Here is a 56405-nt window from a genome sequence, read left to right on the forward strand (position 1 = left end):
CCTCCCGCCCCGCCGGACGGGAGGCCGAAGGCGGGCCGCCGTCTGTGGCGGGGGCGGGCGGGGGCATGGACGGGATGGAGAAGCTGCGGGGATGTGATGCGGATACGCGGTGGGGTGGTCCGGGCGGGGGGCGTCCTGTCGTACGTTCGGAGCCGTACCGAGTGCGGTCCGACTCCGACGGCGCTCCTTACGGACGGTCCGGTTCCGCTCGCCCCATACCCCCCGGGGCGTGCGGCCGACCGGCGTTCACTCCTCGCGGGCCGCGCCCCCGGGTTCCTCCTCCGGGACGGCCCCGCCGGGGCCGTCCCGGAGCCCCGCCGCCCGCGCCTCCTCCGCGTCCGCCGCCGCCTCGTGCATCGCCAGTTCGAGCACCGCCGGGTCGGTGAGCACGCCCGAGCCGTCCGGGGGGATCAGCCAGCGCACCCCGTTCGCCGTCCTGGCCGGGTGCGGCACCACGATCCAGCTGCCGGGGCCGGCCGAGCGCACGCCCGTGCCCAGCCAGCGGCAGGCCGTGCCCGGGGGCACGAAGAAGCCGACGCGGGCACTGAGTTCGTCCGCCAGGACCGGCCCCGGGCTCTCGACGACGCGCAGCAGCACCTCCAGGGTGGGGCGGCCCAGCGCCCCGGGCAGGACGAGCACGTCCCATAACCGGCCCGCGGGCAGCAGCGCGACGCCCAGCGGGTGGCGTTCCCACTCGAAGCGGCAGGCGTCCGGATCGGGAGCCGCCGCCGCAAGCCACTCCGCCGCCGCCCTGCTCGCGTCCCTGCCGTTCATGGTGCCTCCCGACGTTCTCCCGGCCCTCCGAACGGCCGGTCTGGTCAGAAGGGACGGTGGGGGCGGCGGATCCTTACGCAAGTTGGCGGGGGTTTTCCGCCCGCCCCGCGGAAGGGCGGGCGGGGAGCGCGGCGGGGGCGGACGGGAGCGCGCTCAGGCGTCCACCTCGCCGGGCCCGCCGGGGGCGCCGCCTGCGGGCGGCCCGCTCTGCCCGGTCAGGGTGAACTCCCAGTAGGCCGCCTCGTAGCCGTCGCCCGGCGCGTAGTCCACGCCCAGGCTCGCGCCCCCCTCGGGGACGGTGATCGCCCAGGTGACGGAGACCCGCTCGTCGGAGTCGAGGGTGCCGTTGCCCGAGGTGTTCCAGCGCACGTCCCCGGCCGGGAGGCGGTTGCCGTCCACGTAGGCCGAGAAGCCCTCCTCGTCCAGGTCGGCCTCCTCGTCGCCGTGGTTGACGAAGACGGCCGTGAGGAGCACGACGCCGGGCCGGCCGGGCGCGGGCCGCGGCGCGTCGATGTCCAGCGAGAGGCCGTCGCTGTAGCGGACCTCCTCGTCGGCTGAGGCCAGGTACTCGGCGCCGGCGGCCGTCTCCACCTCCACGGGGGCGGCGGCGTAGATGACGGCCAGGACGGTCAGGACCAGGGAGATGGCCAGGCCGCCGGCGCCCGTCCACGCGCCGCCGAGCGCCACGCCCCGGTTGGTGGCGGCGCCCCGCCGGGCGCGCTGGGCGCCGAGGAGGCCGAGGATCACCGCGAGCGTGCCGGTGATGATGCCCAGGAAGCTGAGGAAGAACGTCCAGCACAGGGCGGCCGTGACGGCCCCCAGGACGAGAGCGGCGGTGCCGGTGCTGTTGTTGACCGGGGGCACGTAGGGCGTCCCCCAGCCGGTGCCCCAGACCGGGCCGGGGGCGGCGCCCCACGGGCCGCCCCAGCCGGTGCCCCAGGCCGGGCCAGGCGGGGCGCCCCAGCCGCCGCCCCAGGGGGCCGGGCCGCCGGGGCCCGGAGGGGGGCCGGGGACGGCGCCCGGCACGGGGTAGCCGGCGTGTATGCCGTACCCGCCGCCCCAGGTCGCGGGCGGGGCGGCGGGAACGGCGGCGGTCCCGGACTCGGGCGGGCGGAACGGGTTGTGCTGCTCAGCGGTCACGGGGCCTCCACGATCGTTGGCCCATACCCTACGGCCGGAGAGGGCGGGGCGGACCGGGTGCCTACGATGACCGTGACCCACCCGTCGCACCGGAGGCTCCCGTGACCGAGTCCCTGCCCGCGCCCGCCACCACCGACAGGACCCCGGGCGCCGTCCCCGACGCGTCCCTGCCCCCGCTCCGGCCGGGGCTCGAGGCGTTCATCGCGGGGCTGCCCAAGGCCGAGCTGCACGTCCACCACGTGGGCTCCGCCTCGCCCCGGATCGTCGCCGAGCTGGCCTCCCGGCACCCGGGCTCGGGGGTGCCCCAGGACCCGGACGCGCTCAGGGAGTTCTTCACCTTCCGGGACTTCGCGCACTTCATCGAGGTCTACATCACGGTGGTCGGGCTGATCCGGGACGCGGAGGACGTGCGGCTGCTGACCTACGAGGTCGCCCGGGACATGGCGCGGCAGAACATCCGGTACGCCGAGCTGACGGTCACCCCGCACTCCTCGGTGACCCGGGGCATCCCGGACGTGGCGTTCATGGAGGCGATCGAGGACGCGAGGACGGCCGCCGAGCGGGACCTGGGCGTGGTGCTGCGCTGGTGCTTCGACATCCCCGGCGAGCTGGGGCTGCCCGCGGCCGAGGAGACGGCCCGGATGGCGTGCGAGCTGCGGCCCGAGGGCCTGGTGTCCTTCGGGCTCGGCGGGCCCGAGATCGGCTGGCCCCGGCCGCAGTTCAAGCCCTACTTCGACCGGGCCATCGCCGAGGGGCTGCGCAGCGTGCCGCACGCGGGAGAGACGACCGGGCCCGAGACGGTCTGGGACGCGCTGCGCGAGCTGCGCGCCGAGCGCGTCGGGCACGGCACGAGCGCGGCGCGCGACCCCGAGCTGCTGGCGTACCTGGCCGAGCACCGCGTGCCGCTGGAGGTCTGCCCGACCTCGAACGTCGCCACCCGCGCCGTGCCCTCGCTGGCCGGGCACCCGCTGCGGCGGTTCGTGGAGGCGGGCGTGCCGGTGACGATCAACTCCGACGACCCGCCGATGTTCTCCACCGACCTGAACACCGAGTACGCCGTCGCCGCCCGGCTGCTGGACCTGGACGCGGCGGGCCTGGCGGGGCTGGCGAAGAACGCCGTCGCGGCCTCGTTCCTGGACGAGGCGGGCAAGGCGCGGCTGAACGCGGAGATCGACGCCCACCTGGCCGCGTGGCCGCGGTGACGGTGGTCGCCCACCGCGGCGACCCCTACCGGGCCAGGGAGAACACTCTGGCCTCCTTCTCCTCCGCCGTCGCGGCGGGCGCGGACGCCGTCGAGCTGGACGTGCGGCTGGCCGCGGACGGCGTGCCGGTGGTCGTGCACGACGCCACGCTGAAGCGGCTGTGGGGGCACCCGGCGCCGGTGGCCTCGCTGACCTCCCGGGAGATCGCGGCCCTGACGGCGGGCCGGGTGCCCGAGCTGTCGGCGGCCCTGGCCGCCACGGCGGCCGTGCGCACGCTGATCGACCTGCCGGAGCGCTCCCCGGCCCTGGCCCGCGCGGCCGTGGCCGCGGTGGCGGAGGCCGGGGCGGGCGAGCGGGTCTACTGGTGCGGCGACCCGGCGGCGCTGCGCGCGGTGCGCGCGGCCGACCCGGGGGCGGAGATCGCGCTGACGTGGAAGCGGACGGGGCGCCCGCGCCCGTCCCTGCTCGCGGAGCTGCGCCCGGCGTGGCTGAACTACCGCTTCGGGCTGATCACCTCGGCCGTGGTGGAGCGGGCCGGGGCCGAGGGCTACCGGGTGGCGGCCTGGACCGTGGACAGCCCGCGCGCGATGCGGCGCCTGATCGGGCTGGGCGTCGCCGCGATCACGACGAACCGTCCGGCGGCGCTGCGGGCGCTGCTGGAGCGGGGCGCGCGGGCCTGACCGCGCGCACCTGGCGGGATCCCGCGGCTGCGGCTCAGAGGGCCGTCATCACGTGCTTGACGCGCGTGTAGTCCTCCAGGCCGTAGGCCGACAGGTCCTTGCCGTACCCCGACTGCTTGAAGCCGCCGTGCGGCATCTCGGCGACCAGCGGGATGTGCGTGTTGATCCACACGCAGCCGAAGTCCAACGCTTTGGACATCCGCATCGCCCGGCCGTGGTCCCGGGTCCACACCGAGGAGGCCAGGCCGTAGGGAACGCCATTGGCCAGGGCGACCGCCTCGGCCTCGTCGGCGAAGGGCTGCACGGTGATCACCGGCCCGAAGACCTCCTGCTGGACGATCTCGTCGTCCTGCCGCACGCCGGCGACCACGGTGGGCGCGTAGTAGTAGCCGCGCTCCCCCACCCGGTGGCCGCCGGTGGTGACGGTGGCGTGCGCGGGCAGGCGTTCGACGAAGCCGGCGACCTTGGCGAGGTGGTCCGCGCTGTTCAGCGGCCCGTAGAAGCACTCGGGGTCGGCCGCGTCCCCGGTGCGCACCTCGGCCGCGGCCTTGGTCAGCGCGGCCACGAACTCGTCGTGGACCGAGGCGTGCACCAGGACGCGGGTGGCGGCCGTGCAGTCCTGCCCGGCGTTGAAGAAGCCGGCGTCGCGGATACCCTCCACGGCCGCGGCCAGGTCGGCGTCCTGGAAGACCACGCAGGGCGCCTTGCCGCCGAGCTCCAGGTGCACCCGCTTCAGGTCGCGGGCCGCGGCCCCGGCCACCTCGGCGCCCGCGCGGACCGAGCCGGTGACGGAGACCATCGCCGGGACGGGGTGCTCGACCATCAGGCGCCCGGTGTCGCGGTCGCCGCAGACGACGTTGAAGACGCCGGGCGGCAGGATCTCCCCGAGCAGCCCGGCGACGAAGACGGTGGAGGCCGGGGTGGTCTCGGCGGGCTTGAGCACCACCGTGTTCCCCGCGGCCAGGGCCGGGGCGAACTTCCACACGGCCATCATCACCGGGTAGTTCCACGGCGTGACCTGGGCGCACACGCCCACCGGCTCGCGCCGCACGAAGGAGGTCAGGCCCGCCATGTACTCGCCGGCGGCCTTGCCCTCCAGCATCCGGGCCGCCCCGGCGAAGAAGCGCAGCTGCTCCAGCATCGGCGGCAGCTCCTCCTGCCGGGTCAGCTCCAGCGGCTTGCCGGTGTCCCGGCACTCGATCGCCAGCAGCTCCTCGGCGTGCCGCTCGAAGGCGTCGGCGATCCGCAGCAGCGCCAGCTGCCGGTCGGCCGGGGTGCGGTCGCGCCAGGCGGGGAACCCGGCCGCGGCGGCGGCCATCGCGGCGTCCACGTCGGCGGCCCCCGAAAGCGCGGCCCGCCCGTAGGTCTCCCCCGTCGCGGGGTCCGCCACCTCGGTGGTCCGCCCGTCGGCGGCGTCCCGGAAGGTGCCGTCGATGTAGTTGCGCCACCGCGCGGGCTCGGTCGTCAGCTCGGTCGTCACGGCACCCTCCTGCCATTCCTGTGCGGTCCGCGGCCGGTCCTGCTCGCGTGTGCAGCCTATGCCCGTACCCCGGCCGCACAACACCGCCACGGGCGGAAAATCCGCCGCCGCAGCGGCGTTGATCACGGAAGAACAGCGCTTCAATGCCCTCCTTCCACCAGATTTTACGGCCGTGGCGGAGCGCTGTGCACCATACGGAGGATTCTTCGGACTGCCCGCCGTGCCGCCCCGGCGGCCCTGCCGCGCTGTGTCAGCGTCCAAGAACTGTGACCCCGCCCCCGGCCCGCGCGCCCGCCCCGCGCGTGCGCCCCGCCGGGGACGCGACGACCTGACGAGCGAAGGTGCGTGAAAGGCCATGGCCCCACCAGACAACGACGTGCTCTGGGCGCGCGAGGTGCACTACGCCCACGGCGGATCGCCCGCGCTGCTCGGCGTGACCCTCGGCGTCCGGCAGGGCGAGATCATCGCCGTCACCGGGCCCCGCGGCTGCGGCAAGACCACGCTGCTGCGCTGCCTCTCCGGCCAGCTGGTCCCGGACAGCGGCGAGGTGTGGTTCAACAGCATCCCGGTCCACACCCTCCCGCCCACCTCCCGCGAGCGGCTGCGCCGCGACCGCTTCGGCTGGGTCGGCGACACCCCGCAGCTGGTGGACGAGCTGACCGCCTGGGAGAACGCCGCGCTTCCCCTGCTCCTGGCCGGCGGCGGCCACCGGGCCGCCAAACGCACCGCGCTGGAGTGGCTGGAGCGCCTGGACGTGGGCGAGTGCGCCCGCAAGCGGCCAGGCGCGCTGGTCCAGGCCCAGCGCCAGCGAGTGGCCATCGCCCGCGCCCTGGCCCACCAGCCGGACGTGCTCTTCGCGGACGAGCCCACCGCCCCGCTGCACCAGGCCGACCGGGCGCAGGTGCTGCGCACCCTCACCTCGGCCAGCCGCTCGCACCGGATCACCGTGGTCCTGGCCAGCCACGACCCCGAGGTGGCGACGCTGGCCGACCGCACCCTGACCCTCGTCGACGGGCGCGCGCCGGCCGGCGCGCCGAGTGAGGCCGCATGCTCGCTCTCCGTCTAGCCCGGGGTTCCCAGCCGCTGGCGCTGTTCCGGCGGCTGCTGCTCGCCTGCGCGGCGGCGGGCGTCGGGTTCCTGCTGCTGGCCGCGCTGGCCTACGCGACGGCGCACCCGGACGGGGGCCGCCCCGCGGTGCTGCGGCTGGCCTGGTGCCTGGTGCCGCTGGCCGCCACCGCGCAGCTCGCGGTGGCCGTCGCCCGCGCCGACCCCGCCGCCCGGCCCCGCTCGGGCCTGGACGTCGCGGGCATGGGCCCGGCGCGGCTGCCCGCGCTGGCCGCGGCCTCCACGGCGGTGGCCGGGGTGCTGGGCAGCGCGCTGGCCCTCCTGCTCTTCCTGCACCTGCGCGACGGCGCGGGCGGCCTGCCCTTCGCCGGGGCCGCGGCCGAACTGCTCGCGGCGGAACGGCCGTTGCCGATGGGCGCGGCCCTGACGCTGCTCGCCGTGGTGCCGGCCACCGCGGCGGCGGCGAGCGCGGCGGCGCTGCGGATGCGACCGCGCCGCCCGGCCGCGGGGCCCGCGGCGCCGGCCACGGCCGCCGCCCACGGCGCGCTGGACCCGGCGCAGGCGGTCCGCGCCGAGCCGCCGCCGGCCGTTCCCGCCGGGCTGCCGTGGGGCTTCTCGCTGACCGGCGCCGGGATCGCGCTGAGCGCGTACGGGGCCGAGGGGGCCGCGGCCGAGGGCTGGCTGCCGCTGGGCGGCTCGCTGGACGGGGTGCCCTCCGGGGTGGTCGCCGGCTGGCTGCTGATCGTCTCCGGCGTGGTGCTGGCCGCGCCCGGCCTGGTCCACCTCTCCGGGCGGCTGCTGTGCGGCGGCCGGCCGGGGGTGCTGCGGCTGCTGGCGGGGCGCGGGCTCCAGGAGGAGGGCAGCCGCCTCGGGCGCCCGCTGGGCGCGCTGAGCGCGGCGTGCGCGGCGGTGCTGGCGGCCGTGGAGTTGGACGGGCTGCGGGAGTTCGGCCCCCTGGGCGGCCTGGGAACGGCCGTGGTCCTGGTCTGCGCGCTGGGAACGGTGGCCACCGTCGCCGACGAGGCCCGAGCGGAACGCCGCAACGCCACGGCGGCCCTCCTGCGCCTGGGCGCGCCCCGCGGCCTCCTCCGCCGCGCCGCGGCCCTGCGCGCCGCCGCCCTCCTGGCCGTCCTCGCCCCCCTGACCTGGTCGGTCGCCTTCCTCCTCACGCTCCCGGCCGGGGCGTAACCGGCCGGAGCCGGGAGGGAAACGGCCCGGGCCGTCTACGCCGGGCCGGGCGCCTTGCCCGGCGCCACGTCCGGCTCCCCGGAGTCCGCCGCGTCCGGGAGCGGCAGGAGGACCACCTCGGACGGGTCGAAGGCGAGGCCGACCCGCTCGCCCTCCGCCGGAGCGGCGCGCAGGGGGCAGGCCGCCTCCAGGGGCGGGCCGGAGGCCGGGGCGAGGAGGAGCAGGACGTGGTCCCCGCGGAACGTCCGGGCGCGGACCGTCGCGGGGAGCGCGCCCGGCGAGCCCGGAGAGGCCGCCGCGTCCGGCGGGAGGAAGCGGACCCCCGAGGGGCGGATCAGCAGGCGGCACGGCCCGGGCGGCGTCCCCTCGGGCACGGGCACGGGCCCCCAGTCCGTGTCCGCGGTGCCGCCCGTCCCGACCCGCCCGGCGGCCAGGTTGCGGAAGCCGAGGAAGCGGGCGACGAAGGCGTCCGCCGGCCGCCCCCACACCTCCGCCGGGCTCCCGGCCTGCGCGATCCGGCCCTCCCGCATCACCACCACCCGGTCGGCCAGCGCGAACGCCTCCCCCTGGTCGTGCGTCACCGCAAGCACCGTCGTTCCCAGGCGGCGGAAGAGCTGCCGCAGCTCGACTACCAGCCGCTCCCGCAGGTCCCGGTCCAGGCGCCCCAGCGGCTCGTCCAGCATCAGCAGCCGGGGGCTCGGCGCCAGCGCGCGGGCCAGCGCGACCCGCTGCTGCTCCCCGCCGGAGAGGGCGGAGACCCGGCGCCGCTCGGCGCCCGGCAGGCCGACCAGCTCCAGCAGCTCGGCCACCCGCCGCCGCCTCTCGGCCCGCCCCACCCGCCGCATCCGCAGGCCGAAGGCGACGTTGCCGCCCACGTCGCGCTGCGGGAAGAGCTGGTGGTCCTGGAACATCAGCCCCAGGCCGCGCCGGTGCGCGGGAACGCCCGCCTGATCGCGCCCGGCCAGGCGTATCGTTCCGGCGTCCGGCTCGGCCAGGCCGGCCACGGCCCGCAGCAGCGTGGACTTGCCGCCGCCGCTGGGCCCCAGCACGCAGACGGTCTCGCCCTCGGCGACGCTCAGGTCCACCCCGCTGAGGGCGGGGCGTGGCCCGTAGGAGACGGCGAGGCGTTCGACTTCCAGCAGGGTCATGGGCGTTACACCAGTTCGGTGGGGCGGCCGGCGGGGCGGATGCCCTCCAGCAGCAGGAGGGTCAGGGCGCAGACCAGCATCAGGACGGTGCTCAGCGCCATGGCCATGCCGTAGTTGAGTTCCCCTGCGCGGCCCAGCAGCCTGGCCACCGCCACGGGCAGGGTGGGCGCGTCGGCGCGGGCGATGAAGACGGTGGCGCCGAACTCCCCCAGCGAGACGGCGAACGCGAAGCCGGCGGCCGTCAGCACGGCGCGCCGCACCAGGGGCAGGTCGACCTCGCGCCAGGCGCGCGCCGGGGAGGCGCCCAGCACCGCCGCCGCCTCCCGCAGCCGCTCGTCCACGGCCCGCAGCACCGGCAGCAGGACGCGGATGACGAACGGCACGCCCACCAGCGCCTGCGCCAGCGGCACCAGGATCCAGGAGGAGCGCAGGTCCAGCGGCGGCTGGTCCAGGGCGATGAGGAAGCCGAAGCCGACGGTCACCGCCGAGGTGCCCAGCGGCAGCATCAGCAGCGCGTCGAAGCCGCGCGTCAGCCGCCCGCCGCGCCGGGCCAGCGCGGCGGCGGCCGAGCCGCCCACGGCCAGCGCCAGGACGGTGGCCACGGCGGCGTAGCGCAGCGAGACGCCGACCGACTCCCAGGGCGGGACGAGGAAGGTGCCGCTGTCGGTGGCCGCCAGGGCGCGGTAGTTGTGCAGGCCGTAGCCGTCGGGCCCGGAGAGGGAGCGCTCCACCAGGACGCCCAGCGGCAGCAGGATCAGCACCGCGATGACCGCGTACACCCCGCCGGCCAGCGCCCACTGCCCGGCCCCGCGCGGGCGCCGCACGGCGTGCCCGGGCTCGGTGAGCGCCAGGGCGCTCTCGCTGCGGCGCGTGATCCAGGCGTGCACGCCCAGCAGGGCGGCGACGGCCACGCCCTGGAGCAACGTCAGCACGGCGGCCGTCGGCAGGTCCAGCAGCTGGGCGGTCTGCCGGTAGATCTCGACCTCCAGCGTGGCGTAGCGGGGCCCGCCGAGGATCTGCACGACGCCGAAGGAGGTGAAGGTGAACAGGAAGACCAGCAGCCCGGCGGCGGCCACGGCGGGCGCGAGCGCCGGGAGCGTGACCCGCCGCCAGGCGCCGAGGCGGCTGGCGCCGAGCATCCGGGCGGCCTCCTCCTGCCCGGGGTCCAGACGCTCCCACAGCCCACCGACGGTGCGCACGACGATGGCGTAGTTGAAGAAGACGTGCGCCAGCAGGATCGCGCCCACGCCGCCGTCCAGCCGGATGCCCCACAGGTCCTCCAGCAGCCCGCCGCGCCCGAGCAGCGCGAGGAAGGCCGCGCCCGTGACGACCGTGGGCAGCACGAAGGGCACGGTGACCACGGCCCGCAGCACGCGCCGGCCGGGCAGGTCGAGGCGGGCCAGCGCCCAGGCGCCCGGCAGCGCGAGGGCGAGGGTGAGGGCGGTGGAGGCGGCGGCCTGCCAGGTGGTGAACCACAGCACGTGGAGCGTGTCGGGGTCGGAGAGCACCTCGGCGGCGCGCCCCAGGCGCCACGCGCCCCCTTCGCGCAGCCCGCGCGCGGTGATCGCGGCGACGGGGTAGCAGAAGAAGAGGCCGAGGAACGCCAGCGGCCCGGCGAGCAGCGCGGCCCGCACCGCCGCCCGCCGCCGCCTGAGGACCGCGCCCGGCCGCCGCGCGCGGCGCGGGGCGGCCCCGCGGGCGGGCGTCACCGCAGGACCAGGGAGGTCCACTCGTCGATCCACGCGTCGCGCCCGGCGGCGATGTCCTCCGGGTCCATGGTCAGCGGGTCCTCGACGGGCTCGCCGTACCGGGTGAACTCCTCGGGCAGCGCGGCGCCTTCGAGCACGGGGTTGACGAACATCTGGAGCGGCATGTCCTCCTGGAACGCCCGCCCGGTCATGAAGTCCAGCAGCGCCCGGCCGCCCTCGGGGTTGGCGGCCCCCCTCAGCAGCCCGGCGAACTCGATCTGGCGGAAGCAGGTGGCCGTGGCGACCCCGGTCGGCGCCTCCTCGGGGCGTTCGTCCCCGCCGAAGACCACGCCGGCGGGCGGGGAGGTGGCGTAGGAGACGACCAGGGGCCGGTCGCCGCCCTGGCCGGCGCCGGAGAAGCGCTCGTTGTACGCCTGCTCCCAGCCGTCGACGACCTCCACGCCGTTGTCCGCCAGGTCGCGCCAGTAGTCCTGCCAGCCGTCCTCCCCGAAGGCGGCGACGGTGGCCAGCAGGAAGCCCAGGCCCGGCGAGGAGGTGGCGGCGTTCTGCACCACCAGCAGGTCGCGGTAGGCGGGCTCGGCCAGGTCCTCGAAGGTGCGCGGCGGGTCGAGGTCGCGCTCGGCGAACCAGGCGCGGTCGTAGTTGACGCAGATGTCCCCGGTGTCGACCGGGGTCACCCGGTGCTGCCCGGCGTCGAGTTCGACCGTGTCGGGGATGCTGCCCAGGCCCGTGGCCTCGTGCGGCTCGAAGATGCCGGCCTCCAGGGCGCGGGAGAGGAGGGTGTTGTCCACGCCGAAGAGGACGTCGCCCTCGGGGTCGCCTCGGGTGAGGACGGCCTGGTTGACCACCACCCCGGCGTCGCCGCTGCGCAGGACGTTGACCCGGTAGCCGGTCCGCTCGGTGAACTCCTCCAGCACCGACTCGGAGACCACGAACGACTGGTGGGTGACGATCGTCACCTCCCGCGGCGGGTCTTCGTCGCCGTCCCCGCCGCCGGAGTCCCCGGAGCCGCAGGCGGTGAGTGCCGCGAGGGCCATCAGGAGCGGGAGGCCGGCCGCGGGTATGCGAGCGCGGGGGGTGCTGGGTCTCATGCGGTGCCGCCTTCGGGGGACGCGGGCGCGCACGCGGGCAGCACGAGAGGGCGTTTTCCGAACTTCCTACCCAGCATGACCTGGGCGAGGTTCGAGGGTCTGCGGCCGGTGCCGCACTCTCAGCGCCGCGAGCGCTCCCCTGTCGGAATCCATTCGGGATGTATGAGGATCTGCGTAACGATAGCAGCCGGGGTCAGACCCGCTCGGTGGCGGCGAGCTGCCCGCAGGCCCCGTCGATCTCCTGCCCGCGGGTGTCCCGGACGGTGACGGGCACGCCGTGCGCCTGGAGGGCGGCGACGAAGGCACGCTCGTCCTCGGGACGGGAGGCGGTCCACTTCGAGCCCGGCGTGGGGTTGAGCGGGATGAGGTTGACGTGGGCGCCGTGGCCGCGCAGCAGGCGGCCGAGGAGGTCGGCGCGCCAGGCCTGGTCGTTGATGTCGCGGATCAGGGCGTACTCCACGGAGATCCGGCGCCCGGAGCGCTCGGCGTACTCCCAGGCGGCGTCCAGCACCTCCCGGACCTTCCAGCGGGTGTTGACCGGGACCAGGGTGTCGCGCAGCTCGTCGTCCGGGGCGTGCAGGGAGACGGCCAGGCGGCAGGTGAAGCCCTCCTCGGAGAGCCGGCGGATGGCCGGGACCAGGCCCACGGTGGAGACGGTGATGCCGCGCTGGGACAGGCCCGCGCCGTCCGGGTCGGGGTCGGTGAGGCGGCGGATGGCGGCGGTGACGCGGCGGTAGTTGGCCAGCGGCTCGCCCATGCCCATGAAGACGATGTTGGACAGGCGGGCCGGGCCACCGGGGACCTCGCCGTCGCGCAGGGCCCGCATGCCGTCCACGATCTGGTGCACGATCTCGGCGGTGGAGAGGTTGCGCTCCAGGCCGGCCTGGCCGGTGGCGCAGAAGGGGCAGTTCATCCCGCACCCGGCCTGCGAGGAGACGCACATGGTGACCCGGTCCGGGTAGCGCATCAGCACGGACTCCACCAGCGTGCCGTCGTGCAGCCGCCACAGCGTCTTGCGGGTGGCGCCGTCGTCGCAGGAGACGTGGCGCACGCGGGTCATCAGGCGGGGCAGCAGCTCGCCGGCCAGGCGCTCGCGGGCGGCGGCGGGGATGTCCGTCCACGCCGCCGGGTCGTCCGTGAACCGCGCGAAGTAGTGCCGGGACAGCTGCCGGGCGCGGAAGGGCTTCTCGCCGAGCGCGGCGACCGCGGCGCGGCGCTCCCCGGGGTCGAGGTCGGCGAGGTGCCGCGGGGGCTTGGCGGCCCCGCGCGGCGCGATGAAGGTGAGCTCTCCGGGTGCAGGCATGGTCCGGCCAGTGTCGCAGACCGGGCGCCCCCGGCCCGAATCGCCCGCGGCCGGGCCCGGCCCGGCGCGCGGATCAGCCGGAGCCGACGAACGCCAGCAGCAGCAGCCAGACCACGGGCGCGGTCGGCAGCAGGGAGTCCAGCCGGTCCATGATCCCGCCGTGCCCGGGCAGCAGGGCGCCCATGTCCTTGATCCCGAGGTCCCGCTTGATCATCGACTCGCCCAGGTCCCCCAGCGTGGCGCTCGCGGCCACGCCCAGGCCGAGCAGCAGCCCCTGCCACCAGGTGCCGTCGTCGATCAGCAGCTCCATGCAGAACGCGCCCGCGGCCATCGCGAACAGCACCGCGCCGGCGAGCCCCTCCCGGGTCTTGCCGGGGCTGATCCGCGGCGCCAGCTTGTGCCGCCCCAGGCGCCAGCCGACCGCGTAGGCGCCGGTGTCGCTGACCACCGTCAGCAGCAGGAAGGTGAAGACCCGCCAGGGGCCGTCCTCGGCCGCCAGCATCAGCGCCACGAAGGTGGCCAGGAACGGGACGTAGAACGCGGCGAACACGCCCGCCGTCACATCCCTGAGGAAGTTCTCCGGCGGCCGGGCCATCCGCCACAGCAGCACCGCGAGCGCCGTCAGCGCCATCGCCACCCAGGCCCCCGCCGGGCCCCTGAGGTACCCCGCGACGACCATGGCCGCGCCGCCGGCCAGCAGCGGGGGCAGCGGGACCTCGATCCGCTTGCGTTCCGCCAGGCGGGAGCACAGCTCCCACAGGCCCACGACGACGGCCGCCGCTATCACCCCGACGAAGACGGGCTTGTGGACGAACAGGGAGGCCAGCACCACGGCGCCGAGGCCGAGACCGACGCCGATGGCGGCGGGCAGGTTCCGGCCCGCGCGCTTCCGGGCGGGCGGCGTGGGACCGGGCCGGCGGGCGTCGGGGCCGGGCGGAGTCGACGGCATAGGCCGAGTCTGCGCCGCGTTCCCCGGATCGTGTGCGGGACCCGCCGGGGCGTCGTGGGCACGCCCGGACGGCTGGAGGTACCCGGTGGCCCGGGGCGGCCCCCAGGATGCATCGTTCACGGGTGACTGAGTCCTTCTGGGGAACTGCTGGATCGTTCGGGGAACTCGGGCCCCGGTAGTGCGCCGGGACCGGCCCTCAGACCTCCAGCAGTTCGGCTTCCTTGTGCTTGAGCAGCTCGTCGACCTGGGCCACGTGCCGGGCCGTGGTGTCGTCCAGCTCCTTCTCGCCGCGGCGGCCCTCGTCCTCGCCGACCGCGCCGTCCTTGATCGCCTTGTCGATGGCCTCCTTGGCCTTGCGGCGGACCCCGCGGATCGAGATCTTCGCGTCCTCGCCCTTGGAGCGGGCGACCTTGATGAACTCCCGGCGCCGCTCCTCCGTCAGCTCGGGGAAGACCACGCGGATGATGTGGCCGTCGTTCGTCGGGTTGACGCCGAGGTCGGAATCCCGGACCGCCTGCTCGATGTTGCGCAGCGCGCTCTTGTCGAAGGGCGTGATCACGGCCATCCGCGCCTCGGGGACCGAGAACGAGGCGAGCTGGTTGATCGGGGTCATCGTGCCGTAGTACTCGGCGACGATCTTGTTGAACATCGCCGGGTGCGCACGGCCGGTGCGGATGGCGGCCAGGTCGTCCTTGGCGACCAGCACCGCCTTTTCCATCTTCTCCTCGGCCTCAAGGAGGGCTTCTTCGATCACCATGAGCTCCTGGTTCGATGTGGTGGGGTACGTGCGGTCGCCGTCAGGCCCGTCGGCCCTGGCTGTTGACGAGTGTGCCGATCTTCTCACCCTTTACCGCGCGGGCGATATTGCCCTCGGCGAGCAGTTCGAAGACGAGGATCGGCAGCCGGTTGTCCCGGCAGAGCGTGATGGCGGTGGAGTCGGCGACCCGCAGGTCCCGCGTGATGACCTCGCCGTAGTCCAGCGCGTCGAACTTCACGGCGTCGGCGTTCGACGCCGGGTCGGAGTCGTATACGCCGTCCACGCCGTTCTTGCCCATCAGCAGGGCCTCGGCGTGAATCTCCAGGGCCCGTTGGGCCGCGGTGGTGTCCGTGGAGAAGTAGGGCATTCCCATGCCGGCGCCGAAGATGACGACCCGTCCCTTCTCCAGGTGCCGCACGGCGCGCAGCGGGATGTAGGGCTCCGCGACCTGGCCCATCGTGATCGCGGTCTGCACGCGGGAGTCGATGCCCTCCTTCTCCAGGAAGTCCTGGAGCGCCAGGCAGTTCATCACCGTGCCGAGCATGCCCATGTAGTCGGAGCGCGCCCGGTCCATGCCGCGCAGCTGGAGCTCGGCGCCGCGGAAGAAGTTGCCGCCGCCGATGACCACCGCGATCTGCGCCCCGTCCCGCACCACGGCCGCGATCTCCCGCGCCATCTTGTGCACGACATCGGGATCGACGCCGAGTCCGCCGCCGCCCGCGAAGGCTTCACCCGACAACTTCAGCAGGAAACGCCGGGGTTTGTCGTCCTGGTTCATGGAACCCTCCTCGTGCACAGGCCGAGGAGGCCACTGCCAGTGGATCCGCACGGTTCCCCTGTGGGCAATGGCCTCCTCGTCACAACTGCGGTCCCCCCGGCCGCGGCAGCGGTGCGGCCACGGCCGGACGGCCTTGCGCCCGACAATAGCCGGGCCGCGCCCCGGTGCCGCCGACGGCGCGGCGGCGCGGTGCGCCCGCCCGGGGTCAGGCGCCGACGCGGAAGCGGGCGAAGCCTTTCAGCGTCACCCCGGCCTCGGTGAGGACCTTCTGCACGGTCTTCTTGTTGTCCTTGGCGAAGGGCTGGTCGAGGAGGACGCTCTCCTTGTAGAAGCCGTTGACCCGGCCGTCCACGATCCGCGCCAGGGCGGCCTCGGGCTTGCCCTCCTCGCGGGCGGTCGCCTCGGCGATGCGGCGCTCGGCCTCCACCACGTCCTCGGGAACGTCCTCGCGGGTGAGGTAGGTCGGGGAGAAGGCCGCGATGTGCTGGGCGACGTCCTTCGCGGTGGTGGCGTCGGCCTGCTCCAGCTCCACCAGCACGCCCACCTGCGGCGGCAGGTCGGGGCTGGTGCGGTGCAGGTAGGAGGCGACGTAGGCGCCGGCGAAGCGGGCGTAGCGGTCCAGGACGATCTTCTCGCCCAGGGACGCGTTGGCCTCGTCCACGTACTCCTTGACCGTCTTGCCGGCCTCGATCTCGGAGGCGAGCAGGGCGGCCAGGTCGGCGGGGGCGGTGGAGAAGACGTGCTCGGCGATGGCCTGGGCCACGGCCTGGAACTTCTCGCCCTTGGCGACGAAGTCCGTCTCGCACTTCAGCTCGACCAGCACGCCGGAGGTGGCGTCGTCGGCGATCAGGGAGACGACCGCGCCGTTCTCCGCGGTGCGGCTCTCCCGCTTGGCCACGCCCTTCTGGCCCTTGACGCGCAGGAGCTCGACGGCCTTGCCGACGTCGCCCTCGGACTCGTCCAGCGCCTTCTTGCAGTCCATCATGCCGGCGCCGGTCAGCTCCCGGAGCTTCTTGACGTCGGCGGCGGTGAAGTTCGCCATGGTTACGTGATTCTCTTCCAGGATGTCGTCGGATCGCTTGGCGGAACGCCGGGTCCGTGGCCGGGCAGACGGGCGGGAGCGGGGCGCTGTGGCCCCGCTCCCGCCCGGTGACGTCCGGCCGCCTCCCGGTGGGGGCGGGTCAGCCCTGCTCGGCCGGGGCGGCCTCGGCGGCGGGGGCGGTCTCGGCAGCGGGGGCCGCCTCGGCTGCGGGGGCGGTCTCCCCTGCCGGGGCCTCGGGGGCGGCCTGCTCGGCCGACTGCTCCTCGGCCTTGGCCTCCGCGCCCTCCAGCAGCTCGCGCTCCCACTCCGGCAGCGGCTCGCCGGCCGGCTTCTCGCCGTCCTTGGCCTCGGGCGCGCCGGAGCGGGCGATCAGGCCCTCGGCGACGCCGTCCGCGATCACGCGGGTGAGCAGCGTGACGGAGCGGATGGCGTCGTCGTTGCCCGGGATCTTGTAGTCGACCTCGTCCGGGTCGCAGTTGGTGTCGAGGATCGCGACGACCGGGATGTTCAGCTTGCGGGCCTCGCCGACGGCGATGTGCTCCTTCTTGGTGTCCACGATCCAGACGGCGCTGGGCACCTTCTGCATGTCGCGGATGCCGCCGAGGGTCTTCTCCAGCTTGGCCTTCTCGCGGGAGAGGACCAGCAGCTCCTTCTTGGTGAGGCCCGAGGCCGCGACGTCGTCGAAGTCGATGGCCTCCAGCTCCTTGAGGCGCTGGAGCCGCTTGTGCACGGTCGAGAAGTTGGTGAGCATGCCGCCGAGCCAGCGCTGGTTCACGTACGGCATGCCGACGCGGGCGGCCTGCTCGGCGATGGCGGACTGGGCCTGCTTCTTGGTGCCAACGAACATCACGGTGCCGCCGTGGGCGACGGTCTCCTTGACGAACTCGTAGGCGCGGTCGATGTACGACAGCGACTGGAGCAGGTCGATGATGTAGATGCCGTTGCGCTCGGTGAAGATGAACCGCTTCATCTTCGGGTTCCAGCGGCGGGTCTGGTGCCCGAAGTGGACGCCGCTCTCCAGCAGCTCCCGCATCGTGACGACGGCCATGGCCGTTCTCCTTGTGGACGCTCGGTTGTTCAGCGCGGGCCGGCGGCCGGCGCTCCTGACGCCCCGGCGCGCGAGACCGGAAGCCGCCCTGCGGGGCATCCTCCGGACCGAGTTCGCGCGGCCACCGAAGCGCCGCGGCCGGGGCCGGGGCGCCTGGATGACGGGGCGTGCGAGGTCGATCCGGGACCCGGATCGCCACCGAGCAGTGTACGGGAACGCGAAGCGCGCGGGCGACCGGCCGCCGGAGGCCGGGGACGGGCGACGCCCCCTCACCCGATCGAGTGAGGAAGTTATCCACAGGCGGGCGGTTGTCCACCAAGATCCACTTCTCGCGCGGGAGTCGGTCACAGTCGGTGACGAACGCGGCGCCGAGGGGCGCCCGTCGAGGAGAGCGAGGAGCGCCATGCCGACCCTGCGAGACCCCCTGCCGCCGGGCTTCCGGGCCCGGCCCGCCGGGACCGTCCACGCCCTTCGCGGTGCCGTCGCCGCGCCGCGCCGCCCCGGGGTGGGGCGGTGAACGCCCGGGGTGCCCTGGGCCGGTTCGGCGAGGACGTCGCCGCCCGCAGCCTGAGCGCCGCCGGCCTGGCCGTCCTGGAGCGGAACTGGCGCTGCCGCGCCGGGGAGATCGACATCGTGGCCCGCGACCGCGCGCCCGTGGGGTGCACGCTGGTCATCTGCGAGGTGAAGACCCGCAGGGAGGGCCCCTTCCAGCACCCGATGGCCGCGATGACCCCCGCCAAGGCCGAGCGGCTGCGGCTCCTGGCGCGGCGCTGGGTCGCGGAGCGCTGGCTGCCGGTGCACGGGGCCCCGCCGGAGGGCGGGGTGCGCATCGACCTGGTCGGGGTGCTGCTGCCGGGCCGCGGCGCCCCGGTGGTGGAGCACGCGAGGGGGGTGGCGTGATGGCGTTCGCCCGCACCGGCGCGGTGGCGCTGACCGGCGTGGACGGCGTGGTGGTCGAGGTGCAGGCCGACCTGGAGCCCGGCATCGCCGCCTTCACGCTGGTCGGCCTGGCCGACAAGTCGCTGAACGAGAGCCGGGACCGGGTGCGCGCCGCCGTGGCCAACTCCGGCACCCCCTGGCCGCAGAAGAAGCTGACGGTGGGCCTGAGCCCCGCCGCCGTCCCCAAGCACGGCAGCGGCTTCGACCTGGCGGTGGCGTGCAGCGTCCTGGCCGCCGCCGAGCGGATCGACCCGCGGTCGATCGCGGACGTGATGATGATCGGGGAGCTGGCGCTGGACGGCCGGGTCCGCCCGGTGCGCGGGGTGCTCCCGGCCGTGCTCGCCGCCGCGGGCGCCGGGTACCGGCAGGTGGTGGTGCCCGAGGCGGCGGCGGCCGAGGCCGCGCTGGTCCCGGACGTGGCGGTGCTCGGGGTGCGCAGCCTGCGCCAGCTCATCGCCGTCCTGGCCGACGAGCCCGTGCCCGAGGAGGAGCCGGTGCCGGACGCCCCGCTCGCGCAGCTCCCCGCGGGATGGGCGGGCGGCCCCTCCCCCGGCCTGTACGCCCTCCCCCTCGCGGACGCGCCGCCCGACCTCGCGGAGGTCCGCGGGCAGCGGGTGGCCCGACGGGCGCTGGAGGTGGCCGCGGCCGGCCGCCACCACCTGTTCCTCAAGGGCGCGCCCGGCGCGGGCAAGACCTTGCTGGCCGAGCGGCTGCCCGGCCTGCTGCCGCCGCTGAGCCGCCAGGAGTCCCTGGAGGTCACCGCGGTGCACTCGGTGGGCGGCTTCCTGCCGCCGGGCCGCCCGATGGTCGACCGCCCACCTTACTGCGCGCCCCACCACTCGGCCTCCATGGCCGCCCTGGTGGGCGGCGGCAGCGGCGTCCCCCGCCCCGGCGCGGTCTCCCTGGCCCACCACGGAGTCCTCTTTCTCGATGAGGCCGCCGAGATGAACGGCCAGGTGCTGGACGCCCTGCGCCAGCCGCTGGAGTCGGGGTATGTGGTGGTCGCCCGCGCCGCCGGGGTGGTGCGGATGCCCGCCCGGGTGCTGCTGGTCCTGGCGGCCAACCCCTGCCCGTGCGGGCGGCACGGCTCCCTGGGAGGGGAGTGCGAGTGCCTGCCCGGCACGGTCCGGCGCTACCGCGCCCGGCTCTCCGGGCCGCTGCTCGACCGGATCGACCTGCGAGTGCCCGTGGAGCCGGTGAGCCGGGCCGAGTTGACGGACCCGGGCGGCGGGGAGCCCACCGCCGTGGTGGCCGCCCGGGTGCGCGAGGCCCGGGAGCGGGCCGCGGCCCGGCTGGCCGGCACCCCCTGGCGCACGAACGGCGAGGTGCCGGGGCACGAGTTGCGCACCCGCTGGACCGCGCTGCCCGGCGCGCTGGCCCGGGCGGAGCGGGACCTGGACCGCGGCCTGCTCACCGCCCGGGGCCTGGACCGGGTGCTGCGGGTGGCGTGGACGGTGGCCGACCTGGCGGGCCACGACCGTCCGACGGCTGAGGACGTGGACGCCGCCCTGGAGCTGCGCACCGGCGTGCGGCGCGGCGCCGGGGTCGCGGGCAGCCTGCCGTGACGGGCCCGCGCGGGCCCTGGGAGGAGGAGCGGCTGGCGCGGGCCGCGCTGACCCGGGTCGCGGAGCCGGGAGACCCGCTGGTCGGCGGCTGGCTGGCGCGGGCCGGGCCGGGCGAGGTCTGGGCCGCGCTGCGGGAGGGAGGGCCCGCCCCGCCGGGCGCCTCGCCGCGGCGGTGGGCCGGGCTGCTGCTGCGGGCCCGGGAGGCCGACCCGGTGCGCGACCTGGCGGCGGTGGCCCGGCTCGGCGGCCGGTTCCTGTGCCCGGGGGACCGGGAGTGGCCGGGCCAGCTGGCGGACCTGGAGGCGGCGGCGCCGGTGGGCCTGTGGGTGCGCGGCGCGTGCTCGCTGCGCCTGGTGGCCCTGCGCTCGGTCGCGGTGGTCGGCGCCCGCGCCTGCACGGAGTACGGCGCGCACGTGGCCGCCGAGCTGGCCGGCGGCCTGGCCGCCGGGGGCTGGGCCGTGGTCTCCGGCGCGGCCCACGGCGTGGACGGGGCCGCCCACCGGGGGGCGCTGGCGGCGGACGGCTGCACGGTGGCGGTGCTGGCCTGCGGCGTGGACGTGGGATACCCGGCGGCCCACGCCGAGCTGCTGCGCTCGGTCGCCGCGCGCGGCCTGGTGGTGGCCGAGCTGCCGCCGGGCGAGCGGCCCACCCGCAGCCGCTTCGTCCAGCGCAACCGCCTGATCGCGGCCCTCACCCGTGGCACGGTGGTCGTGGAGGCGGCCCGGCGCAGCGGGGCGCTGATCACCGCGCGGGCCGCGGAGCGACTGGGCCGGCACCTGATGGCCGTGCCCGGCCCGGTGACCTCCGCGCTCTCCGAGGGCACCCACCTGCTGCTCCGGGAGGGCGCGGTGCCGGTGGCCGGGGCGGAAGAGGTGACCGAGCTGGCCGGCGCGATGGGCGAGCTGGCCGCGGAGCCGCAGGCGCCCGCAGTGCCGCGGGACCTGCTCGCGCCGGAGACGGCGCAGGTCCTCGACGCGCTGCCCGCCACGCGGCCCGCCGCGGTCGGCGAGGTGGCGCGCGGCGCGTGCACCAGCCCGCGCGCCGCGGCGGCCAGGCTGCGGGAGCTGCACGCCCTGGGCTTCGTCGAACGGGCGGGGCCGCTTTGGCAGTTGGCACGGCCCGGCCCCCGGCCGGCGGGCGGCGCCCGGGAGGAGGCCGACCCTCCGAAGTAACCCCAGGGTGCGGGCAGCGGAACGTATCTGCGCATCGGCCCGCACCGCCACATGCGTACCGCGACACCCCAGTCACGCTACGCTCACATGGTTCGGTCGGCCCCGCCCCGGACCCCCGCACTGTCCACCCCGCACACCCCGAGAACGGCTCACGACAGCGTATGCCCCAGCACTCCTTGGAGCCCCCGCACACGGCTCCGGCAGCGCCGGCCGCGGCGGAGGACATCGCACGTCCCGCCCCGGGCACCGCGCTCGACGAGCTGTGGCGCGCCTACAAGGACACCGGCGACGAGCGGCTGCGGGAGCAGCTGATCCTGCACTACTCGCCCCTGGTGAAGTACGTGGCCGGGCGGGTCAGCGTGGGCCTGCCGCCCAACGTCGAGCAGGCGGACTTCGTCTCCTCCGGGGTGTTCGGACTCATCGACGCCATCGAGAAGTTCGACCCCGACCGGTCCATCAAGTTCGAGACCTACGCCATCACCCGCATCCGCGGCGCGATGATCGACGAGCTGCGGGCGCTGGACTGGATCCCCCGCTCGGTGCGGCAGAAGGCCCGCGCCATCGAGCGGGCCTACTCCACGCTGGAGGCATCCTTGCGCCGCACCCCCTGCGAGTCCGAGGTGGCCGCCGAGATGGGCATCTCGCTGGACGAACTGCACGCCGTCTTCAGTCAGTTGTCCCTGGCGAACGTCGTCGCCCTGGAGGAGCTGCTGCACGCGGGCGGCGAGGGCGGGGACCGGCTGAGCCTGATGGACACCCTGGAGGACACCGCCGCGGACAACCCCGTGGAGGTGGCCGAGGACCGGGAGCTGCGCCGCCTGCTGGCCCGCGCGGTCAACACCCTGCCGGACCGGGAGAAGACCGTGGTCACCCTCTACTACTACGAGGGCCTGACGCTGGCCGAGATCGGCGAGGTGCTCGGCGTCACCGAGAGCCGGGTCAGCCAGATCCACACCAAGTCCGTGCTCCAGCTGCGCGCCAAGCTCGCGGACGTCGCCGCCGGCTGACGCCCGCGGCCCCGGGCGGCGCGGACGTCGCCGGGGGCGGCAGGCCGGCGGCCCCAGCGGGCTCCCGGCCGGCGCCTCCGGCCCCGGGCAGCGGCACCCCGTCCACCGGGAGCAGCCGGGCTGGCCCGGCGCGCAGGAGGCCGGGCGGGAGCAGCGAGAGCGGGTCGAGGTACGCCTCGCCGCGGCGCAGCCCCCAGTGCAGGCACGGCCCGGCGCAGTGGAACGGCCCCGCCTCCAGCGCGCCGACCACCTCCCCGGCCGTCACCCGCTCGCCCTCCGCCACCGTGGCCCGCACCGGCTCGTGGGTCAGCCGCAGCGGCGGGGAGCCGGTCCCGGCCAGCTCGATGGTCAGCACCCCGCGCCCGGCGACCCTCCCGGCGAAGGACACCCGCCCCCCGGCCGCAGCCCGCACGGGCGCCCCGGCCCGGGTGGCCAGGTCCACGCCCCGGTGCCCCGCAGCCCAGGGCTCGGGCGGCGGCTCGAAGAGGCGCACCACGCGGGGCCGGGCGGCGGCGTCCTCGCCGGGGACGGGCCAGCCCCCGGCGGGCTCCGCGGCCCCGGGCGGGGCCAGCAGGAGAGCGGCGAGCAGGGAGGTCAGCAGCGGCATGGGCCCCAGCCTGCCCGCCCGGAGGCGGGCGCGGCGGCCCGGCGGCAGATCTGTGGAGAAGGCGGGCCCTGTGGACAAAGCCCTCACCCGATTGGGTGAAAACGGGCGGGGGTCAGCCGTTCCGCTCGGTCCCGCCCCCGAAGCCGGAGTCCTCCGGCAGGTCCAGCTCGCTGCGGTTCAGCTCCTCGATGTTGACGTCCTTGAACGTCAGCACCCGGACCTGCTTCACGAAGCGGGCCGGCCGGTACATGTCCCAGACCCAGGCGTCGGCCATCGAGACCTCGAAGAAGACCTCGCCCTGGACGGAGTGCACCTGCATCTCGTAGTCGTTGGTCAGGTAGAAACGCCGCTCGGTCTCGATCACATAGGTGAAGAGGCCGACCACGTCCCGGTACTCCCGGTAGAGCTTCAGCTCCATCTCGGTCTCGTACTTTTCGAGGTCCTCGGCACTCATGGCGTGATCCCCTTCAGCCGTGCGTTCCCTCATTGTGCGCCACCGCGGACGCGCGCACGTCACGGTGGCGCGAGCGGGCCCTACGGCCAGCGAGCGGCCCGCCGAGGGCGCCGCCCAGGATCAGCACCGCTCCCCCCGTAGTCGCCCAGAACAGCGGCGGCAGGGGCCCCTGCCCCGACACGCCTCCGGGGAGGTCCGCGAAGCCGGACGGCCCGGGCAGCAGCCCGGCCCGCCCCAGCGGCCACACGGTGGCCTCCACCCGGCCCGAGACCGCCGAGCGCGGCACCGTGCCGGGGTCGGACTCGGTGATGCGGCTGCGGGAGTCGAGCGAGTTCTCCCGGTAGTCGCCCATCAGGAAGAGCTCGTCCTCGGGCACCCGGGCCTCGAAGGAAGTGGAGGAGGCGCTGTGCTCCCCGGCCAGGTACGGCTCCTCGACGGGCCGGCCGTTGACCGAGAGCCGCCCCTCCTCGTCACAGCAGGCGACGGTGTCGCCGCCGACGCCGACGACTCGCTTGATCACCAGGGAGTCGCCCCACTCGGCCTCGCGGAAGACCACGACGTCCCCGCGGCGCACCTCGCCGCCGTCGATCCGCTGGGCGAGGACGCGGTCCCCCGGCCGCACCGTGGGGGCCATCGAGTCGGTGGGCACCGTGTAGGGCTGGTAGAGCACGGCAGTCAGCACGAAGCCACCCAGGAGCAGCAGGCAGCCGAGTCCCACGGCCAGGCCGGACAACGCCCGGCCCGCCCCGCCGCCGCGCGGCTCTGCGCTCATGTCGCCCCTCCCGGTCGGTGCGCGGGTCCGCGCACAGGAGCGACCCTACTTCAGCGCGGAGGGTGCCGGTCAGTCCGCCCGGGGCGCCCCGGCCGCCGCCTCCGCGGCCGGTGCCTCCACGGCCGCGGCCTCGGCGGCCACCTCGCGGCGGAGCAGCCTGCGGCGGCGCCACAGCACCAGCGGCAGCGCGCCGGCCAGGCCCAGCCCCGAGGGGGCGAGCCCGGCCGCGGCGCTGCCGACCGAGTCGAAGGCGCCGGGCACCGGAAGGAAGCTCCAGCGGTTCACCGGCCAGGCCACGACGATGGCCCGGCCGACCACGTCGTCCTCGGAGACGGTGCCCCCGCCGGGGAGGTTCTGGTGGTACCGGGAGTCCAGGGAGTCCTGCCGGTGGTCGCCCATGACCCACAGGCGGCCCTCGGGGACGGTGAAGCGCGTGAAGCCGCGGTCGCCGCAGGGCGTATTGCCGGGGAAGAGGTACTCGGACTCGTCGAGGGCCTCGCCGTTCACCAGGACAGGGCCGTCCTCCTGGCACTCGACGGTGTCCCCGCCGACCGCGATGACGCGCTTGATCAGGTCCTGGTCCTCGGCGGAGGGCATAAGACCGATGAAGCTCAGCGCGCTCTGCACGGCCGCGCCGGGCCCGCCGGCCGAGGGCGTCTCCTCCAGCCAGCCACCCGGGTCGTGGAAGACCACGACCTCGCCGCGCTCGGGGTCGTTCCCGAACCAGGGGGTGAGCTTGTCGACCAGCACGCGGTCGCCCTGCTGGAGGGTGTCCTGCATGGAGTTGGAGGGGATGGAGAACGCCTGGACCAGGAACGTCTTGATCAGCAGCGCCAGCACGATGGCGATCCCCACGAGGATCGGCAGCTCCTTCCAGAAGGAGCGTTGCCTGGCCGGCTGCTGCCTCCGCCTGCGGGCCCTACGGGGGCTTGCCGCGTCGTCGGACGCGGCGGGCTCCCCGGGGTCCGCGTCCCCGCTCGCGCCACCGGGCGGTCCCGGGGAGCGGGGGTATTCGGGGGATCCCTCGCCGGATGCCTCGCCGCCCGGCGTCACGGGACCCTCCTCGGGGCCCTCCGCACCGGACCGCGCACCCACAGCCACATCCCCCACATTCGCTCCTCACGCTCCGCTCCGGCCCGCGCCGCCTCCGGGACAGGCCCACCACTCCCATAACGAGCGGAAGTTCCGCAGGGATCGGGGGACTGGCCACTTCTTCGCCGCCCGCCGCGCCCCCGGGGACGCCCTCCGCGCGCGTGCCCTCGGCGTCCGAAGCGCCGGGGTCGGGCACGGCCGAGAAGGTCTCCGTGCCGTCGAGCCGCTGCCAGTGGGCGAAGGGCCAGGCCACGACCACCGCCCGGCCCACGACGAGATCGACCGGAATCGTACCCTGCCCCGGCTCCTCCAGGTGCGCCCGGGAATCGGCCGAATTCAGCCGGTGGTCCCCCATCACGAAGATCCGGCCCTCGGGAACGCGGACCTCGAAGGTCTCCTGCGAGGGTATGTTTCCGGGGAAGAGGTAGGGCTCGTCCAGCGGCTCGCCGTTGACCGTCACCCGGCCCCGCTCGTCGCAGCAGGCGACCGTGTCCCCGCCGACCCCGATGACCCGCTTGATCAGATCCTGGTCGTTCGCAGTCGGCATCAGACCGATCCAGGTCAGCGCCGCCTGGATGTGACGGATACCGAACGGGGCCTCCTCCGTCTCCGCCCGCGGCTCGTCGCTCAGCCAGCCGCCCGGGTCCCGGAAGACGACGACCTCTCCGCGCTCGGGCTCCCAGCCGAACCACGGGCTGAGCTTGTCCACCAGCACCCGGTCGTCGATCTGGATGGTCCGCTCCATCGACCCGGAGGGGATGACGAAGGCCTGCACCAGGAAGGTCTTGAGCACCAGCGCAATCAGCAGCGCGCTGCCGATCAGGATCGGGATCTCCCGCGTCGCCCGCAGCCGCCGCCGCCGCTTGATCCGCCGCGCCGCGCGCCGCCGCGCGGCCCGCCCGGGCCCCGGCGGGCGCAGGGGCGGCTCCCCGCCGCCCGGCGGCGCGGCGCCGGCTATCCGGGGCTCGTCCCGCGGCGCGGCGTGGCGCCGGCCGCCGCCCGGGCGCCGCTCCTGCTTGGGCCGTCCGCGCTCACCCATGGTCCGGCAGCCATCCCCAGCGGCTCAGCGGCCAGCCGATCAGGTCCACGCGGCCGATCACCCGGTCCACGGGCACGGTGCCGCCGCCGGGCACGCCGAGATAGGCCCGGGAGTCCGCCGAATCCGACCGATGATCGCCCATAACCCACAACCGTCCCTCGGGCACTTCGATGTCAAACATCACCTCGGACGGCTCGTCCCCCGGGTAGAGGTACGGCTCGTCCAGCGGCTCGCCGTTGATCTCGAGGCGCCCCTGCCCGTCGCAGCAGCGCACCCGGTCCCCGCCGACCCCGATCACCCGCTTCACATAGTCATTCTCCGACGACTGCACCAGACCCACCGCCGCACCGGCCCGGCGCAGCAGCCCGCCCAGGAGCCCGGGGTCCTCGCCCTCGGCAACGAACGACCCGGTGCCGTCGAAGACGATGATGTCCCCGCGCTCCACCTCGCCGCCGAAGCGATAGGCGAGCTTGTTCACCAGAACGCGGTCGCCCACCTGAAGAGTTCCCTCCATCGATCCGCTGGGGATCAGGAAGGGCTGCATCACGAAGGTGCTGACGAGCATGGTCAGCACCACGGTGCCCGCGACCGCCGCCGCCCAGACACGCACCGAGCGCGACCACCGCCGCCGGCCCCCGGTGACCGTGGGTCTGGTCACCGGCGGGCGGGCGGGACGATCGCGCTCCGGGGTCGTTGCGTCGGAATCGGTCACGCCGCGATGGTAACCGGCCCGGCGGACCGGTCAGTTCTCGCGCTTCTCCTTGATCTTGGCCGCCTTGCCGCGCAGGTTGCGCAGGTAGTACAGCTTCGCCCGGCGGACGGCGCCGCGGGTGACGACCTCGATCTTCTCCACGACCGGGGTGTGGACCGGGAACGTCCGCTCCACGCCCACGCCGAAGCTGACCTTGCGGACGGTGAAGGTCTCCCGGATGCCGGAGCCCTGGCGGCGGATGACCACGCCCTTGAACTGCTGCACGCGGGAGCGGTTGCCCTCGATGACGCGGACGTGGACGTTGACGGTGTCGCCGGGCCGGAAGGCCGGGATGTCGTCGCGCAGGGACGTGGCGTCGACGCTGTCCAGGAGGTTCATGACCTGCTGCTCTCCTCGCCCGTGCCACAGGTCACCGGCGGAAATGATCGTTCGGAAGGATCTCGGAGCGGCCCTCCCGCGGCGGCGGGCGTCTGTCCCCCTGTGGCAGGGTCGCGCGCCGGGCGTGGGCCGAGGGGTTATTCTTCCACGTCCGCCGGGCGGCGCCCAAATCGGCCGTCGGCCCCCTGCCGCCAGCCCAGCGCGGCCAGCGTCTCGCGGTCCCGCCGGTCGAAGGCCGCCGGGTCGGTGCGCTCGATCAGGTCGGGCCGGTGCGCGCTGGTGCGCCGCAGCGCCTCGTCCCGCCGCCAGCGGCCGATACGGCCGTGGTGGCCGCTGACCAGCACCTCGGGCACCTCGCGCCCGCGCCACTCCGGGGGCTTGGTGAAGACCGGCCCCTCCAGCAGGTGGGCCATCGCCCCGGGGGCGAAGGAGTCGTCCCGGTGGGACTCGGCGTTGCCCAGCACCCCGGGCAGCAGCCGCGCGATCGCCTCGACCATCACCAGCACCGGAGCCTCGCCCCCGGCCAGCACGTAGTCGCCGATGGAGACCTCGCGCACGTCCAGGCGCCCGGCGTACTCCTCGATCACGCGCCGGTCGATGCCCTCGTAGCGGGCCGGGGTGAACACCAGCCAGGGTGCCTCGGACAGCTCCCCCGCCAGGGCCTGGGTGAACGGCCGCCCACTCGGCGTGGGCACGACGAGAACGGGCCGCTCAGGGCCCGGGGCGGAGGCGAGGACGGCGTCCAGGGCCTCGCCCCAGGGGCCGGGCTTCATCACCATGCCGGGGCCGCCGCCGTAGGGGGTGTCGTCCACCGTGCGGTGCCGGTCGTGGGCCCACTGCCGCAGGTCGTGCACCCGCACGTCCAGCAGCCCGGCGGCGCGGGCCTTGCCGACGAGCGAGACGTTCAGCGGCTCCAGGTACTCGGGGAAGATCGTGATGACGTCGAGCCGCACGGTCAGTCCCCGCGGGGGTCGGGGACGTCCGCGCCGTCCGGGCCGCCCGCCTCGTTCGCGCCGTGCGCCTCGTCCACGTCGTCCAGCAGGCCGGGCGGCGGCTGCACCACGGCGCGGCGGGCCGCGAGGTCCACCTCTGGAACGATCTCGGCGACGAAGGGGACCATCGCCTCGCCGCCGCCGGGGCGCGCCACGACGAGCAGGTCCTGGCCGGGCAGGTGCGCCACCTCCGTGACGGCTCCCAGCACTGCGCCCTCGGGGGTGACGGCCTCCAGGCCGATCAGCTGGTGGTCGTAGTACTCCTCCGGGTCCTCCGGCAGCTCGTCCGGGTCCACCTCGGCGATCAGGAGGGTGTTGCGCAGGGCCTCGGCGGCCGTGCGCGTGTCCACCCCGGCGAAGCGCAGCAGCAGGCGCCCGCTGTGGACCCGGCCGCCCGTCACGGTCAGGGGGCCGACGGCGGGCGGGTCGGTGACCAGCACGGCCCCGGGCGCGAGGCGGGTCTCGGGCTCGTCCGTGCGGACCTCGACGGAGACCTCGCCCTTGATGCCGTGGGCGCGGCCGATGCGCGCGACGACGACGTCCACTGTGCTCGCTTCCTCGGTGCCTTGCCGGGTGCTTCCCGGGGTGGGTGCGGTGCGCCGCCGGGGCGACGCGGAGGGCCGGGCGCGGCTGCCGCCGTGCCCGGCCCTCGGTGGGTTCCAGAGAACCCGCGTGGGGTTCGGGAGAGATCCTCAGCGGACCTCGTCCGCGTCGACCAGATCGACGCGGATCCCCTTGCCGCCCAGCGCGCCGACGACCGTGCGCAGGGAGCGCGCGGTGCGCCCGTTGCGGCCGATGACCTTGCCGAGGTCCTCGGGGTGAACCCGGACCTCCAGGACCCGGCCGCGGCGCAGCGTCCGGGAGGCGACCTGCACCTCGTCGGGGTGCTCGACGATGCCCTTCACCAGGTGCTCCAGGGCCTCTTCGAGCATTGTCAGCCCTCGGCCGGCTCGGCCGCGGCCTCGGCGTCGGCCTTCTTCTCGGCCTTCTTCGCCTTCGGGGTGATGGCCTCACCCCGCGGCTCGCCACCGGTCTCCTTGGCGGCGGCCTCGAAGACGGCACGCTTGTCCGGCTTGGCCTCGGGGACCAGCATGGGCGCCGGCGCCGGGAGGCCCTTGAACTTCTGCCAGTCGCCGGTGACCTTGAGGATGGCCAGCACGGGCTCGGTCGGCTGCGCGCCGACGCCGAGCCAGTACTGCACGCGGTCGGAGTCGACCTCGATGCGGGAGGGGTTCTGCACCGGGTGGTACAGGCCCAGCTCCTCGATGGCGCGGCCGTCCCGGCGGGTACGGGAGTCGGCGACGACGATGCGGTAGTGCGGCGACCGGATCTTGCCCAGTCGCTTCAGCTTGATCTTGACTGCCACGGGTGTGGTGTCTCCTGCGAGTTGACGTGGTGAGCCGCGACGGCCGCCGCGTGGGGCTGCGGCGCCTTGCGGCCCGGTGGACGCGTCAGCCGGAGGAGAGAGGGGTCCTGTGCGACTGCCGAGTTCAACGGCTTATTGTGCCATAGGCCATCAGGTGGACGCGGCCACGGTCAGGGGCTCGGCGATCTGGAAGGGCTTCTTGCAGGCGCCGCAGACGATGGGCGCCTGGGCCAGCACCGAGGGAACGACGCGGACGTTCCTGCCGCACTCGCAGACGGCCTTGACCCGCACGCCCCCGCCCGAGGAGCCGTGCCGGGCGGCCGGGCCGCGGAAGCTGCGCTTGGTGTCGGTGGCCGTGGCGGCGAGATGGGCCTTCAGGGCCCGCTGGAGGCGCTCGGCGGTGGGGCGGTAACGGCGGCGGGCCTCGGCGTTCATCGTCACCAGCGAGAAGCCGCTGCTGGGATGGGGGTCGTCGGCGTGGTCCAGGCCCAGCTCCTCGGCGATGGCCAGGAAGCGGCGGTTGTGGTACCGGCCGGCGCGGGAGGTGTCCCGGACCCCGCGGGCGGCGGCGATGCCGTGCACGGCCTCGTGGAGAAGCCGTTCGAAGGAGAGCTCGGAGCCGCACGCGGACGAGGACTCTCCGATCAGCGATTCGGGCGCGGCCAGGTCGGGCAGCTCCGGGTGGTGCCGTTGGATGTCGGCCCACGCGTGCGCCAGCTCGGCGGCGAGAACTGGTGGTGTCGTGCTCACGTCGTACCTAACGAGCGACGGTCCCGGGGTGTTCCGATTCCGGGCCAAGTCCACGAATTTGCACTTACCAGTCAGTTCGCCCCGGATGGGCGGCTCCGCCCGGCCCCGACGCGGGCCGGGCGGGCCTGCCGATCAGCATCAACGCCCGCCCGCGCTCCGGCGGAACGGCCGGCCTCAACCCGGCGGAACGGCCGCCCGCGGCCCGGCACGGACGCCCGCGGCTCAGTACGCGCGGCCGACCACGGCGAGGGTGCCGGGGGCGTCGTCGGCGACGGGCACCGAGCCGTCCTCGGCGACCAGGCAGCGCACCGTGACGGCGTCCTCGGCCAGCCGCTTCTCGCCCTCGGGGCCCAGGTCGGCCCAGGGGATGCGGGCCCAGCCGCCGGCCAGGGCCGCGGCCGTCGCCTCCTCGACCGTCGCCACGTCCGTGGTGCGGGACTCCCGGTGCTCGCGGGACTGGCGCAGCAGCAGCGCCTGGTCCTCCTCCAGCAGTCCGGGCAGCACCGAGGCCAGCGCGTCCACGGCCACGGGCGCCTTGCCGCCGGGGATACGGCGGGCCAGCATCGCGGTGCCGGCCGCGAGGTCGCGGGGGCCGATCTCCACGCGGGCCGGGACGCCCTTCAGCTCCCAGTCCACGGCGCGGCGCCCGAAGGGCACGTCGGTGCGGTCGTCCACCTCGACGCGCAGCCCGGCGTCGGCCAGCTCCGCGCCCAGGGAGCGGACCCGCGCCAGGACCTCCGGGTCGTCCTTGATGGCCAGGACGACGGCCTGGACGGGGGCCAGCCGCGGCGGCACGCGCAGGCCGTTGTCGTCGCCATGGGTCATGATCAGGCCGCCGACCATGCGGGTCGAGGTGCCCCAGGAGGTCTGCCAGACCAGCTCCCGGCTGCCGGAGGCGGAGAGGTAGCGGGTGTCGAAGGCACGGGCGAAGTTCTGGCCCAGCTCGTGGCTGGTGCCCATCTGGAGAGCCTTCCCGTCGCGCATCATGCCCTCCAGCGTGAGGGTGTTGATGGCCCCGGCGAACCGCTCGGCGGGCGACTTGCGGCCCAGCACGACGTCCACGGCCAGGACGTTCTCCATGAAGTCGGCGTAGACCTCGCGGTGGATGCGGGCGGCGAAGTCCCGGGCGTCCTCGTAGGTGGCGTGCGCGGTGTGGCCCTCCTGCCAGAGGAACTCGGTGGTCCGCAGGAAGACGCGCGGGCGCATCTCCCAGCGGACCACGTTCGCCCACTGGTTGATCAGCAGCGGCAGGTCGCGGTAGCTCTGGACCCACCGGGAGAAGTAGTCGTTGATGATCATCTCGGAGGTGGGCCGGACCACGGCCGGCTCCTCGAGCTGCTTCCCGCCGCCGTGGGTGACCACCGCCAGCTCGGGCGCGAAGCCCTCGACGTGCTCGGCCTCCTTGGTCATGTACGACTGCGGGATGAAGAGGGGGAAGTAGGCGTTCCGGGCGCCCGCGGCCTTGATCCGGGCGTCCATCTCCTGCTGCATCCGCTCCCAGATGCCGTACCCGTACGGCCGGATGACCATGGTCCCGCGGACCGGCCCGTTGTCGGCCAGTTCGGCCTTGCTGATCACGTCCTGGTACCAGCGCGGGAAGTCGTCCGCCTGGGGGGTGAGTACGGGAGCCTTTGCCATGGCGGGAATGGTACGGCCCCGCCGCCCCGCGGCGTGAATCGATTGCCGGAAACGCTCAGGGAACGCCTACGACGGGGGCAGCATGTCGCGGAATTCCTTGGGCAGTTCGAAGTCCTGCTCACCCCGCTGGGCCGCCGCGCGGTCCGCCTCCTGGCGCTTCATGGGGTTGCCGGAGCGGCGCGCGCCCTTGGCCTTCTTCTGCTGCTTGGCGCCGCCCTTGCGGCGGGCGCCGCCGCCCATGCCGGGCATGCCCGGCATCCCGGGCATGCCGCCGCCCTGGGCCATGCGGGACATCATCTTGCGGGCCTCGAAGAACCGCTCGACCAGGCCCTTGACCGCGCTGACGTCCACGCCTGAGCCTCGGGCGATGCGGGCGCGGCGCGAGCCGTTGATGATCTTGGGGTCGGTGCGCTCGGCCGGGGTCATCGACTTGATGATGGCGGCGGTGCGGTCCACCTCGCGCTCGTCGAGGTTGTTGATCTGCTCGCGCATCTGGCCCATGCCGGGCATCATGCCGAGCAGCTTGGAGATCGAGCCCATCTTCCTGACCTGCTCCATCTGCTGGAGGAAGTCGTCGAGGGTGAACTCCTTGGGGCCCTTGGCCAGCTTGCCGGCGAGCCTTTCGGCCTCCTCCTGGCTGAAGGTGCGCTCCGCCTGCTCGATGAGGCTGAGGACGTCGCCCATGCCCAGGATGCGGGAGGCCATCCGGTCCGGGTGGAAGGCGTCGAAGTCCTCCAGCTTCTCGCCGTTGGAGGCGAACATGATCTGCCGGCCGGTGACCTGCGCGATGGACAGGGCCGCGCCGCCGCGCGCGTCGCCGTCCAGCTTGGAGAGCACCACGCCGTCGAAGCCGACGCCGTCGCGGAACGCCTCTGCCGTGGCGACCGCGTCCTGGCCGATCATCGCGTCCACGACGAAGAGGATCTCGTCGGGGCGGACCGCGTCCCGGATGTCGGCGGCCTGCCGCATCATCTCCTCGTCGACGCCGAGCCGTCCGGCGGTGTCGACGACCACCACGTCGTGCTGCTTGTCGCGGGCGTAGGCGATCGAGTCCTCGGCGACCTTGACGGGGTCGCCCACGCCGTTGCCCGGCTCGGGGGCGAAGACCGCGACCCCGGCGCGCTCGGCGACGACCGCGAGCTGATTGACCGCGTTGGGGCGCTGGAGGTCGCAGGCCACCAGCAGCGGGGCGTGGCCCTGTTCGCGCAGCCAGCGCCCGAGCTTGCCGGCCAGCGTCGTCTTGCCCGCGCCCTGGAGGCCGGCGAGCATCACCACGGTGGGCGGGTTCTTGGCGAACCGCAGCCGCCGGGTCTCGCCGCCGAGGATGGCGACGAGCTCCTCGTTGACGATCTTGACGACCTGCTGCGAGGGGTTGAGCGCCCGGGAGACCTCGGAGCCGAGGGCCCGCTCCTTGACCTGCTTGATGAACGAGCGGACGACCGGCAGCGCGACGTCCGCCTCCAGCAGGGCGACGCGGATCTCGCGCGCGGTGGCGTCGATGTCCGCCTCGCTCAGACGTCCCTTGCCCCGGAGGTTCTTGAACGTCGCCGCAAGGCGGTCGGAGAGTGTGTCGAACACGGCGCTGGGAGATCCTTAGCTTCGGCGGTCAACTCGGCGGTGCCCTCCAGCCTAGCCGCCCCGGCGCGGGGCGGTCAGCCCGCCAGCGCGCGCTCCAGGTCCTGGGCCAGCCCGGCGGCCTCGGCCTCGGGCAGGGGCTCGCCGCCGGGTCCGGTGACGTAGAACGCGTCCACGACGTTGGCGCCCAGGGTCGAGACGTGCGCGCTGCGGACCTGGGCGCCCGCTCCGTCCAGGGCCCGGCCGATGCGGTAGAGCAGGCCGGGGGCGTCCTGGGCGCGCACCTCGATGACGGTGGCCAGCCGCGAGCCGAGCGGCGCCACGGTGACGCGGGGCGGCGGAGCCGGGGGGAGCCGGCGGCGGGGGCGGCGGTAGGCGGCCTCCCGCTCGGCCAGGCGCCCAGCCACGTCCAGCGAGCCGTCGAGGGCGCGCACGAGGTCGGCGCGCAGCCGCTCGGCCTGGGGCAGCGAGCCGTACTCGGCGGCCACCCGCCAGTCCAGCAGCAGCACCGGGCCCTGCCCTGCCGGGTCGAGGACGCGCAGCTCGGCGGAGCGGACGGTGAGGCGGTGCAGGGCCAGGACCCCGGCCACGGCCGGGAGCACGCCGGCGCACTCGGGCAGGGCGATCACCAGCTCGACGCCGACGGGCTCCGGCTCCTCGGGCTCCCCCTCCGCGGCCTCGGGCCGCGCCTCGGGCCGGGGGTGGAGGGCGAGGACGGGGCCGCCGGTGCGGGTGGCCTCCACGGCCAGCCGCTCGGCCGCGGCGCCGCCGCGGCGGGGGGCCGCGGCCGGGGCGTCCGCCTCGTCTCCGGCCAGGACCGCGGCGACCCGCTCGGCGAGGTCGGCCACCAGCGAGGCGCGCCAGGCGGACCAGGCGGCGGGGCCGGTGGCCAGGGCGTCGGCCTCGGTCAGCGCGTGCAGCAACTCCAGCGTGCCGCGGCTGCCGACGGCCTTGGCGACGAGGTCGACGGTGGCCGGGTCCTGGAGATCGCGGCGGGTGGCGGTCTCCACGAGCAGCAGGTGGTGGCGGACCAGGGTGGCCAGCACCTCGGCGTCGGCGGAGCCGAAGCCGATGCGGGCGGCCATGTCCCGGGCGATGGTCTCGCCCGCGACGCTGTGGTCGCCGGGCCAGCCCTTGCCGATGTCGTGCAGCAGGGCGCCGACGAGCAGCAGGTCCGGGCGTTCCACGCGGCGGGTGAGAGCGGAGGCGCGCACGGCGGTCTCCACCAGGTGGCGGTCGACGGTCCAGCGGTGGACGGCGTTGCGCTGGGGGCGGCAGCGGACGCGCTCCCAGTCGGGCAGCAGCCGGGTGATGAGGCCGACGGCCTCCAGGGCCTCCCAGACGGGGACGGTGTCGGGCCCGGCGCCCAGGAGGGTGATGAACTGCTCGCGCGCCTCGGCGGGCCAGGGCACCGGCAGCGAGGACTCGGCCCCGGCCAGGGCATGGGCGGCGGGCAACGACAGGGGCAGACCGGCCTGGGCGGCAGCGGCGGCGGCGCGCAGCGGCAGCACGGGATCGCGGTCGGGGCGGGCGGCGCGGGCCAGGACGACCTCGCCGTCCAGCTCGACGACACCCTCGGCCAGTGGGGTGCGCTCGCCCTCGCCGCTGCGGCGGGCGTTGCGGCCGGTGAGCAGGCCGCGGGCGCGGCGGCGGGCGGCCCGGGCGCGCAGCACGCGGCCGACCTCGCGCCAGGTGACGTCGGAGGCGTACGAGATGGTGCGGCCCGCCTCGTAGACGCGGCGCAGCAGGGCGTCGGCGTCCAGCAGGCCGAGGGCGGCGGCGACCTGGTCCTGGTCCTGGAGGGAGAGGCGGTCGGTGGCGCGGCCGGTGACGGAGTGCAGGGCGTCGCGGACGTCGAGAAGGGCGTTGCGGGCGGCCTCCAGTCCCTGGCGGGGGGCGTCGGCGACCCAGGAGGCGGCCACGGCGCGCAGGGCGGTGGCGTCCCTGAGGCCGCCCCTGGCCTCCTTGAGGTCGGGTTCGAGGAGGAAGGGCAACTCGCCGTGGCGGCGGGCGCGTTCGCGGCCCAGCTCGTGCAGCTCGGGGAGGCGGGCGGGGGCCTGGGCGCGCCACTGGGCCAGGAGCGCGGTGCGCAGCTCGGCGGTCAGGGCGGCGTCGCCGGCGAGGTGGCGGGCGTCGAGGAGGCCGAGGTGGACCTTGAGGTCCTCGGCGGCGGTCCGGTGGGCCTCGGCGGGGGTGCGCACGGAGTGGTCCAGCGCGATGCCCAGGTCCCAGACGGGGTACCAGAGGCTGTCGGCGAGGGCGGCCAGCTCCGCGGGGGAGGCGGTGCCGTCGTGGAGGAGCAGGAGGTCGAGGTCGCTGCGGGGCGAGAGCTCGCCGCGGCCGTAGCCGCCGACGGCGACGAGGGAGGCGCGCCCGGCACGGGGGGCCGCGGCCAGCAGGCCGGCGAGCCAGTCGTCGGTGAGGCGGGCCAGCTCGGCGCGGCGCGGCGGCCCCGGCCGCTCCTCCTTGGTCAGGAGGCGCAGCCGGGCCGCCGCATAGCCGCCGCTGGGGCCCGTTCCGTCGCCGGTCGCCGGTGTCGTCTCCGCCGTCATGCGGTCCCCAACTCCTGGTGTGCGGTCAGCGTCTCGGTGCCGGCTCCGGCGGGCGCCGGAGCGGAGCGTCCGTTCAGAGGGCGTCGGGGCCGCGCTCGCCGGTGCGGACCCGGATCGTCTCCTCGACGGCGACGCTCCAGACCTTCCCGTCGCCGATCTTGCCGGTACGGGCGGCCTTGACGACGACGTCGATGACCTGCTCCGCGTCGGAGTCCTCGGCGAGGATCTCGATGCGGATCTTGGGCACCAGGTCGACGGTGTACTCCGCGCCGCGGTAGACCTCGGTGTGGCCGCGCTGGCGGCCGTAGCCGCTGGCCTCGGTCACGGTCAGGCCGTGGACGCCGAAGGCCTGCAGGGCCTCCTTGACCTCGTCCAGCCGGTGGGGCTTGATGACGGCGGTGATGAGCTTCATGCGTCCACCTTCTTCTCCAGGCCGGCGGGGGCCGGAACACCGTTGACGGGCACGGAACCGGTGCCGGTCTGCGTGAAGTCGTACCCGGTCTCGGCGTGGTACGCCAGGTCGAGACCGGCGACCTCCTCCTCCTCGGTGGACCGGAATCCGATGGTGCGCTGGATCAGCTGCGCCAGGATGTAGGTGACCACGAAGGAGTAGCCCATCACGGAGAACGCGCCCAGGGCCTGCTTGCCGAACTGCTCGAAGCCGCCCGCGATGCCGTTGACCGAGTCGGTGGCCAGGAAGCCGACCAGCAGGGTGCCGATCAGGCCGCCGACGAGGTGGACGCCGACCACGTCGAGGGAGTCGTCGTAGCCGAGCTTGTACTTCAGGCTGACGGCCCAGGCGCAGACCGCGCCGGCCACCACGCCGATGAGCAGGGCGGAGACGGGGTTGACGTGCGCGCCCGAGGGGGTGATGGCCACCAGGCCGGCGATGGCGCCGGAGGCCGCGCCCAGGGTGGTGAACGCGCCGTGCCGGATGCGCTCGTAGATCAGCCAGCCGAGGATGGCGGCGGCCGTGGCGAGCTGGGTGTTGAGGGCCATCAGGGCGGCGGTGCCGTTCGGCGAGAGGGCCGAGCCGGCGTTGAAGCCGAACCAGCCGAACCACAGCAGGGCCGCGCCCAGGAGGACCATCGGCAGGTTGTGCGGGCGCATCGGCTCCTTCTTGAAGCCGACCCGCTTGCCGATCACCAGCGCCGCCGCGAGCGCGCCGGCCCCGGCGTTGATGTGCACCGCGGTGCCGCCGGCGAAGTCGATGACCTCCTGCTCGAAGAGCCAGCCGTCGGAGGCCCAGACCCAGTGCGCGACCGGGAAGTAGACGACCGTCACCCACAGGGTGATGAACAGCGCCCAGCTGGAGAACTTGACGCGGTCGGCCAGCGCGCCGCTCATCAGGGCGGGAGTGATGATCGCGAACATCAGCTGGAACAGCGCGAAGGTGAGGGTCGCGCTGCTGGTCGCGTCGATGCCCTCCGCGTCCAGCGTGATGACGTCCTGAAAACCGATGAAGTCCAGGTTGCCGATCAGGTTGTTGTCACTGGTGGAGCTGAAGGTGAGGCTGAAGCCGTACAGGACCCACAGCACGCTGACGATGCCCAGCGAGATGAACGACATCATCAGCATGTTGAGGGCGCTCTTGACCCGGACCATGCCGCCGTAGAAGAAGGCGAGCCCCGGAGTCATCAGCATGACCAGTGCGGCACAGATCACCACGAAAGCGATATCCGCTGCTTCCAATTGAACGTCCCCTTGGAGTTACGACCCGTGCGGGCGGATCTTGGTCGGGTCAGGATTCGCCACAGGCTCTCCGAGGGCCGTTTCCGCCGATGGCGGCCTATGTTTCGTGCACGTGACGATGACCCCTCGCGTGTTACGTCACCATGAAGCGGATCGGCCGTCCGGGGGAGCGGCGTTACTGTGTCGCGCACTGGCCGACGCGCGCGGTGGCGCCCGGCCTCAGACCGCCCGCGGCGCCCCGCTTTCCGGCAGGTTCATGCCGAGGCGCTCGGTCACCTCGGCCACCTCGGGGACGCGGCCGAACTGCCGCGCGGCGCCCGCCCAGGTCTTCCGCAGCCGGTTGTTGACCCGCTCGGAGCGGAGCCGGGCGGCCAGGTCCACGGCCGCGGCGGCCTGGGCGGCGCACGCCTCGGGCTCCCGCTCCAGCAGGTGCACGGTGGCCATCCCGATGCGGTTGAGTGCATACGAACGCTGGTGGCCTCCGCGCGGGTCCTCCGCGCACTCGCGGGCGAACAGCTCCACGGCCCGGGCCATCAGCGGCCTGGCCCGGGACAGGTAGGCGGGGCTGCGGCCGGCGACGTAGGCGAGGTCGCGGTAGGAGTGCGCGTTCTCCGCGTTCAGCTCGGCCTCGGAGAAGAAGCGCATCCAGTCCGGCTCCCGCTCCCCCGGCTGGATCTCCTCGAACGCCTCCTGGGCCATCCGCACCGCGCGGTGGCAGCGCTGCGGCTGGCCGAGCGTGGCGTAGGCCCGGCCCTCCAGGGCGTGGAGCAGCGCCTGGGTGCGGGGGGTGGCGCGCCCGCGGCTGCCGTACTGCGCCAGGTGGATCAGCTCCAGGGCGTCCTCGGCCCGGCCCAGGTGGATCATCTGGCGGCTCATCTTGGACAGGATGTATGCCCCCAGCGGGCGGTCCCCCGCCTCCTTGGCGGCGTGCAGGGCGAGCACGAAGTACTTCTGCGCGGTGGGCTGGAGCCCGATGTCGTAGCTCATCCAGCCGGCCAGCTCGGACAGCTCGGCGGTGATCCGGAAGAGGCGGGCGCGCACGGGCGCGGGGTGGCGCTCCTGGAGGAGGTCGGTGACCTCGTGGAGCTGGCCGACGACCGCCTTGCGCCGCAGGCCGCCGCCGGAGGCCGCGTCCCAGCCGCGGAACTGGGCGGTGGCCTCCTCCAGTTGGGCCAGCTCGGGCTCGGAGAGGCCGGCCGGGCGGCGGGTGGCGGGGCGGGCGGGGCCCTCGCCCTCGGGCCCGGCGGCGGCCGGGTCGGCGTCCGCCTCCGCGAGCGGGGAGACGGACGCGGACGCGGCCGGGGCCCGCTCGGGGGAGGCGGTGGGCGAGGGCACCAGCCAGCGCTGCATCGGCTCGATGAGGCCGGGCCCGGCGGACATCGACAGGGAGGTGCCCAGGAAGCCGCGGCGGCCCAGCATCAGGTCGCTGCGGGAGAACTCGCTGATCAGCGCGACGGTCTGGGGCCCGGCCCAGGGCAGGTCGATGCCCGAGACGGCGGCCGACCGGGGGACGGAGCGCAGGCCCAGGTCCTCGGCGCTGACCACGCAGCCGAAGCGCTCGGAGAACAGCTCGGCCAGGATGCGCGGGATCGGCTCGCGCGGCTGCTCGCCGTCCAGCCAGCGGCGCACGCGCGAGGTGTCCGTGCTGATGTGGTGCGCCCCCAGGTGGCGCGCGCGCCGGTTCACCTGCCGGGCCAGCTCTCCCTTGGACCATCCGCTGCGGTGGAACCACGAGCCCAGCCGCTCGTTGGTCCGCCGCGCGGAGGCGGCGCCGCCGCCGTTGTCGCCCACTACCTCACGCCTCCCGTCCCGGGTTTCGCCGCGGCACCGTCAACGGCCGGGGCGGGGCCGCCGGCAGCGGATCGGTGACGATATGCGCCCTTTGGCGCCATCACCGCGTCGAGGAGTTGCACTGAACGTAATCCTCCGGTCACGGATGGGGCGAGGGGAAGCGTGGAAACGCCACCATTCGCCACCCCCCGCGTGAACACTCATGCCCGCGTGGCGCGCTTGACTTGTGCCGGTGGGGGACGGCATCGGGCGAGGGGAAGCACGAGCCGACGCGCGCGCCCCCGGTGCACTCCCCGGGCGCAGAAGGGCCCGGCTCGTAACCATCGGCGGAAGCGACCCGTTGGAGCAGGCATGGGTTTCACGATCGGCGCGAAACGGCAGTTCAGGCTGCCGGGGCCGGACGCCCGGCGCTCGCGGCGCTCCGGCCCCGCCGGGCTCTCCACGGCCGTGGCCGAGTACACCGGGGTGCGCGGGTGGGACGTGGTGCCGGGGGCGCGCGCGGTGCGCCGCCCCGGCGCGCTGGCCGCGTGCTCCTGCGGCAGCCCCGCCTGCCGCGCCCCCGGCGCGCACCCCGTGGACGACCGGCTGACCGTGCCCGCGGGCGCGACGCCCGAGCAGGCGCGGCACGCCTGGTCCCGGGCGCCCGGGGCGGCGGTGCTGCTGCCCACCGGATCGGCCTTCGACGTGCTGGACGTGCCCGCGGCGGCCGGGCTGCTGGCCCTGCCCCGGCTGGAGCGGATGGGCGTCCCCCTGGGGCCGGTGGCCGCGGCGCCGCACGGGCGGGCCTGGTTCCTGGTGGCCCCGGGCGCGGCGGCCGAGCTGCCCCAGTTGCTGTACCGGATGGGCTGGGACGGCGCGGCGCTCGACCTGCGGGCGCTGGGGCCCGGGGAGCACATCACCGCGCCGCCCTCGGACCACGCGGGCCTGGGCCCGGTCCGCTGGCTGCGCCCGCCCGGTGCCGGGGGCACGCCCCCGCCCCCGGCCCGCCTGTTGCTCGGCACCCTGGCGTACTGCTCCCGCCGCCCCCACGCGGCCTGAACGGACGCCGGAACGACCCGCCGCACGCCGGACGTTGCACACCTCCGGGCGTCGAACCACCGGGTACGCGCCCTGCGGCACCGGGCGCGACGGCCCGCGCCCAGGGCGTTGGGCCGCCCGGCACAGGGCAGCCCATCAGCCGAGCAGAGCGTCCACGAAGGCCTCGGGGTCGAAGGGCGCCAGGTCGTCCGGCCCCTCCCCCAGGCCGACCAGCTTCACGGGAACGCCCAGCTCCCGCTGGACGGCGACGACGATGCCGCCCTTGGCCGTGCCGTCGAGCTTGGTCAGCGCGATGCCGGTGATGTCCACGACCTCCGCGAACACCCGGGCCTGCACGAGGCCGTTCTGCCCGGTGGTGGCGTCCAGCACCAGCAGCACCTCGCTGACGGGCCCGTGCTTCTCGACCACCCGCTTGACCTTGCCCAGCTCGTCCATCAGGCCGGTCTTGGTGTGCAGCCGCCCGGCGGTGTCGACCAGGACCACGTCGGCGCCCGCCTCGATGCCCTCCTTGACGGCGTCGAAGGCCACCGAGGCCGGGTCCCCGCCCTCGGGCCCGCGCACGGTGCGCGCCCCGACGCGCTCGCCCCAGGTCTGGAGCTGGTCGGCCGCCGCGGCGCGGAAGGTGTCGGCCGCGCCGAGCACGACCGAGCGGCCGTCGGCGACCAGGACGCGGGCCAGCTTGCCGGTGGTAGTGGTCTTGCCGGTGCCGTTGACGCCGACCACCAGGATCACGGAGGGGCGCTCCTCGCCCTCGGCGGAGATCCCGCCCTCGGTGTGCACCTCGCGGTCCAGGTCGGTGCCGATCTGGGCCAGCAGCTCCTCGCGCAGCAGGGTACGCAGCTCCTCGGGGGTGCGGGTGCCCAGCACGCGGACGCGCTCGCGCAGCCGCTCGGTCAGCTCCTGGGTGGGGCCGACGCCGATGTCGGCGGTCAGGAGCGTGTCCTCGATCTCCTCCCAGGTGTCGTCGTCCAGGCGCTCGCGCGAGAGGAGGGTCAGCAGGCCGCGGCCGAGCGTGGACTGCGAGCGGGCCAGCCGGGCACGCAGCCGGACCATCCGCCCGGCGGAGGGCTCGGGGACCTCGGTCTCGGGGGCGGGCGGGGCGGCGGGCCCCGCCTCGGCCTCCGCCGGCGCGGGCCCGCCGGGCAGTGCCACGTCCTCGACGGTGCGGCGCTCCTCCTCGGTGGCGGGAGCCGCCGCGTCCTCGCCGACCTGCGGCTCGGCCGTGGGTGCGGCCGGGGGCTCCGGCGCCCGCCGGCGGCGGCTGGTGGAGACGACGAGGCCGCCGATCAGGGCGACGGCGACCACGGCGATGATGACGGCAAGGATCAGGATGTCCATCGTTTCCTCAGGGACCTGGCGGCGGGGCGGCGCGTCCCACGTGCGGGACGAAACGACCCCGGCCTTGGGACGACGCGTCTAAAGTACCGTCGCCCCGCGCGGCCCCGCCCCGCCGCCCGGCGCCTCAGCCCATCTCCTCCAGCGCCTTGCCCCGCGTCTCGCGCACCCACACGAGCACGAAGGGGATGGAGAGCAGCGCGAAGCAGGTGTAGAGGACGTAGGCCCCCGACAGGCTCCACTCGGCGAGGCTGGGGAAGCTCTGGGTGATGGCCCAGTTGGCGATCCACTGGGCGGAGGCGGCCACCCCGAGGGCCGCGGCGCGGATGCGGTTGGGGAACATCTCGCCCAGCAGCACCCACACCACCACGCCCCACGACAGGGCGAAGAAGAGGACGAAGCAGTGGGCGCCGACGAGCGCGGCCACGCCCTGCGCGTCGGGCAGCCGGACGTCCTCGCCGCTGCCGGTCCGGTAGGAGAAGGCCCAGGCCGTCAGCCCGAGGGAGAGCGCCATTCCCGCCGAGCCGGCGAGGGCCAGCGGCTTGCGGCCGACGCGGTCCACCAGGGCCATCGCCACCAGCGTTCCCAGGATGTTGATGATCGAGGTGGTGAAGGAGTAGAAGAACGAGTCGTCCGGGTCGATGCCGACCGACTGCCACAGCGAATTCGAGTAGTAGAAGATCACGTTGATGCCGACGAGCTGCTGGAAGACGGACAGGCCGATGCCGATCCACACGATCGGCAGCAGCCCGCCGCGCCCGCCGACCAGGTCGCGCCAGGTGGAGCGGCGCTCGCCGCGGATGCCGGCCTCGATCTCGGCGGCGCGGGCGTCCAGGTCGGTGCCGCGCTCCTCCACGTCCGCCAGGACGCGCTTGGCCTCCTCCGTGCGCCCCTGGGCGACGAGGTAGCGCGGGGACTCGGGGATGCCGAGGGTCATCAGCCCGTAGAGCAGGGCGGGAACGGCCTCCACGCCGAGCATCACCTGCCAGGCCTCAAGGCCCAGCAGCGAGCCGCGCTGGTCGTCGCCCGCGAGGGTGAGCAGGCCCCAGTTGACGAGCTGGGAGACGGCGATGCCCAGAACGATGGCGGCCTGCTGGAACGACGCCAGCCGCCCGCGGTGGGCGGGAGGCGAGACCTCCGCGATATAGGCCGGGGCGATCACCGAGGCCATGCCGATGGCCACCCCGCCCAGGGTGCGCCAGAACGCCAGGTCCCACATGGAGATCGGGAGCATCGAGCCGATGCCGCTGACCAGGAAGAGCGCCGCCGCGATCTGCATCACCCGGATGCGGCCCAGCCGGTCGGCGAGGCGGCCCGCCACCACCGCCCCGAGCGCGGCGCCCAGCAGCGCGATGGCGACGACCGTGCCCAGCCGCCCGGCGGAGATGTCGAAGCGGCCTCGGATGCCCTCGACGGCGCCGTTGATGACGGAGCTGTCGTACCCGAACAGGAAGCCGCCCAGCGCGGCGGTGGCGGCGATGTAGGTGACGTAGCCCAGGTGCGCCGGGCGGGCCCCGCGCGCCCGCTTCCCGGCCGTAGCGGATTTGCTCACGGTGCTCCTCTGCCCACTCCGGCGTCCGACAGGGCGGGCACGGGTACCCCGGCGGAAGCCCGCCACGCCGGGCGCGCGCCGGGGGCGTACGCGGGACGGCTCGCGTTCACCCGGGTGAAGGAGAGACGCCGGAGGTCAGGAGAGGCGCTGGCTGATCACCTTGGAGACGCCGTCGCCCTGCATCGAGACGCCGTAGAGCGCGTCGGCGACCTCCATCGTCCGCTTCTGGTGGGTGATGACGATCAGCTGGGAGCTGTCCTTCAGCTCCTCCATGATCCGGATCAGCCGCTGGAGGTTGGTGTCGTCCAGGGCGGCCTCCACCTCGTCCATGACGTAGAAGGGGCTGGGCCTGGCCTTGAAGATCGACACCAGCAGGGCCACCGCGGTCAGCGAGCGCTCGCCGCCGGAGAGGAGGGAGAGGCGCTTGACCTTCTTGCCCGGCGGGCGGGCCTCCACCTCGACGCCGGTGGTGAGCATGTCGCCGGGGTCGGTGAGGAGCAGCCGGCCCTCGCCGCCGGGGAAGAGCCGGGAGAAGACGCCCTCGAACTCGCGCGCGGTGTCGTGGTAGGCGGCGGTGAAGACCTGCTCCACCCGCTCGTCCACCTCCTTGACGACCTGGAGCAGGTCGGCTCGGGTCTTGCGCAGGTCCTCGAGCTGCTCGCTGAGGAACTGGTGCCGCTCCTCCAGGGCCGCGAACTCCTCCAGCGCCAGCGGGTTGACCTTGCCCAGCTGCTTATAGGCGCGCTCGGCGGCGCGCAGGCGCTTCTCCTGCTCGGCGCGGACGAACGGCCGCCCGCCCGCGCCGTCCGCGCCGGGGGCCTCCGCGGCCGGGTCGAGCGGCGCGGCCTCGCCGTCCGGGCCGTCGGTGGCGACGGGTGGCGGGACGGGCTGGTCGGGGCCGTACTCGCGGATCAGGACGGTGGGCTCCACGCCCAGCTCCTCCAGCGCGCGGGTCTCCATCTGCTCGATCCGCAGCCGCTTCTCGGCGCCGAGCACCTCGCCGCGGTGGACCGAGTCGGTGAGCTTGTCCAGCTCCTCCTTCAGCTCCCGGCCCGCGTTGCGCTCGGCGGTCAGCGCCCGCTCGCGCTCGGCCCTGGCCCGCTCGGCGGCCTCCCGGACGGCGACGGCCCGCCGCAGCGACTCCTCGACGTGGGCCAGGAGCTGCCGCGCGCCGTCCGCGACGGCGCCGGCGACCTCGGCCTCGTGGCGCATCCGGGCGCGCCGCTGTTCGGCGCGCGCCCGCGCCTCGCGTTCCGCGCGGGCCGCCCGGTCCAGGCCGTCGGCCCGCCCGGCCAGGCCTTTGACCCGCTCCTCGTGGGTGCGGACCTGGAGCCTGGCCTCCATCTCGGTCTGCCGGGCGTTGGCCCCGTCGGCGGCCAGCCGGTCGCGGACGGCGGTGTCCGGCTCCTCCTCGGCGTCGGCGGACTCCTCGGCGACGGCGACCCGTTCGGCCAGCTCCTCGGCCTGCTCGACGGCGCGGGCCAGCTCCTCGCGGGCCCGCTCGACGGCCGCGGCGGCGCGTTCGGCCTCTCCGGCGGCGGCGCGGGCCTGGCCGGCCAGGCGCCCCAGGTCCTGGGCGACCCGGGCCTTCTCGCGCTCGGCGGCGGTGCGGCGCCGGGCCAGCTCCTCGGCCTCGGCGGCGCGGCGGGCCCGCAGGTCCGCGGCCTCCCGCTGGGCGGCGGACAGCTCCTCGCAGCGTTCGGTGAGCGCGCGCAGCCCGGCGGCGGCCTCGTCCACGGCGGCCTGCACCTCCAGCAGGCTGGGCGCTCCGGCCGAGCCGCCCACGGCGAGGTGGGCGGAGAGCAGGTCGCCCTCGGCGGTGACGGCCGTGAGCCCGGGGCGGGCGGCGATCAGGTCCCTGGCCGCGTCGAGGTCGGGCACCACCACGACGTCGTGCAGCAGGCGCCGCACCGCGGGCAGCAGGGCGGGCGGGCCGCCGACGAGGTCCGCGGCACGGGGCGGGCCGTTGCCCGGGAGTCCGGCGGGGGCGTCCGGCGGGGCGGGGGCACCGGGGGCCTCGCCGGGGTCGCCCGCGTCGCCGGCGTCGCCCAGGAGGAGGGCGGCGCGGCCGGCGTCGTCCTTGCGCAGCAGCCGCAGGGCCTCGGCGGCGGTGGCCGGGCCGTCCACCGCGACGGCGTCGGCGGCGGCGCCGAGGGCGGCGGCCACGGGGATCTCGTACCCCGGGGCGACGCTGAGGAGTTCGGCGGCGGGCCCGAGCAGGCCGGAGAGCCGCCCGGCGGCGGCCAGCAGGGCGCCGGTGCCGTCCTTGCGGCGCAGGTTCGGGGCGAGCGCGTCGTGCCGGGCGGCCAGGGCGGCGCGCTCCCGCTCGGCGGCGGTGAGGGCGTCGCGGGCGGCGGCCAGGGCGGCCTCGGCCTCGGCCAGCCGCTCGCGGGCCCGGTCGTGCTCGGCGGCGGGCCCGGCCTCCTCCTCCCCCGGCCCTTCCACCTCGGCGCGCAGCTCCTGGTGGGCGCGCTCGGCGTCGGCGGCGCGCTGCACGGCCTCCTCGTGCGCCGCGGTCAGCCGCTCGATCTGGGCCTGGGCGGAGGCGGCGCGGCTGCGGGCGGCGTTGGCCTGGCCGTGGAGGCGGGCCAGGCCCTCGCGGCGGTCGGCGAGGGCGCGGGCGGCGTCCTTCAGGCGCCGCTCCTCGGCGGCGAGCCGCCGCTCCAGCTCGGCGCGGTGCTCGACGGTGTCCTCCAGCGCCCGGCTGGCCGCCTCCAGGGCGGCGGTCAGCTCGGCCTCCTGCTCGCGGACCCGGGCGGCCTCGCGCTCCAGGTCCTCCGGGTCCCGGCCGCGGCGCTCCTCGGGTGCCCGGTCGCGGGCGGAGGCGACGCGGGCGTCGGCCAGGCTGACGGTGCCGCGGACCCGCTCGGCCTGCTGGGACAGCTCGTACCAGGTGGACTGGGCGGCCTGCACCCGGGGCGCGAGGGCGCGGACCTCGTGTTCCAGCGCGGCCTCGCGGCGCAGGGCCTCCCGCAGCCGGGCCTCGGCCTGCTGCTTGCGTTCCTTCAGGGCGGCCTCGTCGGCGATCTCGGCGCGGAGCGCGGCGCGCAGGGTGACGAGGTCGTCGGCGAGCAGGCGCAGGCGGGCGTCGCGCAGTTCGGCCTGGATGACGGCGGCGCGGCGGGCGACGGCGGCCTGCCGCCCGAGGGGCTTGAGCTGGCGGCGCAGCTCGTCGGTGAGGTCCTGGACGCGGGCGAGGTTGGCCTGCATGGCGTCCAGCTTCCGCAGCGCCTTCTCCTTGCGCTTGCGGTGCTTGAGAACGCCCGCCGCCTCCTCGATGAACGCCCGGCGCCCGGTGGGGTCGGCGTGCAGCACGGAGTCGAGCCGGCCCTGGCCGACGATGACGTGCATCTCGCGGCCGATGCCGGAGTCGGAGAGCAGCTCCTGGACGTCGAGGAGGCGGACGGTGTCGCCGTTGATCTGGTATTCGCTGCCGCCGTTGCGGAACATCGTGCGGGTGACGGTGACTTCGGTGTAGTCGATGGGAAGGGCGCCGTCGGCGTTGTCGATGGTCAGCGAGACCTCGGCGCGGCCCAGGGGCGGGCGGCCGGTGGTGCCCGCGAAGATGACGTCCTCCATCTTGCCGCCGCGCAGGGACTTGGCGCCCTGCTCACCCATCACCCAGGAGAGGGCGTCGACGACGTTGGACTTGCCGGACCCGTTGGGGCCCACCACGCACGTGATGCCGGGCTCGAAGCGCAGCGTGGTGGCGGACGCGAAGGACTTGAAGCCTCGGAGGGTCAGGCTCTTGAGGTGCACGCCGTGCGACTTTACCTCGCGGACTTCCGCGATTGGCCGTTTCGACGCCGGGGATGCAGGGCAGATCAGTCAGTGAACCGGACACAGGTCGGGGCGCCGGGGTCCCTGAACATGACGCTGGACATGACGAAGGGACGCCGAAGCGTCCCTCGCATGTACTTCCGCCGGCGGTCGCCTTCGCGGCCCGGCCTCTTCGTCGAGGTCAGGTCAGAGCGGGCTCCGCCTTGGACACGTCGATGCTGTCGAGCACCGAGTCGCCGTGACGAGCGGCGGCGGCGAGCGCGTCGTTCTCCGCCTGGACCCGGAGGAGCTGGGTCTCCAGGTCCTGTACGCGCTGCTGAAGCCGTCGCATCTCGGCGAGGACTCGGGGGTCGAAGCCGCCGATGTGACCGAGAAGCGCCTTTGCCATGATGGATGGTCCTCCACACTGAGTGACCGACCGAAGCCGTTGGTGGGTCGTGAGGGAATGAATCCGCGACGTCCGCTCAGCCATGCGTTCCAGGGCCGCATAGCTGAGATGCGCGGGACTTTCAGCGTCTCACCAAAAAGTGGGACGGTCAACACGATCACACCGCGTATCCCCCGTGTGCCATGCCGGGGGCGGGGGCCGCTCGCGTGGGGCGCTCTTCTCGCCTGGCGGTGATAGTGGCGGCAGCCTTGCACGTCGGAGCGGGGTTGGCAAGCAGTTTCCTGGAGATCGTGGGGGCCCCGGGCCGCGCGCTCAGCGCACCGCGAAGCCGGGGTAGCCGCCGCGGGGTGTGTCCCAGATCTCGGTGACGCCGTCCACGCGGCCGGGCGTGTCGCCCTCGCGGAGCCACTCCAGCAACCGGACGCAACGCTCCCTGGTGCCCTCGGCGACCACCTGCACCCGGCCGTCGGCGAGGTTTGCGGCGAAGCCGTGCAGCCCGCCGATCTCAAGGGCCCGCGCCCGGGTGTGCCAGCGGAATCCGACCCCCTGCACCAGCCCGCGCACCCAGGCAGTCATCCGGACGGCCTCGCCGTCCTCCCCCGGGCCCGCGCCGCACTCGTTCCGGCGCGCGCTCCCCCGCGGATCCCCGTACTCGTCGCCCGTCGCGGGCGGGGGCGTGGCCTCTCGCATGTGACGCACGCTATCCCGGCCTCCGGGACCAACGGCACTGGCGTTATCCCGAGGATGTCGTACAGTCACGCGGTATCTCACCCATATGGGTGAAGAATGATCTTCGGGCTTGACGCCGAGTCGGCGCCCGGAGCGGACCGAGTGACCACCGATGGAACGAGGACGGTGCTGACCATGGGACGCCATCGCCGCAGGCGCGGGCCCGCCCGCGCCGTGCTGGTCGGCGCCTCCGCGGCGCTGACCGCGGGAGCGGTGGCCGTGGGCGCCGGGCTGGTGCCGGGCCTCGGCGACGGCCTGACCTCCGGCAGGGGGGACGGCACGGCCGCGGGCGAGCGCCCCGCCTCCGCCGGAGCCGGGCCGCGGGCGCACTCCCCGGCAGGGGACCGCGGCCCGAGCCCGGAGCCGAGCGCGGAGCGCACCACGCCGGAGCCGGAGGAGACCCCCGAGGAGACGGCCCCGGAGCCCGAGCCGGCGCCGGAGGCCCCCGAGCCGGAGCCCACGCCCGAACCGGAGCCCGAGCCCGCGCCGGAACCCGAGCCGGCGCCGCAACCCACGCAGGAGCCCGAGGTCTCGGCCGCCGAGCCGCCGGCCCCGGCCCCCGTGCCCTCGGTCGGATTCGAGAACTCAGCGGCGGAGCAGGTGCTGGCCCTGGTGAACGTCGAGCGTGCGGCGGCCTCCTGCCCCGCGGTCACGCTGGACGCCCCGCTGACCCAGCTCGCCACGGCCTTCAGCCGGGACATGGCCGGGCGCGGCTTCTTCTCGCACACCGACCCGGACGGCCGCGACCCCTGGGCCCGCGCCGCCGAGGCCGGCATCGACTACCTGGGCGGGGAGAACATAGCCCGCGGCCAGGCCGACGCCCAGGCCGTGATGGAGGCCTGGATGAACAGCCCGGGCCACCGCGCCAACATCCTCAACTGCGAGTTCGGCACCCTGGGCATCGGGGTGTACCTGGGCCCCGGCGGCCCCTGGTGGACGCAGGACTTCGGCTTCTGAGAACGCCCGGGGCTCAGGCCGCGGCGCGGGGCGGGCGCTGGCAGCGCGGGCAGAAGTAGCTGGAGCGGTTCATCCACGGGCGGCGGCGCATCGGCGTTCCGCAGCGGCGGCAGGGCTCGCCCTCCCGGCCGTAGGCGTCCAGCGAGCGGTCGAAGTACCCGGACTGGCCGTTGACGTTGACGTACAGGCTGTCGAAGCTCGTGCCCCCGGCGGCCAGGGCCGCGGCCATCACGTCCCGGATGTGGCCGACCAGTTCGGCGGTGCGGTCGCGCGTCAGCGTGGCGGTGGGGCGTTCGTAGTGCAGCCGGGAGCGCCACAGGGCCTCGTCGGCGTAGATGTTGCCGACGCCGCTGATCAGGGACTGGTCCAGCAGCGCCCGCTTGACGGTGGTGCGCCGGCGGCGGAGCGCGGCGTGGAAGGCGTCCTCGTCGAACGCCGGCTCCAGGGGGTCGGGCGCGATGTGCGCGATGACGTCCGGCACCTCGTCCGCCGTCAGCGGGTGCAGCGAGAGGCCGCCGAAGGTGCGCTGGTCCACGAACCGCAGCTCGCCCCCGGCCCGGTCGGCGAAGGTGATGCGGATGCGCAGGTGCTTCTCGTCCGGGGCGCGCTCCGGCTGCACCAGCAGCTGGCCGCTCATGCCGAGGTGCGCCAGCAGCGCCAGACCGGAGTCCGGGCCCAGGGGCAGCCACAGGTACTTGCCGCGGCGGCGCGCGCGGGGCACGACGGCGCCGCGCAGGCGGTCGGCGAAGTCGGCGGGGCCGGCCGTGTGGCGGCGGACGGCGCGGGGGTGGAGCACCTGGGCCGTCTCGACGGTCCGGCCGCTCACCCAGCGTTCCAGCCCGCGCCGGACGACCTCGACCTCGGGCAGCTCAGGCAAGGGGGGACTCTCCGGGCGGCGCCTGGCCGTTGGGGCCGTCGATGGCGCCGCGGATGGCGCGCCAGGCGTTCTCCGCCGCCTGCTGCTCGGCTTCCTTCTTGCTGCGGCCGGTGCCGGTGCCGTAGGTCTCGCCACCCACACGGGCCGCAGCGGTGAAGGTCTTCTCGTGATCGGGGCCCGACTCGGTGATCACGTACTCGGGAACGCCGAGGCTCTCCGCCGCGCTCAGCTCCTGGAGGCTGGTCTTCCAGTCCAGGCCCGCGCCCAGGTTGGAGGAACGCTCGATGACGGGGTCGAAGAGGCGGTGCACCAGCTCGTCGGCGGCCGTCAGCCCCTGGTCGAGGTAGACCGCGCCGATCACCGCCTCCAGGGTGTCCGCGAGGATCGACGCCTTGTTCCGGCCGCCGGTGCCCTCCTCGCCGCGACCGAGCCGGACGAAGGCGCCCAGGTCGAGGCCGCGCGCCACCTCGGCGAGCGCCCTGGCCTGGACCACGGCGGCCCGCAGCTTGGCGAGCTGGCCCTCGGCGAGGTCGGGGTGCCGGCGGTAGAGCGTGTCCGTGACGACCAGGCCGAGCACCGAGTCGCCCAGGAACTCCAGCCGCTCGTTGGTGGGCAGGCCGCCGTTCTCGTACGCGTACGAGCGGTGGGTCAGCGCGCGGACCAGAAGGGCCGGCTCCAGCCGGTAGCCGAGCCGGCCCTCCAGGATGGCGAGGGACGAGGCTGTGTCCTCCGACGCCTGGGGCTGCGACCTCCTGGCGTGTGACATGGAGCCTGTCACCCGCCGATCAGACCTCGAGGACCTGGCGGCGGTTGTACGTGCCGCAGTTGCCGCAGGCGGTGTGCTGCAGCCTGGGCTCCTGGCAGCGCTCGCAGCGCACCAGGGTGGGGACCGCAGCCTTCCACTGCGACCGGCGGTGGCGCGTGTTACTGCGCGACATCTTCCGCTTCGGAACAGCCACGGCTATGTCTCCTGTGGATCGTCCCCGCTGGCGCGAGGTGCCTTCGTTTGCTTGTCCTGCGTCTCCCGGCCGCCCGGCCGGGCGCTGCCTGCGAACTCCCGCAGCGCCGCCCACCGGATGTCGACGGCCTCGTCGTGCCCGTGGTCCGGGTCCTCCGCGAGCGGCGTGCCGCACTCGGGGCACAGGCCCGGGCAGTCCTCGCGGCACACCGGCTGCAACGGCAGCGCGAGCACCACCGCGTCCCGCAGCACCGGCTCCAGGTCGAAGAAATCTCCCTGGAGCGACGGCGTCTCCTCGTCCCCCTCCTCGTCGGCAGGGACGGCCGGACGGCGGGCGGGGCCGTCGGCGTCGGGGTAGCGGAACATCTCCTGGAACTCCGCCTCGCCCTCGCGGGCCAGGGGCTCCAGACACCTTACGCACTCCCCCGCGAGCGGCGCACGGACGGTGCCGGTGACCAGCACGCCCTCCATGACCGACTCCATGCGGAGGTCCACCTCAAGACGCGATCCGGCCGGGACGCCGATGACCTCGGTGCCGAGGTCCGCCGGGGCCGGGGCCGTCCGCGAGACCCGCTTGAGCGCACCCGGACGCCGCCCCAGCTCGCGTGTGTCGAACACGAGGGGGGCTCGGTGATCCAGCGGGGCGTTCAGGGGACTTCGCTCTCTCAGGATGGCTGCGGGAAGGCCGCGCACGACGGCCCCTCGGTGGCGGGGCCGGGCGGGGCAGCCGCGATCACGAGTCGTGGCGCGACCGAATGGCCAGCATACTTCACCCGCCGCCGGGCACCCAATCGGCGGCGGGCGGGCGGGGGTCCGGTCCCCGGGCGGGGCGGGGACCGGAGGCGTTCAGCCCTGCTGGTGATACCGGCGCAGCTGCTCGGCGTCGATCATGCCGGTGTCGAACAGGCTGGTCTCGTCCAGCACCGCCGGGGAGGAGTAGCCGTAGGTGGGCTGGGGCTGCTGCTGGGGCTGCTGCGCGGCGTAGGGGTCCTGCGGGTAGCCGTAGCCGTCGGCCTGGTACCCCTCCTGCTGCGGGTAGCCGCCGGTGTCGTAGCCGCCCGCGGCGGCCTGGCCGTACGCCGCGGCCTGCTCGTAGCCGGCCGTGGCGTAGGGGGAGGCCGGCTCGTAGGCGGCCGGGAGCGCGGGGGCGGCGGGCACGGCGGGCTCGGGCTCGCTGCCCGGCTGCGGGACGCCGAGGTAGTCGTAGGTGTCCTGCTCGGCGCCGGGCTCGGCGTAGGCGTCGGCGGGGCGCCCGCCGTCCGCGGCGGCCAGGGCCTCCTGGGCGGCGACGTGCTCGGCCAGCTCGTCCACGGGCTGGTGCCCGGTGAGTTTCTGCCGGCCGCGGCCGACCGCCTCCAGGGTCTTGCGCAGCACCGCCTCGATGGCGCCGAACTGGGCGTCCACGTAGGCGTCGGCGCGCTCCAGCAGCTCCTGGGGGTCGCCCCGGTCGGGGCCGATCAGCTTGGCCCGGCCGCGCTCCACCGAGCCGATGGTCTTGCCGAGGACCACCTCGAAGTTCGCCAGCTTGCTGTCCACGTAGTCGTCGGCCTCGGCCCTGACGCGGTCCGCCTCCTGGCGGGCGCCGTCCAGGATGCGCGCGGCCTCGGCCCTGGCCTGCCGGACGATCTCGGTGCTGTCGGTGAGCGAGCCGCGCTCGGCGTGCGCGGCCTCGACGATGCGCCGGGCCTCCTCCTGGGCCTCGGCGACGACCTGGTCGCGGCCCCCGAGCACCTCTTCGGCCTGGGCGAGCGAGCCCGGCAGGGCCGCGCGCACCTCCTCCAGCCGGGCGAGCAGCTCGGACCGGTTGATCACGCAGGACGCCGACATGGGCATGCCCCGGGCGCTCTGGACCGCGTCGACGATCTCGTCGAGTCTCTGCTTTACGTCCACGAGGCGAGGGTACGGCCAACCGGGCAGATCCGGGCACCGGTTGGCCGGACGCGTTGGCGCGTCACCGCTGGGCGAGCTTCTCCCGCAGGGCGCGCAGCACCGGCTGGGGTACGAGGTGGGAGATGTCGCCGCCCCAGGTGGCGACCTCCTTGACCAGGCTGGAGGAGAGGAAGCTGTAGACGGGGTTGGTGGGGATGAACATGGTCTCCACGCCCGAAAGGCCGTTGTTCATCTGGGCCATCTGCAACTCGTAGTCGAAGTCGCTCACGGCCCGCAGGCCCTTGACGATGGCGGGGATGTCGCGCTGCTTGCAGTAGTCGACCAGGAGGCCGTGGAAGGCTTCGACCACGACGTTCCCGTAGGCGGCGGTGCACTCCTCGATGAGCGCGATGCGCTCGTCGACGGCGAACAGGCCCTTCTTGGACTTGTTGATCATCACGGCGACGTGGACGGTGTCGTAGAGCTTCGAGGCGCGGGCGACGATGTCGAGGTGCCCATTGGTGATGGGGTCGAAGGACCCCGGACAGACTGCGCGGCGCAACGGTCTCTCCTTGTTCGGCCGGCCGGTCATGGCCGGTTGGTCATGTGGGGGTGGCCGGCGGGCCGGCCGTGCCAGAGCGTGCCCTCGCCATAACGGCGCGAACGCATCGGCTCGAACCCGTCCGGCCAGGAGAACGCACCGCCCCGGGTGCTCCGCTCCACCGTGACGACCGCGTCCCCGGCGAGCCAGCCATTGGCGCGGAGTGTGAGCAGGATCTCGCCAAGATCGTCGTCCCCGGCGGCATAGGGCGGATCGAGGAAGGTGAGGTCGTAGGGGCCCGAGGCGGGGGGCTCCGCGATCAGCGTCTCGGCCCGCCGGGGGCACAGCTCGGCGCCGGGCAGGGCGAGGGCGCGGATGTTCTCCCGGATGGTGCGGGCGGCCCGCGCGTCGGCCTCGGCCAGCAGCGCGTGCGCGGCGCCCCGGGACAGGGCCTCCAGGCCGACGGCGCCCGAGCCGCCGTACAGATCGAGGACCCGGGCGCCCTCCAGCGGGCCCCACAGCGCGGCCCAGGTGGAGAACAGCCCCTCGCGGGCCCGGTCGGAGGTGGGCCGGGTGCCGCCGCCGGCCGGCACCGCCAGCCGGCGCCCGCCCGCCGTCCCGGCGATCACGCGCGTCATGGAGTCCTCACTGCGCCCGGCGTCGTCGGCGGCGCCGTCGAAAAGGTCTGTCCCTCCCACGCTATACGGCCCGGCGGACCCGCACCGGACGGGTCCGCCGGGCCGCGGGCCTCAGTCCGCGGCGGCCTCGGCCGCGCCGAGGAGCGCGGGCGAGGCGTACCGCGACCAGGAGAGGCAGCCGTCGGGCGGGCAGTACTCCGGGCGGCGGGGGTCGTGGCCCAGCTCGCGGATCTTGGCGCGGACCGAGTCGGGGGTGCGGCCGAAGCGGGCGGCTATCCGGGCGATGGTCTCGCCGGAGTGGAACCGCCGGGTCAGGTCCTCCTCGTGCTGGGGCACCCAGGGGGCGCCGTGGCCGGGGAAGAGCTCGCGGAGGATGTCCCGGTCGGGGATGGGCTCCGCAACGTCGGCGGCCAGGGCCAGCGCGCGCAGCCCGCGGTTGAGAGCGATGCGGAGGGTGGGGACGTCGGCCAGCGGCATGGTCAGCGAACCGGAGGCCAGCGGGGCCCCGGTCTGCGCCTCCCGGTGGCCGGTGAGGGTCAGGGTCACGGTGATGTCGTCGTCGCTGGACAGCTCGACGCGGAAGATCTTGTCGCCGAGCGGCAGTTCGTTGATGTGGCGGAATGCCATGCGAGCAGCCCCCAATGGCCCAACTGCGCCCAATCCCGGATGGACTGGCGCGGACTCGTCCATTCTCCCAGCCGCCACTGACAATCGGCCGGGTGCGCCGGGGCCCTGACGCCGCGTAGGACGGCCCGGCGCGGCGGGCCCTCAGCCCTTGTCGAGGAACTCCTCGCGGGCGGGGTCGAGCAAGGCCTCCAGGGCCGTGCGCAGGGCGGGCGCCGAGGCGAGGCCGGGGTCCTCGGCCACGAGCGCGGTGGCCTCGGCGCGGGCCTCCGCGATGAGGTCCTCGTCGTCGATGACGGCCAGCATCCGCAGGCTGCTGCGCCCGCCCGACTGGGCCTCTCCCAGCACGTCGCCCTCCCGGCGCTGCTGGAGGTCGACCCGCGACAGCTCGAAGCCGTCGGTGGTCGCGGCCACCGCCGCCAGCCGCTCGCGGGCCGGGGTGCCCTCGGGCGCGTCCGTCACCAGCAGGCACAGCCCCGGCGCCGAGCCGCGCCCGACCCGGCCGCGGAGCTGGTGCAGCTGGGAGACGCCGAACCGGTCGGCGTCCATGACGACCATGGCCGTGGCGTTCGGGACGTTGACGCCGACCTCGATCACGGTCGTCGCCACCAGCACGTCCGTCTCCCCGGCGGCGAAGCGGCGCATCACCGCGTCCTTGGCGTCCGGGGCGAGCCGCCCGTGCAGCACCTCGGTCCGCAGGCCGCGCAGGGGGCCGTCCGCCAGCCCGGCGGCCACGCCGAGCACGGACAGCGGCGGGCGCCGCCCGTCCTCGCCCTCCCCGGTCTCCCCCGGGCCCGTGGCCGGCTCCTCCTCGTCGTCGCCGATCCGGGGACAGACCACGTACGCCTGGTGCCCGCCCTCGACCTCCTCGCGGACCCGCTCCCAGGCGCGAGCGAGGAAGTGCGGCTTGTCGCGGGCCGGGACGACGTGGCTGGCGATGGGCGCCCGGCCCTCGGGGAGCTGGTCGAGCACGGAGGTCTCCAGGTCGCCGAAGACGGTCATCGCAACCGTCCGCGGGATCGGCGTCGCGGTCATCACGAGCAGGTGCGGCGGCCGTTTCCCCTTGCCGCGCAGGGCGTCGCGCTGCTCCACGCCGAAGCGGTGCTGCTCGTCGACCACCACCAGGCCCAGGTCGTGGAAGGTGACCGCGTCCTCGATCAGCGCGTGCGTGCCGATGACGATCCCGGCCTCGCCGGTGGCCGCCTCAAGAAGGGCCCGCCGCCGGGCCGCGGCGCCCATCGAGCCGGTGAGCAGCACGACACGGGTGCCTTGCTCGGCGCCGCCGAGCAGCCCGCCCTCGGCCAGCTCGCCCATCATCTCGGTGACCGAGCGGTGGTGCTGCTGGGCCAGCACCTCGGTGGGGGCGAGCAGCGCGGACTGGCCGCCGGAGTCGGCCACCGCGAGCATGGCCCGCAGCGCCACCAGGGTCTTGCCGCTGCCGACCTCGCCCTGGAGCAGCCGGTGCATGGGGTGCTCGGCCGCCAGCCCGTCGAAGATCTCCGCGCCGACCCGCCGCTGGCCCTCGGTGAGGGTGAACGGCAGCCGTGCGTCGAAGGCCGCCAGCAGGCCGTCCTCGGCGGGGCGCCGGGGAACGGCCGGGAGCCGCGCCGCGTCCAGGCGGCGGCGGGCGAGGGCGACCTGGAGGACGAACGCCTCGTCCCACTTCAGCCGG

At 75.1% G+C, this 56405-nt stretch carries 52 protein-coding genes and 2 pseudogenes (1 of these 54 running past the window's edge); 10 read left to right on the plus strand and 44 right to left on the minus strand.

Annotated elements, in window-relative coordinates; all coding sequences use genetic code 11:
• Positions 1 to 246 precede the first annotated feature (246 nt).
• Together RM780_RS14540 and RM780_RS14545 are read right to left on the minus strand one after the other, a co-directional pair.
• Positions 247 to 774: a hypothetical protein gene (locus tag RM780_RS14540; RefSeq protein WP_311631126.1), complete on the minus strand. Its 528-nt coding sequence runs from the start codon at positions 772 to 774 to the stop codon at positions 247 to 249.
• A 153-nt stretch (positions 775 to 927) separates the two neighbouring features.
• A complete protein-coding gene (locus tag RM780_RS14545) occupies positions 928 to 1914 on the minus strand; it encodes a DUF4190 domain-containing protein (protein WP_311631127.1) in 987 nt (328 codons plus the stop codon).
• Positions 1915 to 2015: 101 nt separating this feature from the next.
• Between RM780_RS14545 and RM780_RS14550 the strand changes: the two genes are divergently transcribed.
• On the plus strand, positions 2016 to 3116 hold the full coding sequence (locus RM780_RS14550) for an adenosine deaminase (RefSeq protein WP_394812973.1): 1101 nt from the start codon (positions 2016 to 2018) through the stop codon (positions 3114 to 3116).
• The gene (locus RM780_RS14555; RefSeq protein ID WP_311631128.1) at positions 3104 to 3796 is read left to right on the plus strand and encodes a glycerophosphodiester phosphodiesterase; all 693 of its coding nucleotides are present in this window, start codon (positions 3104 to 3106) and stop codon (positions 3794 to 3796) included. The genes RM780_RS14550 and RM780_RS14555 overlap by 13 nt, the downstream gene beginning before the upstream one ends.
• Before the next feature lie 34 nt (positions 3797 to 3830).
• Here the strand turns inward: RM780_RS14555 and RM780_RS14560 are convergent, their stop codons facing one another.
• Complete coding sequence (locus tag RM780_RS14560; RefSeq protein WP_311631214.1) at positions 3831 to 5264, minus strand: gamma-aminobutyraldehyde dehydrogenase; 1434 nt, start codon at positions 5262 to 5264, stop codon at positions 3831 to 3833.
• A 448-nt stretch (positions 5265 to 5712) separates the two neighbouring features.
• Between RM780_RS14560 and RM780_RS14565 the strand changes: the two are divergent.
• Positions 5713 to 6342: pseudogene (locus tag RM780_RS14565) on the plus strand (ABC transporter ATP-binding protein); the annotation flags it as partial.
• Positions 6324 to 7529 (plus strand): hypothetical protein, encoded by a 1206-nt coding sequence (locus tag RM780_RS14570; protein WP_311631130.1) that lies wholly within the window; start codon positions 6324 to 6326, stop codon positions 7527 to 7529. The pseudogene RM780_RS14565 and the gene RM780_RS14570, both read left to right, overlap by 19 nt.
• A 35-nt stretch (positions 7530 to 7564) precedes the next feature.
• On the opposite strand, the gene RM780_RS14575 is transcribed toward RM780_RS14570, so the two are convergent.
• From RM780_RS14575 to rpsB, 9 genes are all read right to left on the minus strand, one after another.
• Positions 7565 to 8677 (minus strand): ABC transporter ATP-binding protein, encoded by a 1113-nt coding sequence (locus RM780_RS14575; RefSeq protein WP_311631131.1) that lies wholly within the window; start codon positions 8675 to 8677, stop codon positions 7565 to 7567.
• A gap of 5 nt (positions 8678 to 8682) precedes the next feature.
• Entirely contained in the window at positions 8683 to 10311 is a 1629-nt protein-coding gene (locus RM780_RS14580) for an ABC transporter permease (protein ID WP_311631215.1), read from the minus strand.
• A gap of 71 nt (positions 10312 to 10382) precedes the next feature.
• On the minus strand, positions 10383 to 11477 hold the full coding sequence (locus RM780_RS14585; protein ID WP_311631132.1) for a thiamine ABC transporter substrate-binding protein: 1095 nt from the start codon (positions 11475 to 11477) through the stop codon (positions 10383 to 10385).
• Positions 11478 to 11670: 193 nt separating this feature from the next.
• Positions 11671 to 12780 carry a 23S rRNA (adenine(2503)-C(2))-methyltransferase RlmN gene (gene rlmN, locus RM780_RS14590; protein ID WP_311631133.1) on the minus strand — a complete coding sequence of 370 codons (1110 nt, stop codon included), beginning with the start codon at positions 12778 to 12780 and terminating at the stop codon, positions 11671 to 11673.
• Positions 12781 to 12853: 73 nt separating this feature from the next.
• The gene (locus RM780_RS14595) at positions 12854 to 13849 is read right to left on the minus strand and encodes a phosphatidate cytidylyltransferase (RefSeq protein WP_311631134.1); all 996 of its coding nucleotides are present in this window, start codon (positions 13847 to 13849) and stop codon (positions 12854 to 12856) included.
• Between the two features lie 76 nt (positions 13850 to 13925).
• Positions 13926 to 14483, minus strand: coding sequence for a ribosome recycling factor (frr, locus tag RM780_RS14600; protein WP_311631216.1), 558 nt, complete (start codon positions 14481 to 14483; stop codon positions 13926 to 13928).
• A gap of 43 nt (positions 14484 to 14526) precedes the next feature.
• The gene (pyrH, locus tag RM780_RS14605; protein WP_311631135.1) at positions 14527 to 15264 is read right to left on the minus strand and encodes a UMP kinase; all 738 of its coding nucleotides are present in this window, start codon (positions 15262 to 15264) and stop codon (positions 14527 to 14529) included.
• A gap of 205 nt (positions 15265 to 15469) precedes the next feature.
• Positions 15470 to 16306, minus strand: coding sequence for a translation elongation factor Ts (gene tsf, locus RM780_RS14610; protein WP_311631136.1), 837 nt, complete (start codon positions 16304 to 16306; stop codon positions 15470 to 15472).
• A 139-nt stretch (positions 16307 to 16445) separates the two neighbouring features.
• A complete protein-coding gene (gene rpsB / locus RM780_RS14615) occupies positions 16446 to 17354 on the minus strand; it encodes a 30S ribosomal protein S2 (protein WP_311631137.1) in 909 nt (302 codons plus the stop codon).
• Positions 17355 to 17867: 513 nt separating this feature from the next.
• On the opposite strand from rpsB, the gene RM780_RS14620 reads away from it, so the two are divergent.
• The 4 genes from RM780_RS14620 to whiG all read left to right on the plus strand — a co-directional run bounded on the left by RM780_RS14620 (position 17868) and on the right by whiG (position 22037).
• Positions 17868 to 18254, plus strand: a complete 387-nt coding sequence (locus tag RM780_RS14620; protein WP_311631138.1) for a YraN family protein — start codon at positions 17868 to 17870, stop codon at positions 18252 to 18254.
• Positions 18254 to 19858, plus strand: a complete 1605-nt coding sequence (locus RM780_RS14625) for a YifB family Mg chelatase-like AAA ATPase (protein WP_311631139.1) — start codon at positions 18254 to 18256, stop codon at positions 19856 to 19858. The genes RM780_RS14620 and RM780_RS14625 overlap by 1 nt, the downstream gene beginning before the upstream one ends.
• Positions 19855 to 21030 (plus strand): DNA-processing protein DprA, encoded by a 1176-nt coding sequence (dprA, locus tag RM780_RS14630; RefSeq protein ID WP_311631140.1) that lies wholly within the window; start codon positions 19855 to 19857, stop codon positions 21028 to 21030. Before RM780_RS14625 ends, dprA begins: the two co-directional genes overlap by 4 nt.
• A 161-nt stretch (positions 21031 to 21191) precedes the next feature.
• Positions 21192 to 22037: an RNA polymerase sigma factor WhiG gene (gene whiG, locus RM780_RS14635; RefSeq protein ID WP_311631141.1), complete on the plus strand. Its 846-nt coding sequence runs from the start codon at positions 21192 to 21194 to the stop codon at positions 22035 to 22037.
• On the opposite strand, the gene RM780_RS14640 is transcribed toward whiG, so the two are convergent.
• The 18 genes and pseudogenes from RM780_RS14640 to RM780_RS14725 all read right to left on the minus strand — a co-directional run bounded on the left by RM780_RS14640 (position 21970) and on the right by RM780_RS14725 (position 39447).
• Positions 21970 to 22644: a murein hydrolase activator EnvC family protein gene (locus RM780_RS14640; RefSeq protein WP_311631142.1), complete on the minus strand. Its 675-nt coding sequence runs from the start codon at positions 22642 to 22644 to the stop codon at positions 21970 to 21972. The two genes, whiG and RM780_RS14640, sit on opposite strands and share 68 nt — an antisense overlap.
• 112 nt (positions 22645 to 22756) lie before the next feature.
• The gene (locus RM780_RS14645; protein WP_311631143.1) at positions 22757 to 23098 is read right to left on the minus strand and encodes a DUF2469 domain-containing protein; all 342 of its coding nucleotides are present in this window, start codon (positions 23096 to 23098) and stop codon (positions 22757 to 22759) included.
• Positions 23099 to 23111: 13 nt separating this feature from the next.
• A complete protein-coding gene (gene lepB, locus RM780_RS14650) occupies positions 23112 to 23870 on the minus strand; it encodes a signal peptidase I (RefSeq protein WP_311631144.1) in 759 nt (252 codons plus the stop codon).
• A 69-nt stretch (positions 23871 to 23939) separates the two neighbouring features.
• Positions 23940 to 24971, minus strand: coding sequence for a signal peptidase I (gene lepB / locus RM780_RS14655; protein WP_311631145.1), 1032 nt, complete (start codon positions 24969 to 24971; stop codon positions 23940 to 23942).
• A 289-nt stretch (positions 24972 to 25260) separates the two neighbouring features.
• Positions 25261 to 26001: pseudogene (gene lepB, locus RM780_RS14660) on the minus strand (signal peptidase I); the annotation flags it as partial.
• Positions 25994 to 26566, minus strand: coding sequence for a signal peptidase I (gene lepB / locus RM780_RS14665; protein ID WP_394812975.1), 573 nt, complete (start codon positions 26564 to 26566; stop codon positions 25994 to 25996). The pseudogene lepB (RM780_RS14660) and the gene lepB (RM780_RS14665), both read right to left, overlap by 8 nt.
• Positions 26567 to 26743: 177 nt before the next feature.
• A complete protein-coding gene (gene rplS / locus RM780_RS14670; protein WP_311631147.1) occupies positions 26744 to 27091 on the minus strand; it encodes a 50S ribosomal protein L19 in 348 nt (115 codons plus the stop codon).
• 137 nt (positions 27092 to 27228) lie between these two features.
• The gene (gene trmD, locus RM780_RS14675) at positions 27229 to 28044 is read right to left on the minus strand and encodes a tRNA (guanosine(37)-N1)-methyltransferase TrmD (protein ID WP_311631148.1); all 816 of its coding nucleotides are present in this window, start codon (positions 28042 to 28044) and stop codon (positions 27229 to 27231) included.
• A gap of 2 nt (positions 28045 to 28046) precedes the next feature.
• Entirely contained in the window at positions 28047 to 28628 is a 582-nt protein-coding gene (gene rimM / locus RM780_RS14680; RefSeq protein WP_311631149.1) for a ribosome maturation factor RimM, read from the minus strand.
• A 147-nt stretch (positions 28629 to 28775) separates the two neighbouring features.
• On the minus strand, positions 28776 to 29015 hold the full coding sequence (locus RM780_RS14685; protein WP_311631150.1) for an RNA-binding protein: 240 nt from the start codon (positions 29013 to 29015) through the stop codon (positions 28776 to 28778).
• A gap of 2 nt (positions 29016 to 29017) precedes the next feature.
• Positions 29018 to 29449 (minus strand): 30S ribosomal protein S16, encoded by a 432-nt coding sequence (gene rpsP, locus RM780_RS14690; protein WP_311631151.1) that lies wholly within the window; start codon positions 29447 to 29449, stop codon positions 29018 to 29020.
• Between the two features lie 150 nt (positions 29450 to 29599).
• Positions 29600 to 30199: a hypothetical protein gene (locus tag RM780_RS14695; RefSeq protein WP_311631152.1), complete on the minus strand. Its 600-nt coding sequence runs from the start codon at positions 30197 to 30199 to the stop codon at positions 29600 to 29602.
• 222 nt (positions 30200 to 30421) lie between these two features.
• The gene (proS, locus tag RM780_RS14700; protein WP_311631153.1) at positions 30422 to 31837 is read right to left on the minus strand and encodes a proline--tRNA ligase; all 1416 of its coding nucleotides are present in this window, start codon (positions 31835 to 31837) and stop codon (positions 30422 to 30424) included.
• A 66-nt stretch (positions 31838 to 31903) separates the two neighbouring features.
• Complete coding sequence (ffh, locus tag RM780_RS14705; RefSeq protein ID WP_311631154.1) at positions 31904 to 33415, minus strand: signal recognition particle protein; 1512 nt, start codon at positions 33413 to 33415, stop codon at positions 31904 to 31906.
• Positions 33416 to 33489: 74 nt separating this feature from the next.
• On the minus strand, positions 33490 to 35964 hold the full coding sequence (locus RM780_RS14710) for a [protein-PII] uridylyltransferase (protein WP_311631155.1): 2475 nt from the start codon (positions 35962 to 35964) through the stop codon (positions 33490 to 33492).
• A 73-nt stretch (positions 35965 to 36037) separates the two neighbouring features.
• On the minus strand, positions 36038 to 36376 hold the full coding sequence (locus RM780_RS14715; RefSeq protein ID WP_311631156.1) for a P-II family nitrogen regulator: 339 nt from the start codon (positions 36374 to 36376) through the stop codon (positions 36038 to 36040).
• On the minus strand, positions 36373 to 37602 hold the full coding sequence (locus tag RM780_RS14720) for an ammonium transporter (RefSeq protein WP_394812976.1): 1230 nt from the start codon (positions 37600 to 37602) through the stop codon (positions 36373 to 36375). The genes RM780_RS14715 and RM780_RS14720 overlap by 4 nt, the downstream gene beginning before the upstream one ends.
• Before the next feature lie 273 nt (positions 37603 to 37875).
• A complete protein-coding gene (locus tag RM780_RS14725; RefSeq protein WP_311631158.1) occupies positions 37876 to 39447 on the minus strand; it encodes a hypothetical protein in 1572 nt (523 codons plus the stop codon).
• A gap of 351 nt (positions 39448 to 39798) precedes the next feature.
• On the opposite strand from RM780_RS14725, the gene RM780_RS14730 reads away from it, so the two are divergent.
• Positions 39799 to 40485: a bifunctional DNA primase/polymerase gene (locus RM780_RS14730; protein ID WP_311631159.1), complete on the plus strand. Its 687-nt coding sequence runs from the start codon at positions 39799 to 39801 to the stop codon at positions 40483 to 40485.
• A gap of 135 nt (positions 40486 to 40620) precedes the next feature.
• Here RM780_RS14730 and ftsY read toward each other — a convergent pair whose 3' ends face one another.
• The 5 genes from ftsY to RM780_RS14755 all read right to left on the minus strand — a co-directional run bounded on the left by ftsY (position 40621) and on the right by RM780_RS14755 (position 48116).
• Entirely contained in the window at positions 40621 to 41823 is a 1203-nt protein-coding gene (ftsY, locus tag RM780_RS14735) for a signal recognition particle-docking protein FtsY (RefSeq protein ID WP_311631160.1), read from the minus strand.
• 124 nt (positions 41824 to 41947) lie between these two features.
• Complete coding sequence (locus RM780_RS14740; protein WP_311631161.1) at positions 41948 to 43372, minus strand: sugar porter family MFS transporter; 1425 nt, start codon at positions 43370 to 43372, stop codon at positions 41948 to 41950.
• A 135-nt stretch (positions 43373 to 43507) separates the two neighbouring features.
• Positions 43508 to 47131 (minus strand): chromosome segregation protein SMC, encoded by a 3624-nt coding sequence (gene smc / locus RM780_RS14745; protein WP_311631162.1) that lies wholly within the window; start codon positions 47129 to 47131, stop codon positions 43508 to 43510.
• 202 nt (positions 47132 to 47333) lie between these two features.
• On the minus strand, positions 47334 to 47540 hold the full coding sequence (locus tag RM780_RS14750) for a hypothetical protein (RefSeq protein WP_120760602.1): 207 nt from the start codon (positions 47538 to 47540) through the stop codon (positions 47334 to 47336).
• Positions 47541 to 47852: 312 nt separating this feature from the next.
• Complete coding sequence (locus tag RM780_RS14755; protein WP_311631217.1) at positions 47853 to 48116, minus strand: acylphosphatase; 264 nt, start codon at positions 48114 to 48116, stop codon at positions 47853 to 47855.
• Between the two features lie 255 nt (positions 48117 to 48371).
• Here RM780_RS14755 and RM780_RS14760 point away from each other — a divergent pair, with 255 nt between their 5' ends.
• A complete protein-coding gene (locus RM780_RS14760; protein WP_311631163.1) occupies positions 48372 to 49226 on the plus strand; it encodes a CAP domain-containing protein in 855 nt (284 codons plus the stop codon).
• Between the two features lie 13 nt (positions 49227 to 49239).
• Here RM780_RS14760 and mutM read toward each other — a convergent pair whose 3' ends face one another.
• The 9 genes from mutM to recG form a co-directional block, all read right to left on the minus strand.
• Positions 49240 to 50103, minus strand: coding sequence for a bifunctional DNA-formamidopyrimidine glycosylase/DNA-(apurinic or apyrimidinic site) lyase (gene mutM / locus RM780_RS14765; RefSeq protein ID WP_311631164.1), 864 nt, complete (start codon positions 50101 to 50103; stop codon positions 49240 to 49242).
• Complete coding sequence (gene rnc, locus RM780_RS14770; protein WP_311631165.1) at positions 50096 to 50869, minus strand: ribonuclease III; 774 nt, start codon at positions 50867 to 50869, stop codon at positions 50096 to 50098. Before rnc ends, mutM begins: the two co-directional genes overlap by 8 nt.
• Before the next feature lie 19 nt (positions 50870 to 50888).
• Entirely contained in the window at positions 50889 to 51062 is a 174-nt protein-coding gene (gene rpmF, locus RM780_RS14775; RefSeq protein WP_049568059.1) for a 50S ribosomal protein L32, read from the minus strand.
• A gap of 2 nt (positions 51063 to 51064) precedes the next feature.
• Positions 51065 to 51679 carry a YceD family protein gene (locus RM780_RS14780; protein ID WP_311631166.1) on the minus strand — a complete coding sequence of 205 codons (615 nt, stop codon included), beginning with the start codon at positions 51677 to 51679 and terminating at the stop codon, positions 51065 to 51067.
• A 228-nt stretch (positions 51680 to 51907) separates the two neighbouring features.
• On the minus strand, positions 51908 to 52951 hold the full coding sequence (locus tag RM780_RS14785) for an ATP synthase F0 subunit B (protein WP_311631167.1): 1044 nt from the start codon (positions 52949 to 52951) through the stop codon (positions 51908 to 51910).
• 61 nt (positions 52952 to 53012) lie between these two features.
• Positions 53013 to 53492, minus strand: a complete 480-nt coding sequence (coaD, locus tag RM780_RS14790) for a pantetheine-phosphate adenylyltransferase (RefSeq protein WP_311631168.1) — start codon at positions 53490 to 53492, stop codon at positions 53013 to 53015.
• 26 nt (positions 53493 to 53518) lie between these two features.
• Positions 53519 to 54109: a 16S rRNA (guanine(966)-N(2))-methyltransferase RsmD gene (rsmD, locus tag RM780_RS14795; RefSeq protein ID WP_311631169.1), complete on the minus strand. Its 591-nt coding sequence runs from the start codon at positions 54107 to 54109 to the stop codon at positions 53519 to 53521.
• A gap of 111 nt (positions 54110 to 54220) precedes the next feature.
• Positions 54221 to 54736, minus strand: coding sequence for a hypothetical protein (locus tag RM780_RS14800; RefSeq protein ID WP_311631170.1), 516 nt, complete (start codon positions 54734 to 54736; stop codon positions 54221 to 54223).
• A 141-nt stretch (positions 54737 to 54877) separates the two neighbouring features.
• Positions 54878 to 56405, minus strand: the 3' portion of a protein-coding gene (gene recG, locus RM780_RS14805) for an ATP-dependent DNA helicase RecG (RefSeq protein ID WP_394812974.1). Its footprint extends 707 nt past the window's final position; only the last 1528 of its 2235 coding nucleotides appear in the window; its start codon lies beyond the right edge, outside the window; the stop codon is at positions 54878 to 54880.

This window comes from Streptomyces boetiae (assembly GCF_031845405.1).
Lineage (GTDB): Bacteria > Actinomycetota > Actinomycetes > Streptomycetales > Streptomycetaceae > Streptomyces > Streptomyces boetiae.

What these genes read in the sequence shown, in the direction of transcription:
- RM780_RS14715 (WP_311631156.1), bottom strand. Translation starts at nt 36,376, where the DNA reads ATGAAGCTCATCACCGCCGTCATCAAGCCCCACCGGCTGGACGAGGTC.
- RM780_RS14570 (WP_311631130.1), top strand. Translation starts at nt 6,324, where the DNA reads ATGCTCGCTCTCCGTCTAGCCCGGGGTTCCCAGCCGCTGGCGCTGTTC.
- lepB (WP_394812975.1), bottom strand. Translation starts at nt 26,566, where the DNA reads ATGCTCGTCAGCACCTTCGTGATGCAGCCCTTCCTGATCCCCAGCGGA.
- RM780_RS14755 (WP_311631217.1), bottom strand. Translation starts at nt 48,116, where the DNA reads ATGACTGCCTGGGTGCGCGGGCTGGTGCAGGGGGTCGGATTCCGCTGG.
- whiG (WP_311631141.1), top strand. Translation starts at nt 21,192, where the DNA reads ATGCCCCAGCACTCCTTGGAGCCCCCGCACACGGCTCCGGCAGCGCCG.
- rlmN (WP_311631133.1), bottom strand. Translation starts at nt 12,780, where the DNA reads ATGCCTGCACCCGGAGAGCTCACCTTCATCGCGCCGCGCGGGGCCGCC.
- RM780_RS14710 (WP_311631155.1), bottom strand. Translation starts at nt 35,964, where the DNA reads ATGACGGCGGAGACGACACCGGCGACCGGCGACGGAACGGGCCCCAGC.
- RM780_RS14720 (WP_394812976.1), bottom strand. Translation starts at nt 37,602, where the DNA reads ATGACTCCGGGGCTCGCCTTCTTCTACGGCGGCATGGTCCGGGTCAAG.
- rnc (WP_311631165.1), bottom strand. Translation starts at nt 50,869, where the DNA reads ATGTCACACGCCAGGAGGTCGCAGCCCCAGGCGTCGGAGGACACAGCC.
- lepB (WP_311631144.1), bottom strand. Translation starts at nt 23,870, where the DNA reads ATGAGCGCAGAGCCGCGCGGCGGCGGGGCGGGCCGGGCGTTGTCCGGC.
- ftsY (WP_311631160.1), bottom strand. Translation starts at nt 41,823, where the DNA reads ATGGACATCCTGATCCTTGCCGTCATCATCGCCGTGGTCGCCGTCGCC.
- RM780_RS14640 (WP_311631142.1), bottom strand. Translation starts at nt 22,644, where the DNA reads ATGCCGCTGCTGACCTCCCTGCTCGCCGCTCTCCTGCTGGCCCCGCCC.
- RM780_RS14540 (WP_311631126.1), bottom strand. Translation starts at nt 774, where the DNA reads ATGAACGGCAGGGACGCGAGCAGGGCGGCGGCGGAGTGGCTTGCGGCG.
- tsf (WP_311631136.1), bottom strand. Translation starts at nt 16,306, where the DNA reads ATGGCGAACTTCACCGCCGCCGACGTCAAGAAGCTCCGGGAGCTGACC.
- RM780_RS14645 (WP_311631143.1), bottom strand. Translation starts at nt 23,098, where the DNA reads ATGAGTGCCGAGGACCTCGAAAAGTACGAGACCGAGATGGAGCTGAAG.
- pyrH (WP_311631135.1), bottom strand. Translation starts at nt 15,264, where the DNA reads ATGAACCAGGACGACAAACCCCGGCGTTTCCTGCTGAAGTTGTCGGGT.
- proS (WP_311631153.1), bottom strand. Translation starts at nt 31,837, where the DNA reads ATGGCAAAGGCTCCCGTACTCACCCCCCAGGCGGACGACTTCCCGCGC.
- rplS (WP_311631147.1), bottom strand. Translation starts at nt 27,091, where the DNA reads ATGAACCTCCTGGACAGCGTCGACGCCACGTCCCTGCGCGACGACATC.
- rpsB (WP_311631137.1), bottom strand. Translation starts at nt 17,354, where the DNA reads ATGGCCGTCGTCACGATGCGGGAGCTGCTGGAGAGCGGCGTCCACTTC.
- RM780_RS14730 (WP_311631159.1), top strand. Translation starts at nt 39,799, where the DNA reads ATGGGTTTCACGATCGGCGCGAAACGGCAGTTCAGGCTGCCGGGGCCG.
- RM780_RS14625 (WP_311631139.1), top strand. Translation starts at nt 18,254, where the DNA reads ATGGCGTTCGCCCGCACCGGCGCGGTGGCGCTGACCGGCGTGGACGGC.
- rsmD (WP_311631169.1), bottom strand. Translation starts at nt 54,109, where the DNA reads ATGACGCGCGTGATCGCCGGGACGGCGGGCGGGCGCCGGCTGGCGGTG.
- RM780_RS14585 (WP_311631132.1), bottom strand. Translation starts at nt 11,477, where the DNA reads ATGAGACCCAGCACCCCCCGCGCTCGCATACCCGCGGCCGGCCTCCCG.
- RM780_RS14685 (WP_311631150.1), bottom strand. Translation starts at nt 29,015, where the DNA reads ATGCTCGAAGAGGCCCTGGAGCACCTGGTGAAGGGCATCGTCGAGCAC.
- RM780_RS14800 (WP_311631170.1), bottom strand. Translation starts at nt 54,736, where the DNA reads ATGGCATTCCGCCACATCAACGAACTGCCGCTCGGCGACAAGATCTTC.
- RM780_RS14575 (WP_311631131.1), bottom strand. Translation starts at nt 8,677, where the DNA reads ATGACCCTGCTGGAAGTCGAACGCCTCGCCGTCTCCTACGGGCCACGC.
- RM780_RS14750 (WP_120760602.1), bottom strand. Translation starts at nt 47,540, where the DNA reads ATGGCAAAGGCGCTTCTCGGTCACATCGGCGGCTTCGACCCCCGAGTC.